Source organism: Saccharopolyspora soli (assembly GCF_022678645.1).
In the GTDB taxonomy this organism is placed as follows: domain Bacteria; phylum Actinomycetota; class Actinomycetes; order Mycobacteriales; family Pseudonocardiaceae; genus Saccharopolyspora; species Saccharopolyspora soli.
The window spans coordinates 1-57,292 of the sequence record NZ_JALBWV010000056.1 but is presented as its reverse complement, the minus strand read 5'-3'; the positions used below and the strand labels follow the sequence as shown (position 1 = coordinate 57,292).

The 57,292-nt window shown below is 68.2% G+C and carries 53 protein-coding genes; 13 read left to right on the top strand and 40 right to left on the bottom strand.

Features of this window, described 5'->3' with window-relative positions; genetic code table 11:
• Positions 1-449 precede the first annotated feature (449 nt).
• The 4 genes from MOQ72_RS33010 (at position 450) to MOQ72_RS33000 (ending at position 2,844) form a co-directional block, all read left to right on the top strand.
• Complete coding sequence (locus tag MOQ72_RS33010; protein WP_242189682.1) at positions 450-1,427, top strand: S1 family peptidase; 978 nt, start codon at positions 450-452, stop codon at positions 1,425-1,427.
• A gap of 142 nt (positions 1,428-1,569) precedes the next feature.
• A complete protein-coding gene (locus tag MOQ72_RS45800; RefSeq protein ID WP_372495602.1) occupies positions 1,570-1,842 on the top strand; it encodes a hypothetical protein in 273 nt (90 codons plus the stop codon).
• The gene (locus MOQ72_RS45795; protein WP_372495601.1) at positions 1,835-2,122 is read left to right on the top strand and encodes an SH3-like domain-containing protein; all 288 of its coding nucleotides are present in this window, start codon (positions 1,835-1,837) and stop codon (positions 2,120-2,122) included. Before MOQ72_RS45800 ends, MOQ72_RS45795 begins: the two co-directional genes overlap by 8 nt.
• A 131-nt stretch (positions 2,123-2,253) precedes the next feature.
• Positions 2,254-2,844 carry a nitrile hydratase subunit alpha gene (locus MOQ72_RS33000; RefSeq protein ID WP_242189681.1) on the top strand — a complete coding sequence of 197 codons (591 nt, stop codon included), beginning with the start codon at positions 2,254-2,256 and terminating at the stop codon, positions 2,842-2,844.
• Positions 2,845-2,923: 79 nt separating this feature from the next.
• On the opposite strand, the gene MOQ72_RS32995 is transcribed toward MOQ72_RS33000, so the two are convergent.
• A complete protein-coding gene (locus MOQ72_RS32995; RefSeq protein ID WP_242189680.1) occupies positions 2,924-3,661 on the bottom strand; it encodes an aldo/keto reductase in 738 nt (245 codons plus the stop codon).
• Here MOQ72_RS32995 and MOQ72_RS32990 point away from each other — a divergent pair.
• The gene (locus tag MOQ72_RS32990) at positions 3,654-4,319 is read left to right on the top strand and encodes an MmyB family transcriptional regulator (RefSeq protein WP_242189679.1); all 666 of its coding nucleotides are present in this window, start codon (positions 3,654-3,656) and stop codon (positions 4,317-4,319) included. The genes MOQ72_RS32995 and MOQ72_RS32990 overlap by 8 nt on opposite strands.
• A 270-nt stretch (positions 4,320-4,589) precedes the next feature.
• On the opposite strand, the gene MOQ72_RS32985 is transcribed toward MOQ72_RS32990, so the two are convergent.
• The 10 genes from MOQ72_RS32985 to MOQ72_RS32940 form a co-directional block, all read right to left on the bottom strand.
• A complete protein-coding gene (locus MOQ72_RS32985; RefSeq protein ID WP_242189678.1) occupies positions 4,590-5,621 on the bottom strand; it encodes an alpha/beta hydrolase in 1,032 nt (343 codons plus the stop codon).
• Positions 5,618-6,325: a TetR/AcrR family transcriptional regulator gene (locus MOQ72_RS32980; protein WP_242189677.1), complete on the bottom strand. Its 708-nt coding sequence runs from the start codon at positions 6,323-6,325 to the stop codon at positions 5,618-5,620. The genes MOQ72_RS32985 and MOQ72_RS32980 overlap by 4 nt, the downstream gene beginning before the upstream one ends.
• Before the next feature lie 88 nt (positions 6,326-6,413).
• Positions 6,414-7,067 carry an SRPBCC family protein gene (locus MOQ72_RS32975; RefSeq protein ID WP_242189676.1) on the bottom strand — a complete coding sequence of 218 codons (654 nt, stop codon included), beginning with the start codon at positions 7,065-7,067 and terminating at the stop codon, positions 6,414-6,416.
• Positions 7,068-7,082: 15 nt separating this feature from the next.
• Positions 7,083-9,404, bottom strand: a complete 2,322-nt coding sequence (locus MOQ72_RS32970) for a xanthine dehydrogenase family protein molybdopterin-binding subunit (protein WP_242189675.1) — start codon at positions 9,402-9,404, stop codon at positions 7,083-7,085.
• Complete coding sequence (locus MOQ72_RS32965) at positions 9,397-9,879, bottom strand: (2Fe-2S)-binding protein (RefSeq protein ID WP_308198017.1); 483 nt, start codon at positions 9,877-9,879, stop codon at positions 9,397-9,399. Before MOQ72_RS32965 ends, MOQ72_RS32970 begins: the two co-directional genes overlap by 8 nt.
• A gap of 20 nt (positions 9,880-9,899) precedes the next feature.
• A complete protein-coding gene (locus MOQ72_RS45365; protein ID WP_242189674.1) occupies positions 9,900-10,754 on the bottom strand; it encodes an FAD binding domain-containing protein in 855 nt (284 codons plus the stop codon).
• Complete coding sequence (locus MOQ72_RS32955; protein ID WP_242189673.1) at positions 10,751-11,611, bottom strand: alpha/beta fold hydrolase; 861 nt, start codon at positions 11,609-11,611, stop codon at positions 10,751-10,753. Before MOQ72_RS32955 ends, MOQ72_RS45365 begins: the two co-directional genes overlap by 4 nt.
• Positions 11,598-12,629 carry an amidohydrolase family protein gene (locus MOQ72_RS32950; RefSeq protein ID WP_242189672.1) on the bottom strand — a complete coding sequence of 344 codons (1,032 nt, stop codon included), beginning with the start codon at positions 12,627-12,629 and terminating at the stop codon, positions 11,598-11,600. Before MOQ72_RS32950 ends, MOQ72_RS32955 begins: the two co-directional genes overlap by 14 nt.
• Complete coding sequence (locus tag MOQ72_RS32945; protein WP_242189671.1) at positions 12,608-13,345, bottom strand: GntR family transcriptional regulator; 738 nt, start codon at positions 13,343-13,345, stop codon at positions 12,608-12,610. The genes MOQ72_RS32950 and MOQ72_RS32945 overlap by 22 nt, the downstream gene beginning before the upstream one ends.
• A complete protein-coding gene (locus tag MOQ72_RS32940) occupies positions 13,342-14,796 on the bottom strand; it encodes a UbiD family decarboxylase (protein ID WP_242189670.1) in 1,455 nt (484 codons plus the stop codon). Before MOQ72_RS32940 ends, MOQ72_RS32945 begins: the two co-directional genes overlap by 4 nt.
• 156 nt (positions 14,797-14,952) lie before the next feature.
• On the opposite strand from MOQ72_RS32940, the gene MOQ72_RS32935 reads away from it, so the two are divergent.
• Positions 14,953-15,522 (top strand): UbiX family flavin prenyltransferase, encoded by a 570-nt coding sequence (locus tag MOQ72_RS32935; protein ID WP_242189669.1) that lies wholly within the window; start codon positions 14,953-14,955, stop codon positions 15,520-15,522.
• 56 nt (positions 15,523-15,578) lie between these two features.
• Here the strand turns inward: MOQ72_RS32935 and MOQ72_RS32930 are convergent, their stop codons facing one another.
• The 17 genes from MOQ72_RS32930 to MOQ72_RS45790 all read right to left on the bottom strand — a co-directional run bounded on the left by MOQ72_RS32930 (position 15,579) and on the right by MOQ72_RS45790 (position 33,239).
• The gene (locus tag MOQ72_RS32930) at positions 15,579-16,568 is read right to left on the bottom strand and encodes an ABC transporter substrate-binding protein (RefSeq protein WP_242189668.1); all 990 of its coding nucleotides are present in this window, start codon (positions 16,566-16,568) and stop codon (positions 15,579-15,581) included.
• A 106-nt stretch (positions 16,569-16,674) separates the two neighbouring features.
• On the bottom strand, positions 16,675-17,760 hold the full coding sequence (locus MOQ72_RS32925) for an alpha/beta hydrolase family protein (RefSeq protein WP_242189667.1): 1,086 nt from the start codon (positions 17,758-17,760) through the stop codon (positions 16,675-16,677).
• Positions 17,761-17,827: 67 nt separating this feature from the next.
• Complete coding sequence (locus MOQ72_RS32920) at positions 17,828-18,448, bottom strand: (2Fe-2S)-binding protein (protein ID WP_242189666.1); 621 nt, start codon at positions 18,446-18,448, stop codon at positions 17,828-17,830.
• Entirely contained in the window at positions 18,445-19,320 is an 876-nt protein-coding gene (locus MOQ72_RS32915; protein ID WP_242189665.1) for an FAD binding domain-containing protein, read from the bottom strand. Before MOQ72_RS32915 ends, MOQ72_RS32920 begins: the two co-directional genes overlap by 4 nt.
• The gene (locus tag MOQ72_RS32910; protein ID WP_242189664.1) at positions 19,317-21,632 is read right to left on the bottom strand and encodes a xanthine dehydrogenase family protein molybdopterin-binding subunit; all 2,316 of its coding nucleotides are present in this window, start codon (positions 21,630-21,632) and stop codon (positions 19,317-19,319) included. Before MOQ72_RS32910 ends, MOQ72_RS32915 begins: the two co-directional genes overlap by 4 nt.
• Positions 21,629-22,330 carry a GntR family transcriptional regulator gene (locus MOQ72_RS32905; protein ID WP_242189686.1) on the bottom strand — a complete coding sequence of 234 codons (702 nt, stop codon included), beginning with the start codon at positions 22,328-22,330 and terminating at the stop codon, positions 21,629-21,631. Before MOQ72_RS32905 ends, MOQ72_RS32910 begins: the two co-directional genes overlap by 4 nt.
• A 59-nt stretch (positions 22,331-22,389) precedes the next feature.
• The gene (locus MOQ72_RS32900) at positions 22,390-23,220 is read right to left on the bottom strand and encodes an ABC transporter permease (RefSeq protein ID WP_242189663.1); all 831 of its coding nucleotides are present in this window, start codon (positions 23,218-23,220) and stop codon (positions 22,390-22,392) included.
• Complete coding sequence (locus MOQ72_RS32895; protein ID WP_242189662.1) at positions 23,217-23,387, bottom strand: hypothetical protein; 171 nt, start codon at positions 23,385-23,387, stop codon at positions 23,217-23,219. The genes MOQ72_RS32900 and MOQ72_RS32895 overlap by 4 nt, the downstream gene beginning before the upstream one ends.
• Entirely contained in the window at positions 23,384-24,208 is an 825-nt protein-coding gene (locus MOQ72_RS32890) for an ABC transporter ATP-binding protein (RefSeq protein ID WP_242189661.1), read from the bottom strand. The genes MOQ72_RS32895 and MOQ72_RS32890 overlap by 4 nt, the downstream gene beginning before the upstream one ends.
• Before the next feature lie 353 nt (positions 24,209-24,561).
• A complete protein-coding gene (locus MOQ72_RS32885; RefSeq protein ID WP_242189660.1) occupies positions 24,562-26,025 on the bottom strand; it encodes a GntT/GntP/DsdX family permease in 1,464 nt (487 codons plus the stop codon).
• A 334-nt stretch (positions 26,026-26,359) separates the two neighbouring features.
• Positions 26,360-27,364, bottom strand: coding sequence for a substrate-binding domain-containing protein (locus MOQ72_RS32880; RefSeq protein ID WP_242189659.1), 1,005 nt, complete (start codon positions 27,362-27,364; stop codon positions 26,360-26,362).
• A gap of 43 nt (positions 27,365-27,407) precedes the next feature.
• Positions 27,408-28,445, bottom strand: coding sequence for a Bug family tripartite tricarboxylate transporter substrate binding protein (locus tag MOQ72_RS32875; protein ID WP_242189658.1), 1,038 nt, complete (start codon positions 28,443-28,445; stop codon positions 27,408-27,410).
• A 52-nt stretch (positions 28,446-28,497) separates the two neighbouring features.
• Entirely contained in the window at positions 28,498-29,004 is a 507-nt protein-coding gene (locus MOQ72_RS32870) for a tripartite tricarboxylate transporter TctB family protein (protein ID WP_242189657.1), read from the bottom strand.
• Positions 29,004-30,524, bottom strand: a complete 1,521-nt coding sequence (locus MOQ72_RS32865; RefSeq protein WP_242189656.1) for a tripartite tricarboxylate transporter permease — start codon at positions 30,522-30,524, stop codon at positions 29,004-29,006. The genes MOQ72_RS32870 and MOQ72_RS32865 overlap by 1 nt, the downstream gene beginning before the upstream one ends.
• 47 nt (positions 30,525-30,571) lie before the next feature.
• Positions 30,572-31,750: an FAD-dependent monooxygenase gene (locus MOQ72_RS32860; protein ID WP_242189655.1), complete on the bottom strand. Its 1,179-nt coding sequence runs from the start codon at positions 31,748-31,750 to the stop codon at positions 30,572-30,574.
• Positions 31,751-31,972: 222 nt separating this feature from the next.
• The gene (locus MOQ72_RS32855) at positions 31,973-32,779 is read right to left on the bottom strand and encodes an IclR family transcriptional regulator domain-containing protein (RefSeq protein WP_242189654.1); all 807 of its coding nucleotides are present in this window, start codon (positions 32,777-32,779) and stop codon (positions 31,973-31,975) included.
• Between the two features lie 172 nt (positions 32,780-32,951).
• Positions 32,952-33,239: a polysaccharide lyase family protein gene (locus MOQ72_RS45790; protein ID WP_372495603.1), complete on the bottom strand. Its 288-nt coding sequence runs from the start codon at positions 33,237-33,239 to the stop codon at positions 32,952-32,954.
• Between the two features lie 556 nt (positions 33,240-33,795).
• Here MOQ72_RS45790 and MOQ72_RS32850 point away from each other — a divergent pair.
• Positions 33,796-34,677: an SAM-dependent methyltransferase gene (locus MOQ72_RS32850; RefSeq protein ID WP_242189653.1), complete on the top strand. Its 882-nt coding sequence runs from the start codon at positions 33,796-33,798 to the stop codon at positions 34,675-34,677.
• Between the two features lie 47 nt (positions 34,678-34,724).
• Here MOQ72_RS32850 and MOQ72_RS32845 read toward each other — a convergent pair whose 3' ends face one another.
• The gene (locus MOQ72_RS32845) at positions 34,725-35,453 is read right to left on the bottom strand and encodes an AAA family ATPase (RefSeq protein WP_242189652.1); all 729 of its coding nucleotides are present in this window, start codon (positions 35,451-35,453) and stop codon (positions 34,725-34,727) included.
• Between the two features lie 501 nt (positions 35,454-35,954).
• On the opposite strand from MOQ72_RS32845, the gene MOQ72_RS32840 reads away from it, so the two are divergent.
• Positions 35,955-36,773 carry an SAM-dependent methyltransferase gene (locus MOQ72_RS32840; protein ID WP_242189651.1) on the top strand — a complete coding sequence of 273 codons (819 nt, stop codon included), beginning with the start codon at positions 35,955-35,957 and terminating at the stop codon, positions 36,771-36,773.
• Between the two features lie 48 nt (positions 36,774-36,821).
• Here MOQ72_RS32840 and MOQ72_RS32835 read toward each other — a convergent pair whose 3' ends face one another.
• Complete coding sequence (locus MOQ72_RS32835; RefSeq protein WP_242189650.1) at positions 36,822-38,018, bottom strand: FAD-dependent monooxygenase; 1,197 nt, start codon at positions 38,016-38,018, stop codon at positions 36,822-36,824.
• A 233-nt stretch (positions 38,019-38,251) separates the two neighbouring features.
• A complete protein-coding gene (locus tag MOQ72_RS32830) occupies positions 38,252-39,088 on the bottom strand; it encodes an SAM-dependent methyltransferase (RefSeq protein ID WP_242189649.1) in 837 nt (278 codons plus the stop codon).
• A gap of 223 nt (positions 39,089-39,311) precedes the next feature.
• Between MOQ72_RS32830 and MOQ72_RS32825 the strand changes: the two genes are divergently transcribed.
• Positions 39,312-40,205 (top strand): diacylglycerol/lipid kinase family protein, encoded by an 894-nt coding sequence (locus tag MOQ72_RS32825; RefSeq protein ID WP_308198018.1) that lies wholly within the window; start codon positions 39,312-39,314, stop codon positions 40,203-40,205.
• A 65-nt stretch (positions 40,206-40,270) separates the two neighbouring features.
• Here the strand turns inward: MOQ72_RS32825 and MOQ72_RS32820 are convergent, their stop codons facing one another.
• The 4 genes from MOQ72_RS32820 to proP all read right to left on the bottom strand — a co-directional run bounded on the left by MOQ72_RS32820 (position 40,271) and on the right by proP (position 48,337).
• A complete protein-coding gene (locus MOQ72_RS32820) occupies positions 40,271-41,479 on the bottom strand; it encodes a cytochrome P450 family protein (protein ID WP_242189647.1) in 1,209 nt (402 codons plus the stop codon).
• Between the two features lie 64 nt (positions 41,480-41,543).
• On the bottom strand, positions 41,544-43,850 hold the full coding sequence (locus MOQ72_RS32815) for a glycoside hydrolase family 95 protein (protein ID WP_242189646.1): 2,307 nt from the start codon (positions 43,848-43,850) through the stop codon (positions 41,544-41,546).
• Between the two features lie 85 nt (positions 43,851-43,935).
• Positions 43,936-46,269, bottom strand: coding sequence for a glycoside hydrolase family 127 protein (locus tag MOQ72_RS32810; protein WP_242189645.1), 2,334 nt, complete (start codon positions 46,267-46,269; stop codon positions 43,936-43,938).
• A gap of 649 nt (positions 46,270-46,918) precedes the next feature.
• Positions 46,919-48,337, bottom strand: coding sequence for a glycine betaine/L-proline transporter ProP (proP, locus tag MOQ72_RS32805; RefSeq protein ID WP_242189644.1), 1,419 nt, complete (start codon positions 48,335-48,337; stop codon positions 46,919-46,921).
• A gap of 206 nt (positions 48,338-48,543) precedes the next feature.
• On the opposite strand from proP, the gene MOQ72_RS32800 reads away from it, so the two are divergent.
• The 3 genes from MOQ72_RS32800 to MOQ72_RS32790 all read left to right on the top strand — a co-directional run bounded on the left by MOQ72_RS32800 (position 48,544) and on the right by MOQ72_RS32790 (position 51,216).
• Positions 48,544-48,804, top strand: coding sequence for a hypothetical protein (locus tag MOQ72_RS32800; RefSeq protein WP_242189643.1), 261 nt, complete (start codon positions 48,544-48,546; stop codon positions 48,802-48,804).
• Positions 48,805-49,047: 243 nt separating this feature from the next.
• Entirely contained in the window at positions 49,048-49,575 is a 528-nt protein-coding gene (locus tag MOQ72_RS32795) for a hypothetical protein (RefSeq protein ID WP_242189642.1), read from the top strand.
• A 450-nt stretch (positions 49,576-50,025) separates the two neighbouring features.
• A complete protein-coding gene (locus MOQ72_RS32790; RefSeq protein WP_242189641.1) occupies positions 50,026-51,216 on the top strand; it encodes a glycoside hydrolase family 64 protein in 1,191 nt (396 codons plus the stop codon).
• 393 nt (positions 51,217-51,609) lie between these two features.
• Here MOQ72_RS32790 and MOQ72_RS32785 read toward each other — a convergent pair whose 3' ends face one another.
• Together MOQ72_RS32785 and MOQ72_RS32780 are read right to left on the bottom strand one after the other, a co-directional pair.
• Positions 51,610-52,176 (bottom strand): hypothetical protein, encoded by a 567-nt coding sequence (locus tag MOQ72_RS32785; protein ID WP_242189640.1) that lies wholly within the window; start codon positions 52,174-52,176, stop codon positions 51,610-51,612.
• Positions 52,177-52,586: 410 nt separating this feature from the next.
• Positions 52,587-53,057, bottom strand: a complete 471-nt coding sequence (locus tag MOQ72_RS32780; protein ID WP_242189685.1) for an Lrp/AsnC family transcriptional regulator — start codon at positions 53,055-53,057, stop codon at positions 52,587-52,589.
• 259 nt (positions 53,058-53,316) lie between these two features.
• Between MOQ72_RS32780 and MOQ72_RS32775 the strand changes: the two genes are divergently transcribed.
• The gene (locus tag MOQ72_RS32775) at positions 53,317-53,736 is read left to right on the top strand and encodes a DUF2000 domain-containing protein (RefSeq protein ID WP_242189639.1); all 420 of its coding nucleotides are present in this window, start codon (positions 53,317-53,319) and stop codon (positions 53,734-53,736) included.
• A 165-nt stretch (positions 53,737-53,901) separates the two neighbouring features.
• On the opposite strand, the gene MOQ72_RS32770 is transcribed toward MOQ72_RS32775, so the two are convergent.
• The 3 genes from MOQ72_RS32770 to MOQ72_RS32760 all read right to left on the bottom strand — a co-directional run.
• On the bottom strand, positions 53,902-55,458 hold the full coding sequence (locus MOQ72_RS32770) for a BCCT family transporter (protein ID WP_242189638.1): 1,557 nt from the start codon (positions 55,456-55,458) through the stop codon (positions 53,902-53,904).
• A gap of 23 nt (positions 55,459-55,481) precedes the next feature.
• Positions 55,482-56,429, bottom strand: coding sequence for a transporter substrate-binding domain-containing protein (locus MOQ72_RS32765; RefSeq protein ID WP_242189637.1), 948 nt, complete (start codon positions 56,427-56,429; stop codon positions 55,482-55,484).
• Between the two features lie 116 nt (positions 56,430-56,545).
• Positions 56,546-57,292, bottom strand: a 747-nt coding sequence (locus MOQ72_RS32760; RefSeq protein ID WP_242189636.1) for an LLM class flavin-dependent oxidoreductase, incomplete at its 5' end; no start/stop codon positions are given.

Below are 57,292 nucleotides of genomic sequence, written 5' to 3'. Positions count from 1 at the left end.
GAAGACCCTGAACCGCAGGACAGTCCGGGCAGTTCACCGCCTTTCGGCCGCGATCAGCGCTCCCAGCGAGTAGCGCACGCCAGCTGTACCGAACTGCACCAGATCGAGCGGGATCCACCGGCCAGCCCCGCCCAATCCGGCCCACCGCCTCCCTTCGTCCGCTCTTGTCCGGACACCGCCGCCGAGCAACGCGGCAAGCCATCCACCGCCGTCGTGGACCCAACTCAGTGATCGACTCCGGACTCCTTGCGGATCAACAGATACGACCATCCAGCGGGCAGCCGATTGCACGGTCGATGCTCGACCGATTACACCTCGTGATTGCTCCATTTGGCGGAACGCAATTTTCGTGCTGAATGGGGAGGATCGCCGGACATCGCACAAAATCCCAGCTCCTGGCTTCATCCGTCCCCCCGGCACGGAGCCTGGGGGCGGATAGGAGAGAGAACATGCCCCGAGGTTCTCTAGGCCGGAGCATCCTCGCGTTCGCCGCGGCGACGCTGGCCAGCCTGGCGCTCGCAGCGCCAACCGCCGGTGCCGCGGCCGCGCCGCTGATCATCGGAGGTACCGACGCGACAGAGACCTACAGCTTCATGGCGTCCATGCAGTCCACCTCCGACGGCGAACACCACTGCGGCGCCACGCTGATCGACAAGCAGTGGCTGGTCACCGCCGCGCACTGCGTGGCCGGGCAACAGCCCAGCAACATCCAGTACCGGATCGGGTCAACCGCCTACTCCAGCGGCGGTGAACTCGTCAAACCGGACAAGTTCGTGGCCCACCCCAAGTCGAAGCAGAAGCAGTCCGGCGACTCCAAGTCGAAACAACAGCAGCAGCCCAACGAGGACGTCGCCACCGGCTACGACGTCGCCCTGGTCCACCTGTCGCAACCGGTGGAAGCACAGCCGATCAAGATCGCTGCCACGTCACCGCAGCCGGGCACCGAACTGCGGCTGCTCGGTTGGGGCCAGACCTGCGAGAAGAAGGATTGCGGCAAGCCGCCTCAGACCCTGCAGGAGTTGGACACCAAGACGGTCGACCCGTCGAAGTGCACCAGCTCCGACAGCCCCTTCGATCAGGCACGCGAGCTGTGCATCGACAATCAGGACGGCAAGGCGAGCGCCTGCTACGGCGACTCCGGTGGCCCGGCTCTGGTGCGAGAGGGCAGCGGTTTCGCACTGGTCGGCGCGACCAGCCGCGGCCAAGCCGAGAACTGCCCGGACAAGCCCGGCATCTACAGCGACCTCGTGGCACACACCGACTGGATCAACGAAACCATGAGCTCCGGCGGCTCATCCGAGCCCTCCGACGAGCCCTCCGACGGTTCATCCGGGCCCTCCGACGGTTCATCCGGGCCCGCCGGCGGGTCCCCCGGCGGCCGCCCCGGCATGCCGTCGTTCCCGCCGGGGACGCTGCCCAAGTGGTGATCCCATAGCCTGCGGCAGGTAGCGGGGGTCGTGCACCAGGCACGGAAGGTTTCACGACCCCCGCCTTCGCGCTCGCATCCACGGCGAAGGCATGGGGTCGCGGGCTGGTTCGACGGGCGCCCTGGGGCTAGCGTGGTGCGGTGTGAGCAGGGTCAACGATGTCGGTGGTCAGCAGGGATTCGGCGCCATCAACCCGGATCCGCACGAGGAACCCACCTTCCACGCCGACTGGGAGGCGCGCGTCTTCGCCGTCCAACGGGTGCTCCTGCGGCGCGGCGCGTACAACCTCGACGAGTTCCGCGACGCGATCGAGCGGATGCCGCCCCAGGACTACCTGACGTCCTCCTACTACGAACGCTGGCTGGCGGGGATCGAGACGCTGCTGATCGAGAAGGGGCTGTTGGATCATGACTGAGCCACGTTTCCGCCCCGGCAGCCGAGTCCGCACCACGCTGGTCGACCCACCACACCACACCCGCCTACCCCGGTACGCGCGCGGGCAGGTCGGCGAGATCGTCGAATTCCAAGGGACGTATCCGCTGCCCGACGATCGTGCCCGGCAGCATCCCGACGTCCGAGTCGAGCCCGTCTACACCGTGCGGTTCAACGCCCGCAACCTGTGGGGCGGCGGCAAGCACTCCGTCACGATCGATCTCTGGGAGTCCTACCTCAAACCCGTGGAGGGTCATGAGTAGCCCTGTGCCAACCCCAGTCCTCCCAACCGCACCTCAGGGGACCGTGACGCAAGCCAGCCACAAGAAACCACGAAACGCGAGATCGAGTCGGACGCAACCACCACTGCAAATCGCGGAGAGGCGGAACTGTCATGAGTGGTGACCACGCCAGCCTGCCGATCGCCGCGCGCGTGCGCAGGCTCGAACAACGACTGATCGACGCCGGATTGACCACCGACGCCGAACTGGACTCAGCCGTCACGGAATTCCTCTCCCAGGCATCCCCGACCAACGGCGCCCGCGTCGTAGCACGCGCGTGGACCGACGACGCATTCCGCGCCCGCCTGCTCACCGACGCCAACACCGCACTGCGCGAACTCGGACTGTCCATGGGCGGCGGGCTGCAAGAACAACGGCTCAAGGTCGTCGAGAACACCTCCGACAGGCACAACGTCATCGTGTGCACGTTGTGCTCCTGCTACCCGCTGGCCCTGCTCGGCCCCTCCCCGAGCTGGTACAAGTACGAGGCTTACCGCTCCAGCGTCGTTCGCGATCCCCGCGCGGTGCTCGCCGAATTCGGCCTGCGGCTCGACCAGGACGTGGAGATCACCGTGTGGGATTCCAGCGCGGAGACCCGCTACATGGTGCTACCGCGACGTCCCGACAACACGGCCGTTATGAGCGAGGAGGACCTCGCCGCGCTCGTCACCCGAGAAGGACTGATCGGCACCGCCGCCGTGTAAACCCCGCTGCACCAAGCGCATTCTTAACGCTTGTTGACCCCTGCAACGTCCATACAGGACAGAGTGCGCAGGCAGGGGGTCATTGCTTGCTCGGCTGTGGCGCCGCGTCGTTGACGTAGCGGCGAACCGTCGTCCGCCGGTCGTCGACCTCGCGCCACTGATCGCCGTAAGCGGCGATGGTGGTCCACTCCTTGCGCACGAAGTCATGCGGAAAGCCCAGGGTGGGCGCGCTGAGCTCGTCCAACCGAGCCAGCTGCGCGTCGTCGAGGATCACGGCCGCGCTGCCCAGGTTGTCGACCAACTGGTGTTCCTTGCTCGCCCCGAGCAGCGGCACGACAGTTCCTGGACGCGTGCGCAGCCATGCCAACGCCACCTGCGCCGGGGACCAGCCTGCCTCCTCGGCTATGGCAACGACCTGCCGGACGACGGCTTCGTTGTTCTCGCCCGAACCGGTAGTCGGATCCACATCCAGACGGCCGGTCTCGCCGCGCAGGTACTTGCCGGTGAGCCTGCCTTCCGCAAGTAGGCCCCAGGCCACCACGGGCAGATCGAAGGCTCGGGCCATCGGGAGGAGCTCGCGTTCTGGCGTGCGGTCGAGCAGGTTGTAGCGAATCTGCAGACCGACGAGGGGCGACCAGTCGCGCAGGTCAGCGAGGGTGTTGGCCTGCGCGACTTCCCAAGCGGGCCAATCCGAAACCCCCACGTGGAGAACCTTGCCAGCCCGGACCTGGTCATCAAGCGCTCGCATGACCTCGGGTACCGGAGTCAACGTGTCCCGTACGTGGACCCACAGGAGATCGATCCGGTCGGTGCGCAACTGGCGCAGGCTGGCGCTCGCTGACGCCCTGTGCCTCGAACCGGACGCGCGGGACTACCTCCTGACTATCGCTGACACCGCCCGAGGTCCACTGCAGCGCAAGCCCGCCGCGCAGCGGGTGAAGCCGGTGACCCAGCAGTTGCTGGACGAGATGACGTATCTGCCCGCGCTGGTAGTGGGGCGTTGCCTCGACGTCCTGGCCTGGAACGCCGCGGCCGCGGCGTTGTTCACCGACTTCTCCGCCCTACCTCCCGAGAACCGCAACATGGTCCGGCTGACCTTCCTGGATCCCGCCTTTCGGACCCTGTACGAGGACTGGCAAGGCGTGGCCAAGGAATGCGTCGCCCACCTGCGGCTGGATGCGGGCCGCTATCCGGACGACAGCCGACTCGCGGCACTCGTAGGAGAACTGTCCTTGAAGGACAGTGATTTCCGTACCTGGTGGGCCAGCCACCAGGTACGCGCCGCGGGCCGCCGGAAGAAGACTTTCCGGCACCCGGCCGTCGGTACGCTCACCCTCGCTTCGCAGCGCTACGCGGTCGAGGGCGAGACGGACCAATACCTCGTCGTATACGCCGCAGATCCGGACTCTGCCGCACACGACTCGCTGCGCCTGCTCGGAACGTGGTCTGCCACGTCCGGCATGCGGGGACGCTAACGGTGTCCAGCATCCGAGTGCCGTCCACGATCGCACTGGAGGCACCGGTGATAGCGGCCACGACCTCACGCATGCAGCCGATTGAAGCTCGCACCTGGCAGCGCAGCGATAACCGATCCACTACACGCGGCATAGCGCTCGGCTATCGTGGCCGGGCAGCTGGCGGCGGTCGGCGAAAGTGACAGCACGCCGTTCGACAACGCCGACTCACCCCACTGTCCAATGTGGATGATGAATCACGTCCTTTGAGCGCGGCGGGGTTGAGGGGCGTCAGCGTTCGGTGGCTGGGTCCCGGGTGGGTTTCCAGTTTGGGGTTCCCGAGACGAGTCCGGCCTGCACCGCGTCGGGGGCCAGGGGTGTGATCGCCGTGTCTCCGGGTGGGGCGACCGGCGGCAACGGTGTGCCGCGCATGTGGTGGTCGAACCAGCCGATGGTCGCGCGCATCGCCTCGCCGAGGCCGGGTTCGACGTACATGCCCATGCCGTCGTAGCCGAGCACGACCAGCCGCTTCGGTTCGCCCGCCATCTCCATGACCCGCGTCATCTGTTCGAGGTCGTGGTAGATGTCGTCGCCGTTCGCACCGACGAACTGCAGCGGCGTCGGCGCCACCCGAGCGGCGAACCGCGCCGGGTACCAGCTGTCGAACTTCTCCAGTGACTCCACCAACATCTCGTTGTCGAAGCCTTCGTACATCTCAAGGCTCAGGCGCGCGTAGCCCTTTCCCGGCTCCGGCCAGCCAACGACATTGAGGTACGGCATCGTCGCGCCAGTGCCGGTGGTGAACCGCTGCTTGAGGTCCGCCTCGATGATCTCCTGCGGCAGCAGGTCCTCGTAGCCGAGGAGCGTGCTCGGGTACAGCGCGGAAACGCACTTCACGCGCCGGTCCCGCGCGGCGACCCGCATCGCGATCGCGCCGCTCGGGCTCACCCCGTGCAGGCCGATCAGGTCGGGATCGACCTCGGGACGGGAGCGGAGGTAGAGCAACGCACAACGCATGTCCTGCACGTTGTTCTCGAAGTACTGCTGACCCCGCGGGGTGCCCGTGCTGGCGCCGGACGTGCGGTAGTCGATCGCCAGGCAGACGTAGCCCGCACGGGCGAGGTACCACGCGACGCCCGCGTTGGCCTCCTTGGGCGTGATCCCGCTCCACGCGAGGACGATGCCCGGTCGTGGCGCCGGGTCGGTGATCTCCTCGGACGTGTAGAGATCGGCGGCGCACTCGGCCATCCCGCCTTCCGCACCGCCCACCGGGAACCTGACGTGCTCGACACGCACTCCCGGCGGGTAGACAAACTTGGTCACTGCTGGTCACCTTTCTCTTTCCCGGAGAACCACGAGCGCAGAACCGAGGGCGCGACGAGCGTGATCGTCCCGTCCGCCGCGCCGAGCACCCGCTCGAACGCACTGGTGTACGCCGCGACGGTCCGCTCGACCTCGGCATGTTCAGCCGCGCCCGACTCCACGGCGAAGAACAGGTCGAACAGGGCGGCGTCGAGGTCGCCGATGAGACCGATCAGGATCCGCCCGGTCTGGGCGGGATGTGCGGTCGTGAACGCCTTCTCCCGCACACCCCGCTCGACGATCTCGGCCAGCAGCGGCGCGATCCGTTCGACGCTCATGGTCCGCATCGCCTGGTTGACCAGTGCGTTCTCATCGGAACGCCGGATGCGCATCGCCTCGACCACGACTTCCCGGCGCTGCGTCTTCCAGTCCGCCAGCGACGCGAAGAACCGGTTGAGCTTGTCGGTCGCACTCAGACTGTCGTCCGCGATCAGCTCGCCGAGCTGCGACACGGACGCCGCCACGCTCCGCTCCACCAGCGCGTCCAGCAACTCCCGCTTGGACCCGAAGTAGTGGTAGAGCGAGCCGCGCGACGCACCCACCTCGCTCAATACGTCCTGGGTGCTCGCCTTCTCGTACCCCTTGGTCGCCACCAGGCGCTGGAATGCGTCGAGGAACTCACCACGCCGAGCAGCGTGCGCCGCCCTGTCAACCGTCCGCGCCACCCGCATCCTCCAATAATAAACCGACTGTCGGTTTATTATTACGCCAGCGCTGCGACGACGGCAAGGGGTATTTCGAGTGCGGCTGGCTTCAGCGCGTGCGGCGCTTGGAGAGCCGTCCGATGACCACGCCGATGATCACGCCGGTGAGCACCGGTGGGAGCAGCCTGCGGGCTGGCGCCTTCAGCAGCTCCAGCGCGTTTAGGCTGGCACCGCCGTTCGGTGTCGCGGGCGGGGCCGCCGCACCGGACCGCTCGCCGGAGGGCGTCGCGGGAGCGGGGTCGCCAGCCGCCTTGCCGCCGCCCGAGCGGATCTCCCCGGCGAGGTTGTCCGCGAACTGACCGACCAGGTGGCTGCTGACATCGGACAGGACGTTGCGGCCGAACTGCGCCGCCTTGCCCGTCACGTCCAGGTCGGTCACCACGGACACCTCGGTTCCGTCGTCGGCAGGCGCCAGGGTCGCCGCGATCGTGGCGTTGACGAAGCCGCCGCCACGGACCTCCTTGGCGCTGGCCGTCAGCACCGCGCGGTGGCTGGCCTCGTCCCGCTCGGTGAACGTCATCGTCCCCTGGTAGCGCATCATGATCGGGCCGAGCTTCACCGTCACGCTGCCCAGGACGTCGTTCCCGTCGACGCGGTCGACTGCCGCGCCGGGCATGCACGGCGCGATCCGCTCGACGTCGAGCAGGGTCGACCACGCCGTTTCCACCGGCACCGGGACCGTGAAGCTGTTCGATAGCTGCATCGTCGGCCTTCCTGGTCAGCCGCCGGACACCGCGGCGAAGATCTTCGCGGGAGTCAGCGGAAGGTTGTTGATCCGCGCGCCGAACGGCCGCAGGGCGTCCTCCACCGCGTTGGCGATCGTCGCGGGGACCGGGATCGTGCCGCCCTCGCCCGCGCCCTTGACCCCCAACGGGTTCAGCGGGCTCGGCGTGTAAAGGTGGACCAGCTCGACCGGCGGCACCTCGACCGACGAGGGCAGCGCGTAGTCCAGGTAGCTCGTGGTCTGCGGCTGGCCCGCCTCGTCGTAGCAGGGCTCCTCGTACAGCGCGTTGCCGATCCCGTGGGCGAACCCGCCGAGCACCTGGCCGTCGACCAGCATCGGGTTGATCACGGTGCCGCAGTCGTGGCCGATGACGTACCGCAGGATCCGCACCGCACCGGTCTCCGGGTCCACCTCCACGGTCGCGGCGTGCATCCCACTGGCATAGGCCGCCCGCTCCGGCGCGAAATAGGACGTCGCCTCGATCCCGGCGGGCACCCCGGCCTGCATGGTGATGCCGTGCTTGCCGATGTTCGCCACCTGCGCGACCTCGGCGAGCGTCACCCCGCGCTCCGGGCTGCCGACGACGCACACCCGGTCGCCGTCGAAGCGCAGGTCCGCGGCGCTGGTCTTGAGCAACACCTCGGCGACCTCCAGGATCAGGTCCCGCAGGCGCTGGGCCGCCTGGAACGTCGCCGAACCTGCGGTCACGGTCGTGCGCGAAGCGAAACTGCCCTGGCCGAAGGGAATCCTGGCGGTGTCGCCGGTGGCGACCGCGATGTGCCGCATGTCCAGGCCCATGGCGTCCGAGGCGATCTGGGCGTAAACGGTCTCGTAGCCCTGGCCGAGCGGCGTGGCCGCCAGCGTCACGAGCACCATGCCGTTGTTGGTCAGCCGCAGACGCGCGCCCTCGTACGGACCGAGCCCGCAGCCCTCCACGTACGCGCCGAGCCCGATGCCGATCAAACGGCCTTGTTCCCGCAGCTCCCGCTGCCGCGCGCGCTCCCCTTCGTAGTCGAACTTGTCCAGCACGGCCTGGTGCAGGGCTGGGAAATCGCCGCTGTCGTAGGTCAGCGGGCTGCCGTCGCGGAAGGTCAGGCCGACCCGGTAGGGGAACTCGTCGGCCTGCACGAGGTTGATCCGGCGCACCTCCGCGGGATCGGCACCGAGGTGTTCGGCGATGCGGTCCACCATCCGCTCCATCGCCACCACCGCCTGTGGCCGACCCGCGCCGCGCACCGAACTCGTCGGCACCATGTTGGTGTAGCAGGCGATCAGCTCGGAGTGGATGTTGGGGATGCGGTACTGGCCGGGCAACGTGCTCAGCGTGATCGTGGGGACCTGCAGGCCAGCGCAGTAGGCGCCCTGGTCGTGCTGGAAGACGTCCTTCACCGCGAGCAGCCGACCGTCGTCGTCGAACGCCACCTCGACGTCGTGCACCTGGGTGCGCTCCATCATCGTCGCGACGAAGTTCTCGCTGCGATCCTCGATCCACTTCACCGGGTTGTCGAGCAGCCTCGCCAGGTACGGGACGACCGCGTCTTCGCCGTGGAACTGCGCCTTCGGGCCGAACCCGCCGCCGTTGTCGCGCGGCACGACCACCCGGACGTCGTCCTCGACCACATCGCAGAAGGACGCGATCAGGTTCCGCGTGTAGTGCGGCGACTGGCTGCACGGCCACACGGTGAACTGGCCGGTCGAGGCGTCGTAGCGCGCGGCGATGCCCCTGGTCTCCATCGAGTGGCCGCCGCCACGGGCGATGATGAACCGCTCGCGCAGCCGGTGCGGGGCGGTCTCCAGCGCCGTCTCGGGATCCCCGGCCGTCTGGACGAGGTGGATCGCGACGTTGTCCGGCACTTCCTCGTGCACCTTCGGCGCGTCCTCGGCCAGCGCCGCCCCGGTCGACGCGATGGCAGGCAGGACCTCGTAGTCGACGTCGATCAGCTCGACGGCGTCCTCGGCGACGTGGCGGGATGTGGCGACGACGACGGCCAGGGGTTCGCCGACGAAGTGCGCGGCGTCCGGGGGCAGCGGGTACCTCGGCACGTCGACGAGCTTGGGGTTGGTGACCTTCGGCGGGATCGGCTTCACCAGGTCGGTGAGCTCCCGGCCGGTCCAGACGCCGATCACGCCGGGGACGGCTTTCGCCGCCGAGGTGTCGATGCCGAGCACGCGGGCGGCGGCGTGCGGGCTGCGCAGGAACGCGGCCTCGTAGCAGCCGGGCAGGTCCACGTCGTCGAGGTAGGTGCCCGCGCCGGTGAGCAGCCGCTGGTCCTCGCGGCGCGGCACCGCCGCACCGATCATCGCGCCCTCAGCCATGGTCCACGCTCTTCGTCCGCTCGGACGCCTCAAGGACGGCGTCGACGAGGCCCGCGTATCCGGTGCAGCGGCAGATGTTGCCGCTGAGCACCTCGCGGGCCTGCTGCGGCGTGTCGACCGCGCCCTCGCGCAGCGCTTCGGTGGCGCTCATCAGGAAGCCACTGGTGCAGAAGCCGCACTGCAACGCATGGTGCTTGTGGAAGCTCTCCTGCAATGGCGTTAGCTGTCCATCCGGCGACGCCAGCCCCTCGACCGTGTCGATCTCGCACCCGTCGGCCTGCACCGCGAGCATCAGGCAGGACCGCACGGCCGCGCCGTCGACGTGCACGGTGCACGCCCCGCACACCCCGTGCTCGCATCCGACGTGGGTGCCGGTGAGCCGCAACCGGTGGCGCAGGAAGTCGGCGAGGGACATTCGACTGTCCACATCGGATTCGTAGACGGCACCGTTGACCGTGGTGATGATGTGGTGCACGGTCAGGTCACCTCCTTCGGCTAGGACATCGAGCTGAGCACGCGGCGGGTCAGCACGCCCACCAGCTGCTTGCGGTACGCGGTCGGCGCGTGGATATCGCCGGGCGGGTCGACCTCCAGGCGCGCGGCATGCTGCGCCGCCACGAGCGCCTCGTGGGTCAGCGGGTTGCCGAGCAGGGTGGCCTCGGTCTCAGCCAGGCGGAACGGCCGACCGGCGACACCCGCGGCCACGAGGCGGCAGGCGCGTACGGTCCCGCCGTCGTCGCGGGTCACCACCCCGGCCACCGCCGCGAGCGCGAAGTCCCCGTGCCGGGCGGCGAGTTCCGCGAACCCGGTCGTCGTGCCGGGCGGGAGGTCGTCGATGCCGATGCCGACCAGCAGTTCATCCGGCCGCATCGCGGTGGTGAAGTGGAAGATGAAGAAGTCGTCGGCGCTGATCGCGCGGGTGCCGCCGGTGGAGGCGACGTGCATGGTCGCCCCGAGCGCGGTCAGCACCGCTGGCAGTTCGGCCGCCGGGTCGGCGTGCGCGGCGCTGCCGCAGACCGTGCCCCGGTTGCGGATCTGCGGGTGCGCGACCTGGGACAGCGCCATCGGCAGCAGCGGGAAGGCCGCGGCGAGCTCCGGCGAGCGCTCGGCCGTCCGCTGGCGCACCAGGGCGGGGATGCGCCAGCCACCGCGCTCGCGGACCACGGTGTCGAGCTCCGGCAGCCGGTTGATGTCGACCAGGTGTTCCGGCGAGGCCATGCGGAAGTTGAGCAACGGGACCAGGCTCTGGCCACCGCCGAGCACCTTGGCGTCGTTGGAGTGCTCGGCTAGCAGCTCCAACGCCTCGGGAACCGAGGTCGGAGCGTGGTAGGTGAACGGGCGGGGCTTCACGACCGCACCCCCGCCGCGCACCCGCACGAGGCCGCTGGCAACCCGGCTGGCAGCCCGGTGCCCTCGAGGTGCGCACGCACCAGCCCGGCCAGCGCCGGGCGCTCGACCAGTGACAGGTGGCGCAGTCCGGGAAGGTTCAGCGCGGTGCCGTCGGCGACGTGTTCCGCGGCGTAGACCGCCATCTCGGGTGGCGTGGCGTAGTCCTCCTCGCCAGCGAACGCGAGGGTCGGCGCCGTGATCGACGGAAGCAGTTCGCGGCCGTCCATTCGGCCGAGGGCCAGGCTCGCCTGGGCGTGCGCGGCCGAGTCGGTGGCGAGGAAGATGCCGACGACGCGGTTGACCTCCGCCGGGTGGGTGCGGCGGAAGTGCTCGGTGAACCAGCGGTCCACCTGGAACGGGATCTGCGCCGGTCGCCCGGTGGTGCGCACCTTCTCGGCCCGCTGGGTCCAGGTCGGCACCGCGTCGGCGCCGTACCACGCGGTCGTGTCGGCGAGCACCAGCCGCTCAACACGGCCGGGGTGGCGACCCGCGACGTTGATCGCGACGCTGCCGCCCATGGACATGCCGACCAGGTGGGCCGCCGGGAACCCGAGTCCGTCGAGCAGCGCGACGATGTCGTCGGCCAGTTCGGTGACCCCGAACTCCGCGCGGTCCCAGCCGCTTTGGCCGTGTCCCCTGGCGTCGGGGGCGATCGTGTCGAAGTGGTCGGCGAGCTGGTCGACCACCGGGTCCCACACCCGTCCGGACAGGGCGAGCGGGTGCAGCAGCACGAGGGGCGGGCCGGATCCTGTTCTGCGGTAGGCGATCCGGCCGCTTGGACCGTCGACGAAGCGCACGATGCCGTCAGAGTCGGACACGTTCACTCCCCGACATCAGGCCCGCGATGTTCCCGCCGAGCACCGCGGCCGACGCCGCTGGCGCCAGGGCCAAGGACTCAACGGTCCCCACCGGGTCGGGGTCGCCGAGCGCGAACGGGTAGTCGGTGCCGAGCAGAACCCGCTCCGGCCCGACGAGGTCGACGAGGAAGCGGATCGCCGACGCCGACATCGCGACGGTGTCGTAGTAGAGGTCGGAGAGGTAGTCCGACGGCCGTTCCCGCTCGGTCTGGTAGGACGCCAGCCGGTCCGCCCGATGCGCGCCATCCAACCGTCCACTTTGGAACGGAAGGAAACCACCGCCGTGCACGGTGATCAGCCGCAGGTTCGGGTGCCGGTCGAGGACGCCGGACAGGATGAGTCGGGCGACCGCGAAGCTCGTGTCGACCAGTCGGCAGTAGGCGTTCGCGAAATCCGCGCTGTCGGGCAGGACGCGGGACGGGCCGTCCGAAGACGGGTGCAGCAGCACCGGAACACCGAGCGATTCCGCCACAGTCCACAGTGGATCAAGTCGTGAGTCGGCGAGGTTCTCGCAGTGCACCGGGTCGGTGCTGAGGATCAGGCCGCTCATGCCGTCCTGCTCGACCGCGTCGGCCAGGTCGGCCGCGGCCGTGTCCGGGTCGTCGAGGGCGACCGTGGCGAAGGTGCCAGCCGAGCCCTCCGACGCGTGCTCGCTGATCGCCTCGTTCAGCCTGCGCGCCCAGCTCCTGGCCGCGCCCGCGCTCATCGCGGGCGTCGGCTGCACGTCCAGCCACGGCGCGACAACCTGGCGATCGATGCCCACAGTGGACAGATAGGCGAGCCGACGCTCGGCCTGGCACATCCGTTCGCGCACCAGGCGCTCGCCCGCGCCGGGCAATTCGACGAGCCACCCCTGCTCGGCCTTCCTCGCGGTGACGCCGTCGATGCCGGAGGAGTTCCGGGCCAGCTCGGCCAGCAGTTCATCCGGCACGACGTGGGCGTGGCAGTCGATCGTGCTCATGGCTTCGGTTCCACCCATCCGGACTCCTCAATCGTGTGCAGGCCGCGCAGGACGATCGACGCGGTCAAGGCGGCGGCGAGGTCGGCGTCCCGGTCCTCGTAGGCGCGGAGCAGGCGCTCGTGGTCTTCAAGGGATCGGGACATCCGACCGGGCAACGACAGGCTCAGGTGGCGCAGCTGGAGCATGCGAAGCCCGAGGCCGTCCAGCACCCGGCACAACGTGCGGTTGCCGGACAGCCGCGCCTCGGTGTTGCGGAACTCGACATTGGTCCAGAAGTACTGGTCGACATCGCCCGCCTCGGCCGTCGCCCGCAGCCTGGCCTGGACCTCGCGCAGTTCCGCGAGGTCGTCGTCGGTCGCCTCGGCCACGACGCACCGGCTCACCATCCGGTGCAGGTGCGCCCGGACGAGGTACAGGTCCCGAACCTCGTCCAGCGACAGGGTCGCGACCCGCGGGCGCCGGTGCGCGGGGATGTCGACGAAACCCTCGCGCTGCAAGGTGAGCAGCGCTTCGCGGACGGGGGTGCGGCTGGTGCCGAACGCGCGGCCCAGCTCGACCGAGTTCAGGTCATCGCCGGGCATCAACCTGCCCTCGATGATGTCCACTCCGACCTTGATGATGATCTCGTCGACCAGGCTCGCGCTGTTCTCCCGGCCCAGGACGCGGAGCAACGCACGCCTGCTCAAGCTGTCCGCGGCCGACTGGTCCACTTCGGACGAGGTGGCGGCTTTCATCGTCCCCCCAACAGATCTGGCCACTTCGCGATGACCCGCTCGCGCAACGCCTGGCTGGCCTCCGCGACGACCGGAAAGTCGGCAAGCCGCTCGTAAGGGCGGCACGCGTCGATCACGGCGCGGGTGTTGTAGCGCGGCGCCCCCGCGTCGGCGAGGGGGTCGACGCGGCTGCCCCAGGTCTGGTGCAGGATCTCGATGTCCTTCGCCGGGTCGGTGCGCGTGCACACCGCCCACATGACCTCGCTGAGGCTGCGGGTGTCGACGTCGCCGTCGACCACGATCACGAACTTGTTCATGTAGGCGGCGGTCGGCAGCTGGGAGGTGAGCAGGCCCGCCTGCCGCGCGTGCCCGGCGTACTTCTGGTCGATGGCCACCGCGACCAGCTGGCGCCCGCCGCCCTCCTCGTGCGCCCAGACACCGCGCACCTCGGGCAGGCCGGTGGCGATGAGCGAGTCGAGGATCATGGACGACTTCATCACGCTGCGCATGTAGGAGTAGTCGTGCGGCGGCTTGCCGGGCGGGGTGCCGAGCAGGATCGGGTCGCTCCGCCGGTAGACGCGTTCGACGTCGAGCATCAGCACCTGCTCGCTCCCACCGCTGTAGTAGCCGGTCCACTCGCCGAACGGGCCCTCTTCGGCCGTGCGGTCCGGGCGCAGCCACCCCTCCACCACGATCTCGGCCGACGCTGGCACCGGCAGGCCGGTCACCTCGCCGGGGATGATCTCCACCGGTCTGCCGAGGATCGACCCGACGTAGTCCAGCTCCGACACCCCAGTCGGCACCTCGGTACCGGCCGCGATGACCATCAGCGGGTCACCTCCGAGCGAGGCGGTGATCGGCGCACGGCCGTGCTTGGCGAACCACTCGCGGATGTGCATGGCGCCGTGCTTGCCCGATTCGATGTTGATCGTGGCCGTGCGGTCGCCCTGCACCTGCATCCGGTACGCGCCCGCGTTCACCACGCCGGTGTCCGGGTCGGTGGTGAACACCGCGCACCCGGTGCCGATGTAGCGGCCTCCGTCGGATTCGTGCCACGTCGGCACTGGGAAGCGGAGCAGGTCGATCTCGTCGTCCCGCTCGACGATCTCCAGCACCGGGCCGGAGTCGACGGCCCGCGCGGGGTACTTGTCGTGATCGCGAAGCCACTCCCCCGGCTTGCCGCGCAGCGCGCGCACCAGCGCGTGGTCGTCGAGCTCGGCGCCGAGCCGCAGGGTGAGCCCGAGCCGACGGGCGTTGGACATGCTGCCGGTGAGCACCCGCATGCCGGTCGGATAGCTGGCGATGTCGTCGAAAAGCAGCGCCGCCGGTGACGGCAGCCGGTAGTTGACCTCCGAGGCGGCACCGATCTCCAGGTGCCAGTCCGCCCCGCGCACCTCGCGCAGGTCGCCGATCTCCCGGACCGCGTTCAACCAGGTGCGCAAGTCGACGATCTCGTCGATCGACACTCCCATAGCTACCAACCTCCAGGCCCGTCGACCCGCAAAGTGTCGACACCTCAGTGAAGCAGTTCTCCGAAGCACTGTCCAGACCAGCGAATAAACTAACGATCTAAGCAAATTCAGACTAAAGTGTCGACGCTCATACCAATCTCAAGGATCGAGGAAGCGATGCGGGTCATCGTCGCCATGACCGGCGCCAGCGGTGCGCCCTACGGCGTCCGGATGCTGCGGATCCTGCGGGAGCTGCCCGACGTGGAGACCCACCTCGTCGTGTCCAGGGCCGCCGCGCTGACCATCGCCCAGGAGTGCGACGAGCGCACCGCACGAGACGTCGAGCAGCTCGCCGATGTCGTGCACAAGCCGTCGGCCATCGGGGCGACCATCGCGTCCGGGTCGTATCCCGTCGACGCGATGCTGGTCGTCCCCTGTTCGATCCGGACCCTGTCCGCGATCGCGTACTGCCACGCCAACGACCTCATCGTGCGCGCCGCGGACGTGTGCCTCAAGGAGGGCAGGCCGCTGGTGCTGATGGTCCGCGAAACGCCCTTGCACCTGGGCCATCTGCGCGCGATGAGCGCCGCGGCCGAGTCCGGCGCGGTGATCATGCCGCCCGTGCCAGCGTGCTACGCGCTTCCGAAGACCGTGGACGACGTCATCGACCATTCAGTGCGCCGGGCCCTCGTCCGCGCGGGCGTGACTGCCGCCGCGCCGCGCGCCTGGGACGGCCAGATCGGCTGAACCGGTTGCCGACCGTCAGGAAGGTCGCGCGCTGGCGGTGCCGGACCCGATGGTCGTCACTTGGTCACCTGGTCGATGAAGCCCTCGGCGCGCAATTTGTCGAGGAAGCTGTTGTCGATGAACCGGGAGATGTCGTTCGGGACCGGGCCGCCAGCCGCGGCCTCGACGAACGCCTCGCGCACGATCTCCTCGTCCACCACCGGATCGGTCACCCACACCTTCTTGAAGAAGTCGTAGGCGTACGCGGCCATCTTGGGATCCTCGGTCTTGGTGTGCTTCTGGATCGCGGCGATGCTCTTGTCGCGGTTCTCGTCCTTCTGCAGGTATGCCAGGCACTCCACGTTCGCCTTGACGAACTTGCTCACCGTCTCGGGATGGCTCTTCGCGAACTCACCGGTCACCGCGTAGACGCTGCCCGCCGTCTTGTAGTTGGTCATGTCGGTGATCTTGTGCCACCCCTGGTCCTGTGTGGACACGCCCTGCGGGGGCGCGGTGACGATCGCGTTGACCTCACCGCTCTTGGCCGCGGCGATCAGCGCGGGCAGCGAGGTCAGGTTGGAGATCTGCACGTCGTTGGTGAGACCCTTGTCCTTCAGCATGATCCGGGTGGCGGTGTCGGTGACCGAGCCGGGCGCGGTGACGCCGATCTTCTTGCCGCGCAGGTCCTCGACCGACTTGATGCCCGGCTCGCCGAACATCTCGACGAAGTACTTCGGCAGCTTGAGCTCGATCATCTTCAGGTCGGCGTCCTGCAGTGCGCCGGTCGCGATGCTCCGGCCGTCGCCACCCGCGATCTGCACGGCGTTGGACGACAGCGCCGCGACGAGCTGGGAGCTGGTCTTGAGCAACGTCAGCTGGACGTTCAGGCCGTGCTTGGCGAAGATCCCCTCGTCCTGGCAGACGTACAGGTCCCCGTACGACGCGGTGTCCGACGGGTAGCCGATCTTGATCTGGGCCGGATCGCCGCCCACCGCTGCCGGGGTTCCGCAACTGGCAAGGGCCGCCGCAGCGACCACCGAGGTCAGTGACACCAAGAGCTTGCGCATGCCGAGCCTCCCTGTACTGAGCCGACCTCCGTGTCGATCGCCCGGAGTCTGGCGTGTGATGTGTCACGCGTCAAGTGTCAGCGGCCAGCACAGGTTTCGGAACCGTTCAGGAAGCGACCGAAACCGGGGTGAGGCGGCGCCGGACCCAGTCGGCCACGAGCGGTCGGATCCGGTACCCGAGGTTGTGCAGGACGTGGTTGCCGTCCGGCTCAAGCACCAGTTCCGCGCGCTCGCCGAAGTGCTCGACCATGCGCCGCGCCTGGTTCAGGTCGAACAACCGATCCCGCTCCCCGTGCACGACCAGGAACGGAACGTCCCGCTCCGGCGGGCACGAGGCCAGGCCGAACGCCTCGGCGTTGACGAGAGCCGCCGCCTCGTCCTGGGCTCCGGTCCGCACCCGGAACGCCTGTCGGCTGAGGAATGCGAGGTTGGACCACGACTCCGCCATGCTGTAGCACCCGCCGAGCGACACCCCGGCCCGCAGCCCCGGAGTCCGCGCCGCCGCCCGAGCGGCGTAGTAGCCGCCGAGGCTGACCCCGACGACGGCGATCCGGCCGGGATCGACCCCGTCCACAGTGGCGAGCGCGGCCAGGATCGAGGAGGCCACGTCCTCCCACTCCGCAGTGAGGCGGTGGTCGAACTCGGACTCGCCCTGGCCCGGTCCGTCCACGACGAACGTCGCCATGCCGCGCCGCAGGAACACCTCGCTGAACAGGTGCAGCTCCTCCTTCGCCGCGTCCAGGCCCGGCACGAGGATCACCGTCGGCCACGGCGCGTCCTGGCCCGGTGCCCGGAACACGCCCGGCAGCGTCGCGCCGCCGTGCTCGACGTCGACGATGCGACCCGGCCACGGGAGCAGGCCGATCGCCTGCCGGTACGCCTGCGCGGCCTTGCGCGAGCCGGTGTGCAGGACGTCCTGGTCGTGCACGAAGAGGAACTTGCCGAAGTGGTACTCAAGCGCGGCGATCAGGCGCAGCTCCGCGGCCGTCAGCTCGGCTCCGGCCCGCTCGGCGTCGTCGGCGTACCGCGTGCGCGCGTCCCCGACCCGCTCCCAGGCGGCGTACCAGCTCGGCCATCCGTCGAGCTCGGCGATGATCGTGTTCACGTCGTCGAGCGGCACGCCGTTGCTGACGAAGCGCTGGGTGAGGTGGGCGGCCTGCGCGGCCGCGTCGGGAAAAGCGGTGTTCGTCATGCGGTTCCTTCCATGTCTTGCGGGACACCCGCACCCGGTCGGTCGCATGAGTGGAAAAGCGAAAGTGTCACTCATGCGGACCTCCTTCCGTCCGTGAGCGCCAACGGCGGACCAGCAGACCGACCAGCAGGGCGAGCCCGGCCAGCAACAGCAGGACCGCCGCGCGGCGACGGTCCCCGTGAGTCGGCGGAGTCTCCTCGGGGCAGGCGGTGATCGGGACCGCGCCGCGGCGCCCGTGCACGTCGAGGATCGCCGCGACGATGCCGCCGTATCCGGTGCAGCGGCAGAGGTTCCCGGACAGCGCCTCGCGGACGGTCGCCTCGTCCAGCTCGTCGCGGGCGAGCAACTCGACGCCCGCGACGAGGAACCCTGGAGTGCAGAAACCGCATTGCAGCGCGTCGTGTCGCGCGAACGCCTCCCGCAGGTCCCCGGCGGCGGCCGAGGCGGCGGTGAGACCTTCGACGGTGACCACGTCGAACTCGTCCGCCTGCGCCGCCAGGACCAGGCACGACCGCACCGACTCGCCGTCGAGCAGGACGGTGCACGCGCCGCAGACCCCTTGCTCGCATCCGAGCTTGGTACCGGTCAGCCCGCGCCGCTCGCGGAGGTAGTCGGCCAGGGTGAGCCGGTCGGCCACTGGCCCCCGACCCTCCGCGCCGTTCACGCGGACCGAGATGTCATGCGTCATCGGACCCATCCATCCAATGTGGACGCTTGTTGGAGTGCGCGGCGCAGCGCGACAGCGGCCAGCCGACGTCTGGCGGCGGTCTCGCCGTCCTCCCCTGGCGGCGGCAACGACGCGACGGCGTCGGTGGCCAGGTCCTCCCACGGGCAGGCCAGCAGCGGGTGTCCCTCGGCCGCCGCCAGCGCGCCACTCACATCGACCGGCGTCGAACCCACGGCGAACAACACCGCGCCAACCCGCCGGACGGTCCCGTCCGGATCGGTGTGCACCGCGCACAGCGCGCCCGCGCGGGCGTAGTCGCCGTGCCGAGGCGAGAACTCGACGAACCCGTACCGCGTGCCGACGTCCGCGCGCGGGACCCGGACCGCCGTCAGCAGCTCGTCGTCGCGCATCGCGGTCAGGTAGGGCCCGAGGAAGAATGCGCGCGCGGGGATCGTCCGGGTGCCTGCGGCCAGTGACCGACACACGATCTCGGCGTCCAGCAGGACCATCACGGCTGGCAGCTCCGCGGCGGGGTCGGCGTGCGCGAGACTGCCGCCGAGCGTTCCCCGGTTGCGGATGGCGTCGTGGCCGATGTGCCTGGCCGCCATGCCGAGGATGGCTGGTGCCGGCCCAGCCGCACCGTCGACCAGCTGCCGGTGACGGATCCGCGCGCCGAGCTCGACGACCCGCTCGCCGGGCACGACGGCCGTCAGCTCCGCGACGCGCCCGACGTCGACCAGTCTGTCCGGTGTGGACATTCGGAGCGCGAGCATCGGCATCAGGCTCTGCCCGCCCGCGATGACCTTGACCACTGAGCCGTCCGCCGGGTCGAGTGCGGCAAGGCACTCCGCCACGCCGCGCGGGCGGACGAGCGTCACCGGGGCCGGTTTCACCGCCGCGCCTCCTCGATCAGCTCCAGGAGGTGGTCGGAGGTCATCGGGCAGCACGCGACGTGCACGCCGAACTCTTCGAGCGCGTCGTCGACCGCACCGGCGACCGCCGCGCCACTGGCGATGATCCCGCTCTCCCCGACGCCCTTGATGCCGAGCGGGTTGAGCTGGCTCGGCGCGTCTAGGTGGGCGAGCTGGACCTCGGGCACGTCAGTCGCCTCCGGGACGAGGTAGTCCGCGAGCGTCACCGACTGCGGCTGCCCGGCGGCGTCGTGGGTGACGCGTTCCAGCAGAGCGCCGCCGATGCCCTGGACCACCCCGCCGCGAAGCTGGCCGTCGACGACGCGCGGGTTCAGCGGCGACCCGGTCTCGTGCGCCACCCCGTAGCGCACGACCCGGACACCGCCGGTCTCGATGTCGACCACGACTGCGACGGCGTGCACGCCCATCGTCCAGGTCACGGTCGGCGGCGCGAACGTGTGCACCTCGTCGATCACCGCTGCGCTGTCCCGCAGGAGCGCCGCGAGCTCGGCCCAGGTCACGTGCCGACCGGTGTCTGGCACGCGGAAACCACCGGGTGCGGGCTCCGCGTACGAGACGCGCAACAGCTCCGCGACCGCGGCGCGGCCGGTCTCGACGGCCTGCGCCACCGCAAGGCGGACCGCGGACCCGGCGACGACGGCGCTGCGGCTGGCGAAGCTGCCGAGTCCCTGCGGCACCCGGTCGGTGTCCGCGGTGATCACCTCGACGCCGTCCATGCCGACCTGGGCGGCATCCGCAGCGACCTGGGCGAACACGGTGCGGTGGGCCTGCCCCGACGGGCCGGTGCCGGTGGCCACCTCAAGCGTGCCGTCGTCGCGCAGCCGCACCCGCGCGGTCTCCGGCTCGGCCGGGCCGCGGGCCGTCGCCTCCATGTAGACGCCGATGCCGAACCCGACCCGTTCGTGCGCCGCCGCCGATCGCATCAGCTCCGCGATGTCGTCCTCACCAACCAGATCCATCGCCGCGGTGAGCACCCGTGCGTAGTCCTCGCCGTCGTAGACGATGTCCACGCCGTCGCGGTACGGCACGCCCTGCGAGTGCGGGAGGTCGTCGGGCCCGAGGAGGTTCTGCTGGCGCAGCTTCGCCGGTGTGATGCCCAGCCGTCGGGCCGCCGCGTCGAGGCTGCGTTCGAGGGCGAAGGACGCCTCCGGCCGCCCGGCGCCCCGGTACTGCGCGGTTGGCGTCTTGTTGCTGAACACGCCGCGCCCGGTGATCCGGACGGCGGGGATCCGGTACGCGCCGAGCAGGTGCACCGCGGTGTTCGCCACGACGCCGACCATCCAGAAGTTGTGCACGCCGAGGTCGACGAGGAAGTCGTCCTCCCACGACAGGATCCGGCCGCCGCGGTCGACGGTCAGCCGGGTGCGGTGGAGGTTGTCGCGGGCCTGGGTCGCGACCGTCAGGTTCTCGTAGCGGTCCTCGATCCACGCCACGGGCCGGTCCAGCTCCCGCGCGAGCCACGGGATGACCACCTCCTCGGCGTAGACCGATGCCTTCGGCCCGAACCCGCCGCCGACCTCGGGAGCGCGCACGCGGACCTCGTCCGGACTCCACCCGGTCGCCGCGCAGAGCAGTTGGCGGAGGATGAACGGCACCTGGGTGGAGGACCACACCGAGAGCCGACCGTTCTCGGGCTTGGCGAGCACGCCGCGGCACTCGATCGACAATCCGGCTTGGCGGGCGATCCGGTACTCCCCCGCCACGACGACCACGTCGTCGCCAGCGGGCAGCTCCCCCTTGGCCAGCGTGAGCGAGACGGCGAGATTGCTGTCGAGGTCGGCGTGCACGACCGGCGCATCCGATTCGAGCGCGGCGACCACGTCAGTCACCGCCTCGCGCGGCTCGTAGTCGACCTCGACCAGTGCCGCCGCGTCCTCAGCGAGGTAGCGGTCGGTGGCGACGACCACGGCGACTGCCTCGCCGACGTAGCGCACCTCGTCCACCGCCAAGCACGGAATCTGCCGGGGAAACGAGCGTACGTCGTAGAACTGGGTGAACCGCTCCGGCGCACGGCTGTTGGTCGGCGGTCGCAGCGGCGCGACGTGCCGGGCGAGGTCCGCGCCGGTGAGCACGCGCACGACACCCGGCGCGGACCGCGCGGCGGTCGTGTCGACACCGGCGATCCTGGCCGACGGCAGCCCGCTGCGCACGAAGGCGGCGTGCAGTGTCCCCGCCGGTGCGAGGTCGGCGACGAACGCGGCGCTGCCATCCAGCAAGGGCCCGATGTCAGTGCGGTCGATACCCCGACCGACCAGCCGCTCGTCGCCACTCACGAGCCGGTGGTTCCCGAGGAGAGCCAGTAGTCGCCCGCACTGTTCGAGCGCTCGGTCAGTCGCATCACCCGGCGCTGCGCGTCGAGCATGTGCACGCGCATGGCCTCGGTCGCGGCATCGGCGTCGCCAGCGGCGACGGCGTCGGCGACCGCCACGTGCTGGGTGGCCGAGACGCCGAGCTGGCTCGGCTGGCTGAGGTTGCGGAACCGCAGCAGCCGGACCCGGCCGTCGATGGCCGAGAGGATCTCGGACAGCGGCGGCGAGTCGGCCATGTCGAGCAGGTTGGCGCGGCGCTCCTCAAGGCAGGCGATGTACTTCTCGACGTCGTTGCTCTCGGCGATCTCCACGAGGTCCTGCACCTTTTCCCGGTGCGCCGCCCGACGCCCGGCGTCGGCGCGCTCTGCGGCCCACCCGGCCATCAGCGGTTCGATCGCCACCTTGATCCGGTAGATGTCCTTGGCCTCAGCCGGGGTCAACCGCCGGACGAACGCGCCGACCCGAGGGCTGACCGTGACCAGCCCCTCGCCCGCGAGTTGCCACAGCGCGTCGCGAACGGGCGTGCGGCTGACGCCCAACTGCTCCGACAACGCGGCGATCGACAGCTTGCCGTCCTCGTCGAACTCGCCGGAGTAGATCAGAGCGCGAATATGTTTCACCGCGAACGCCTTCACGGACAGCGGCTCACCAGGACCTTCCATCACATGGCGAAACGTAACATGTGATGTGTCAGAGATCAAGGATAGTGATTACCCTCCGTTCACTCCACGCTCCCCGACCAGAACGTCAGCCTGCTCTCCAGCCAGGCGACCCCTCGGGTCAGCAGGACCGCGATCACCCCGATCACGCCGATGGCCGCCATCGCGTGGTCCATCTGGAAGTTCGACGTCTCCGTCTGCACCACGTAGCCGAGCCCCTCGGTCCCCATGAACAGCTCCGCCACGATCGCGCCGACCAGCGAGCGGGCGACCGCCTGGCGGAAACCAGCCAGGATGTAGGGCATCGTGCCGGGCAGCGACACCGACCACAACGTCTTCAGCCGCGAGGAGCAGAACACCCGCGACACCTGCAGGTAGTTGCTGTCGAGATTGCGCGCGCCAGCGACGACGTTGATCAGGAGCGGGAACACCGCGGCCCACACGACGATCACCAGCCGCGCGGAGTCCTCGATGCCGAACCAGAAGATGATGATCGGCAGGAAGACCACGAACGGCACCGAGTACATGATGCTGATGAGCGGCTCGACGAGGCCGTGCAGGACCGCGCTGCGGCCGATGACCAACCCGAGCGGCACGCCTATGCCGATCGAGATGGCGATGCCGAGCACGACCGACTGCAGGGTGGACAGGGTCGGCTCCCACAGGCTGCCGTTCTGGGCGAGGTAACCCAGGCTCTCGACGGCGCCGATCGGCGAGCTGCTGAAGCGCGGATCGACGAGGCCGGACCAGACCAGCGCCTGCCAGACGATCAGCACGATGAGACCGCCGAGCAGGCCGAGCAGGAGACTCCGGTTGCGGACGACGAACGTCGGTCGGCGGTCGAGCTCGGTGATGGGACGCGCGACCGGGCGGGTGGCTTGGACGTCGGTCATGGCTGGTCCGCCTCCAGTTCCGCCTCTCCCAGTTCCGCCTCTCCGCGATTTGCGGTGGTGGTTGCGTCCAGCCGAATCTCCCGTTGCGTGGTTTCTTGTGGCTGGCTTGCGTCACGGTCCCCTGGGGTGCGGTTGGGGAGGATCGAGGTTGGCACAAGGCTGCTCATGACGCCTCCTCCTGCCGCAGGCCGGACTGCCGCATCACGAGGTCTAGCAGGCGATCGGCCAGGTCGGCGAACTCGGGTGACCGCTTCACCTCTCGGTTCCTCGGCCTCGGCAGGTCGATCGCGACCGACTCGACCAGGCTGCCGGGGGACGCCGAGAAGACCAGGACCCGGTCGGCCAGGAAGACCGCCTCCGGCACGTCGTGCGTGATGAACAGGGCGGTCTTGCCGCCACCCGCGTCGTCGGCCTGCCAGATGCGGGTCAGCTCCTCCTGCATGACCTCGCGGGTCTGCGCGTCGAGCGCGGCGAACGGCTCGTCCAACAGCAGCAGGTCCGGGTCGGTCGCCAGCGCTCGGGCCAGGTTCACCCGCTGGCTCATCCCGCCGGAGAGCTCGCGGGGGTACTTGTCCTCCTTGCCGTCCAGGCCGACCAGTCGGACCAGATCCGCCACCCGCTTCTTGCCCTGCTCGTCGAGCCGGTGCTGGGCCTCAAGCCCGTAGGCGATGTTGGCGGTGACGGTGCGCCACGGGAACAGCGACGCCTGCTGGAAGACCAGCGAACGGTCGGGCGCTGGACCAGTGATCGGCCTGCCGTTCAGCTCGAGACTGCCGGTCTCGATCGGCAGCAGGCCAGCGACAGCCGACAGGAACGTCGTCTTCCCACAGCCGCTCGGGCCGACGATCGCGATGAACTCGTTGTCGTCGATGTCGAAACTCAGATCCTGCACCGCCGCGAAGAACGAGCCGGTGCGCCGTTGCCGGTAGCCGATGCACACGTCGCGCACCGCCAGTTTCACCGGCCGGTCGGTCGCCGATTCCCTCACAGATTCTGTCCCGTCGTCGGCGGCGAGCGCGCGATGCCCGCGGCCTCGGGACCCCACTGCAGACCTCAACGTTGAGCTCCATCCTGTCGAGCCTCATGGTGGATCGCCAGCCGAACAGTGGTCGGCGGCGTTCTACTGTCGACACTCTTTGGGGTTCAGACAGTCAAACATCGAGGACGAGCCGTGTCCAGACCTAGCTAGTGTCGACAGCACAGCCGTAGCGGAGTTGATATGTAAAATGTCAGGTCGGCGTTGCCTGGCGGTCGAACGACGGATGAGCAACCCCGCCTCGCGTCGCGCAGGCGGCGGTCGGAACCCAGCACCTGCGGTGATCGAGACCCGCCAAGATCGCGCTAGAGGAACGTCGACAGCAGCAGCGTCAGGGCGAGGCCGATCACGGAGATGATCGTCTCCATCACCGACCAAGACTTGATGGTTTGGCCGATGGTCATCCCGAAGTACTCCTTGACCAGCCAGAAGCCAGCATCGTTGACGTGCGAGAAGAACAGCGAGCCCGCGCCGATGGCCAGCACCACCAGGGCCAGCTGCGTCGGCGACAGACCGGCGGCGAACGGGGCCACGATGCCCGACGCGGTAACTGTCGCAACCGTGGCCGACCCGGTCGCCAGCCGCACCAGCACAGCCACCAGCCAGCCCAGTACCAGCGCGGACAGGCTCAACGCCACAGCGACCTTCCCGATCGCGATGCCAGCGCCTCCGTCCACGAGCACCTGCTTGAAGCCACCACCGGCCCCGACGATCATCGTGGCGCCGACGATCGGCATCAGGCTCTCACCGAGCTTCGTCGTCAGGGTGAGCGGCGTGAATCCGACACCGGTGCCGAAGGTCACCATCGCCAGCAGCACGGCGAGCAGCAGCGCCACGATCGGTTCCCCGATGAACTGCAGGAACGGGTAGATCCACGCGGATTTGCTCATCCACACCTCGGCCGCGGCGCGGACCAGCATCAGCACCACCGGGGTCAGCACCGTGATGATCGTCCAGGTGAAGCTCGGGCGGCGGGTGCGCTTCCGCTCGTCCGGCGCTGCTCCAGGTGCCTCGCCGTCCTCGCCACCGCCCGGAGAGCCTGCGCTCGACCCGGGCCCGATGAGGTTTCCGCCCGCGCCGAGGGCACCGATGGGCACCAGGCGCGCCGCCACGACCGCGTACAGCGGCCCGGCGATGATCACGGTGGGTACCGCGATGATCAGGCCGATGGCGAGGGTGATACCGACGTTGGCGTGCATGTTCGCGATCGCCACCAGCGGCCCGGGATGCGGGGGAACGAAGCCGTGCAGGACGGAGAGCCCCGCGAGGGCCGGGATCGCCAGGTACATCGCGGGCAGCTCGGATCGGCGGATCGTCAGAATGATGACGGGAATCAGCAGCACGAGGCCGATCTCGAAGAACATCGGGATGCCGATGATGAAGGCGATCAGCGCCATTCGCCACGGCAACCCGCGGCGTCCGCCGGTCAGGATCTTGTCCACGATCTCGTCGGCCCCGCCCGAGTCGGCGAGCAACTTGCCGAGCATCGCACCGAGCACGATCAGTACGCCGACGCTGCCGAGCACGTCGCCGACGCCATTTTCGAACGAGCCCGCGACCTCGCCCAACCCGATGCCGGACCCGATCCCGACGAAGAGGGATCCGATGGTCAGCGCCAGGAAGCCGTGCATCTTCGCCACGACGATCAGCAGCACCACGATGGCGATCCCGACTGCCGCCACAACGAGGGTTTGGGTGTCGTGACCGGTCCACGGCTCGCGGCTCTCATCGATCGTGTCAGCCGCGAGGAGGGAGATCGAGCTCAGCATGTCGCGCTCCTTCGTGCCACCAGACTGCTCCGTCCATCATGGCCAACTGCTCAAGTTCGGCCATCCAGAGGAACACCAGCCCACACCGGTGCACGGATACGCGGGCAGCCTCGACCACACGACAGCTCCAGCGCCGGATGAACGCCGACCCGAACAAGATCAATCAACAAGTTCGGAGAAGGCATCGTGATCCGGGGCCGGTTCGGGCGCCCGAGCGGGCGTTGCCGGTCGAGTTGAGGGTCCTGGGTGGACAGTGCTTCGGGCGAGGGCTCGGCCCCGGTGATCGACGGAGGTGGTAGCCGCCGGTTCAATCGACCACCGGAGGGCGCGCCGCTCAGGTGTCCAGCGTGCTCGTCGCGAACAGGTCTTCCACCTCCGGCTTCGCGCTGATCAAGCCCTGTTCGTGGGAGTAACCGACGAGCGTCCGCAATGCCTTGGCCGACCCGGCGAATCCGTACGGGAACGGATCGTCCCCGAAGACCTCCTGCTGATCGTCCAGCCGGGGCCCGCCGAGCAGCAGACTGGAGCGTTCCAGCCGCCGCAGGTCGTCGTACGCCAACTGCTTGGCCTCGACGAACGCCCGGAAGAGGTTCAAGGCCAGGTCCGGGTCCCGCTCCAAGTGGCGGTTCTGCACCACGACGGTGTGGTTGCAGTGCAGGAACCCGTGCTCCCGGTAAACGCGCGCCGCCTCCGCCCAGGGGTCGGCGAACAGCCGCCGAACGCCCGGAATCCGCTTCAGGTCGTGCTCGCTGGTGCGGTTCAGCCGGGACGCCATCCCCGGATACGGGCTGGGCAGCACGGCGTCGAGTTCCCCCGCGACGAGCATCGACTCCAGCGTCTGGCCCGACGGCATCGGATGCACCTGGACACCGGGGGCGGGCCGGAAACCGGTCTCGCCGCCGTGGCTGAGTTCGGGCGTGCGTTCCACGTACCACTCGACCGCCGTGGGGTCCACACCGAAATCGTGCGCGAGCACTCCCCTGGTCCACACCGCGGCCGTCACCTGGTATTCGGTGAGACCGACCCGCCGCCCCCGCAGCTCCTCCGGCCGCCGGATGCCGGACCGTTCGCTGACGTAGAGCCCGAGGTGGAACGCGTTGCGGTTGGGGAAGACCGGGATCGCCGTCCAGGCCCGGCCCTGCTGCCGGGCTATGAGGTAGCTGGACAAGGACATCTCGCTGACGTCGAACGCATCCTCGTTCAGCATCCGGTAGAAGGTCTCCGACGGCGCCAGCGTCCGCACGTCGAGCTCGGCTCCGGGGACCGCGACCCGACCATCGGCGAGTGCGGCCACCCGGTCGTAGTCGGCGATTGCCAGCGACAGGCGTTGGTCTGACATGGGTTGGATTCCTTTCCACTCAAGGGGATCGACGCCACGTTGCTCAGGAGATCGACTGGAGCACCTGCTGGAAGGCGGGGTCGGCGTGCAGCACGGAGTTCACGAGCGCGGCCGTGTCCTCTCCCGGCAGGTAGCTGACCGGCCGCCGCTGCTGCTTCGACCGGGACTGCAATTCCGGGTTGGACAACGCGCATCTGAACGCCTCGCGCAGGTATGCCAGTCGCGCCGGGTCCAGGTGCGGTGGCGCCGCCACGGTCCGGCTGGTTTCCACCAGGCCGACCAGGGAGTCCAGCAGCCGCTTCCCCTCCGGCGTCGCCGGAGGGAAGTCGGCCGTCGTCGGTACCTCGGCCACGGCCTTGTCGGTGCTCCGCCCGATGACGAGGACCGGGCGCATCTGGCCGGTCCGGATCGCGCTCAGCGCGGTGTTCAGCGGTAGGACGTCGGCGTCCGCGTCGCCGCGCAGAATCGCCGCCCTCGCCTCGCCGGAACCGGAGAAACCGGTGATGACGCGGGCCGGGAAGTCGTAGATCCTGGACAGCAGCGGCGGATTGATGTGGTCGTTCGCCCCCGGACCCGTCGACACGAACTTGACCGGCTCGTCGGCGCGCAGGAAGTCCTCGAAATTCCGGTACTCGCTGTCCGCGGCGACCACCACCACGTTCGGCTCGTCGGACATCCTGGTCAGCCAGGAGAACTCGGAAAGCCGGAAGTTCAGGCCCTCCACCTGTCCCACCTCGGCGCTCACCGCGCCGACGGTGTTGAGGATCTGGATCCGCAGCCCGTCCGGCTCGGCAACCGCGGTCTGCGACGTCGCGAGCAGGCCACCGGCCCCCGGCTCGTTGATCACGGTCACCTCGGTGCCCGCGCACTTGGCGAGGTACGGGGCGACGTCGCGGGCGTACAGGTCGTAGCCGCCACCCGGCTCGTAGGGCACGACGAACTCCAGGGTCTCCGACGCGTAGAACTCGGCCGGGGACACCGGCTTCCCGCCGCCGCAGCCCGCGACCATGCCGAGCACGCTCACCCCGGCGACGAGCTTCCAGAACCGGTGCCCGGTCCGCGGACCGCCCAACGCGCTCATGTGTGGCTCCTTCGCACTGATCGCCTGCCGTCGCCGTTGACCGCCGTGGACATCAGGAGAACAGCCCTTCCGGTATCGGGATCGCGAGCAGTTCGACGAACACCAGCCACAGCGACAGTCCGAGGCCAGCCGCGTAGCCGAGCGCCGGAAGCCAGGAGACCCGCGCGCCTGCCTTCAGGTACGTGAGGGCGAACATCACCGCGGTCGGGATGAGACCGAGCACGAAAAGCCCGACGAAGAAGGCGGCGAGCCAGCCCAGGCTTCCGCGCCAAGCGGCGGCCCCGGTCGTCGCGAAGATGTAGTCGGCCTCGTGCTGGCGATCCGGCTCCGGCTCGGGGTCCGGTTCCGGGGCCTGGACCGCGCCGCGCCGCGCGACGAGCAGTACCAGGTTCAACGCACCGAGCACCACGCCGAGCCCGGATACCAACGTGGGGACGAACGAAGCGCGGAATCCCCACTGCCGGGCGAGCAGGAAGGCGACCACGAAGACCACCAGCAGCACGCCGGTGATCCAGAGGTCCGGTCCGCGCGCACCGTCCGATTTGGACAAGCTCGTCATCACCGGGCTCCCATCTTCGCGCGGGTGTCGGCGGCGGAGCGGTTCCTCCGCAGCCGGGGCCACAACAGCGGGCGCGCCACGGTGAGCACGATGATCGCGCCGATGACCAGGACCGCTGGCTTCGTCAGCCAATCGAGTCCGTAGAGCGAGTAGGACAGGAAGAGGTACCGCTCGGCGATGGCTCCCAGCACCACGGCGAGGAGGAACGGGACGCGAGGCCAGTTCCACCGGACGCACAGCACTCCGATCACCGCCGCCGCGAGCATCACCAGCACATCGGCGAAGTTGTTGCTCGCCGTGTAGGCGCCGATCGTGAGCAGGGCCAGCAGGACCGGAACGAGGAACGTGCCGCGGATCCGGGTGAGCCTGGCCAGCGGCCGGATCAGCAGGAAGCCCACCGCGACCGCCACGAAGTTGGCGAGGATGGTCACCCACGCCATCGAAAGGGTCACCGGGAGGTCGCCGGTCAGCATCTCCGGACCGGGGTCGAGCCCGACGATGAGGAAGGCGCTGAGCAGCACCGCGGTCGCCGCGCCGCCGGGGATGCCGAACGCGACCGTGGGGATGAGGCTGCCGCTGTCCTTGGCGTTGTTGTTGGACCCCGCCGCGATGACGCCTTCGATCGCCCCCTTGCCGAACTCCTCCGGGTGCTTGGAGGTCTGCTGGGCGTGGCCGTAGGCCAGGAACTGCGCCACCGAGCCACCAACACCGGGCACGATGCCGACACCGACACCGATCGCGCTCGACCGGACGACCAGCCACCAGTGCGCCAAGGTGTCCCGGATCCCCTGCCCGATGCCAGCGAGGTTCCGCGTCGCCGAATCGTCCGCGGGCTGGGCGATGCCGCGCTTGGTCAACATCAATTGCAGTACCTCGGCGCCGCCGAACAGCCCCACGACCAACGGGACCAGCCCGATTCCGCCCCAGAGGTAGAGCTCCCCGAAGGCGTAGCGCGGGACGCCCTCCTGCGGGTCGATCCCGACCATCGCGACCAGTACGCCGAACGTCGCCATGATGAAGCCCTTGAGCATGTTCCCGCCGGACAACGCCACCACGAACGTCAGTCCGAGCACGGTGAGCGCGAAGAACTCGGCGGGGCCGAACGAAAGCACCAACGGCCGCATGATCGGGATGGCCGCTACCAGCACCACCGCGCCGATCGCCGAGCCGATCGCCGACGCGGACAGCACCGCTCCCAGCGCGCGACCGGCCTCCCCGCGTTTGGTGAGCGGGTGCCCGTCCAGCACGGTGGCCGCCGAGGTCGCCTCCCCAGGAATGCCGAACAGGACGGAGCTGATGTCCCCCGCGGTGGAGGTGACCGCCAGCATCCCGAGCAGGAACGCGAACGCCTGGACCGGCTCCATGCCGAAGGTGAACGGCAGCATCAGGGCCAACGTCACGGCGCCGCCCAGGCCCGGCAGGATCCCGACCAGGAAGCCCACCGCGACACCGACCAGCATCAGCAGGAGCGTCGATGGCTGGAACACCTGCGCAAGGCTCTCGACGAGCGCTTCTCCCATGCGTCCTCCGATCAACGGGTCTGGCGGTCTGGATGCGCTGCGGTCGGCTACGTCCCCGCGAGTTCGCCAGCGTCGGCCTCGACGTCGTAGTCGTAGAGCCAGGAACGGAAGGTGACGGAAGCGGCGATCTCGGCGTCGCGCTCGTTCAGGTCGTCGTACGCGGAGTCGTACCGCTGTCCGTTCGCGCGCGCTCCGCGCTGCACTTCGGCGACTCGCGGCCGCCGGAGCGACTCGTACGCCTGCAATGCCTCGCGTGCGGTGTTCCCGTCGCGGGTGGCCAGCAGGGTGGCGAGTGCGACAGCGTCCTCAATGGCCTGATTCGCGCCCTGTCCGACATGGGGCAGCATCGGGTGCGCGGCATCGCCGAGGAGGGTGAGCCTGCCGTTGGTCCACGTGCTCAGCGGTTCCCGGTCGTACAGCCCCCACCAGAAGGTGGTGTCGACCTGCGTCAGCAGCCGCTCGATGGGCGAGTCCCAGCCCGCGAACGCCGCCGCCAAGGCAACCGGGTCGCCCGGAGCGGACCAGGATTCCGTGGTCCGCTCATCGCTCGGCACGAAGCCCACGTAGTTGATCAGTTCGCCGGAGCGCACCGGGTACACCAGGAAGTGCTTGCCCTCGCCCATCCAGAGCTGTGACACGCCGCGACGCCACCACGGCAGTCGTTCGGCCGGGATCAGGCCGCGGTAGGCAACCGAACCGGAGTGCACCGGACGCGAAGGCGCCACCACGTACCGCTGGAGGGCGGAGTGGATGCCGTCCGCGGCGATGACGACATCGGCGGTCGCGGACGCGCCGTTGTCGAACTGGAGGTGCGCGGCTGCTTCGTCCTGGTCGAAGCCCACGCACTGGTGGTTGGTGTGGATGACCCCGTTGGGCAGCCCGTCCGCCAGGATCGTGAGCAGGTCGGCGCGGTGCATGCCGTACATGCCGTTCCAACCCTGGGAATCGGTCGTCAGGATGGGCGCGACCAGCGTGCCGTCCTTGCGGTAGTACTGCGACCCGTCCCCGATGCGCGCACCAACGGCGGCCAGTGCCGGTCCCATGCCGATCCGCTCCAGCAGGCGGACGCTGTTGGGCGTCATCAACACCCCGGCGCCGATCTCCCCTAGTTCCGGAGCCTGTTCGTAGACCGCCACCTCGATGCCGTGCCGCACGAGGGCGTTCGCGGTGGCCATGCCGCCGATCCCGCCACCCACGATCGCCACCCGAAGTCCGGGCGAACCCATACCCAACCCCTTCGATTTTCGCTAAGCGAAAACTTTTCGTTATTTGGTGGCGTGAAAGTTAATGGGGCCAACATCGACTGTCAATGCTTGTGACACAACGGATCTCGCGCTGGACGCCCCCGAACGCGCATCGCCCCGGCCAAACCGGACGGCGGAAGTCGCTACGCCGCGCACCGGCGTCGGGCGCGACCGCAAAGCCGCCCCGCAGGACGAGTTCTCAGCTCAGAGCGTGTTGCCGAGCCGCGCGGCCTCCCGCCGGACCACGGGCAGGAACTTCTCGCGCAGCATGTCGAGCGAAGCGCGGGCGGTGGAGGTGCTGACGCTCATCGCGGCGTGGATCCGGCCGAGGCTGTCCCGGACCGGAACCGCCACCGTGAGCACCCCCGCCTCCAATTCCTCCTCGGTGAAGGCCATCCCGTCTTCGCGGGTCCGCCGGACCCGCTGGCGGACCTCGGAGATGGTCGCCGGGCTGTTCGGCGTCAGGCGTTGCGGCCGCAATCCGTCCAGATACGCCTCGAATTCCTCGTCGGGCAACGCGGCCAACAGCACGCGCCCGGTGGAGGAGGCATACGCGGGAAGCCGCGTCCCCACCCGCACTCCCGCCGAGGCGAGCCGGGTGGCCTCCGCCCGCTCGATGAACAACGCGTACCCGTCGTCCAGGACGGCGAGGGACGCGGACTCGTCGAGCTCGTCGCGCACCGCCGAAAGACACGGCTGGGCGAGTAGCGGCAAGGACGCGGTACGCGCGTAGGACGCACTCAGACGCATCATGCGCGGAGTCGGCCGGAAGTACTTGCCGTCATGGGTGACGTAGCCGAGCTCTTCAAGCGTCAGCAGACAACGGCGAGCTGCGGCCGGTGTCGTGCCGGTGATCGCGGCGGCGCTGCTGACCGTGAGTTGCGGCCGGTGCGCGTCGAACGCCTCGATGATCGCGAGCCCCTTCGCAAGCCCGCCCACCACCTCGCGCCGGGGCTTGGGCGAAGCGCCGGAGCGCCGGGTCTCGTCCGAATTCCCCGATGATGTCGCCATATTTTCGTTATACGAAACTAGTTCGTAAACGTCAAATCGCCAGAACAGAACCGACCAGCCGCGCCTCCGTGGCCTTCTGCTCGTCACGGATCTTCGGTCCACCGATATCCGTTGCGGCGCGTCCGAACCGCGTCCCCGACGAAGGTGAGGCCGGACAGGACGAAAACTGCCATTATCCTCGGGCGACTCCGATCGCGGTTCCGTGGGCCCGTCCGCCGTTCGCGGTGAAGCTGACGTTGATGCGGTCGGCCGCGCCCAGTGGGACGTTTCCGACGATGATCGTCCACGTACCGCTGTTGGTCTGCGCGTAGTACCAGTCCGTCGGCTCCCAGTCCGAACCGACGACGAACGTCAGATCCCCTGGGACACCAGCAGGTTTCTCGTAAGCGCGCGGGCCCGGCCGCGCGGGTGAGCCGGTCGCCAGCGCGTACTCGCCGCTCGTGCGGTCGGCTTTCCCAATCTGCCAGAGGAAAGTGTTCGGTTCCTCCGGAGACCAGTCGATGGTGCCCAGGCCGACATGTCCGCTGTGGACAGTTATGCCGGTCTGCTTGTAGCCGCGCCGACCGCCAGAGCTCCGGTCGCCGCACCGAACACACCCAGCGCATGACGTCGGCTGATCGCTAGTTCGTCCACCACAGCTCCTTCGTGATCGCGCCTGTCAGGCGTCACTCGTTTCGTTGTGGCACACGGCGTTTCACCGCCGCTCCAGGCAGGGTCAATGCGGTGGAGGAGGACACGGGACCAAGTCGTCCTCTCTTGGTCCGGCTGCTGGCGGAGTTCTGTCGTCTCCGCGAACAACACCGATCCAGAAAGTTTCTATTTTGTTTCAATTGTCGGCGCCGAACGTTATAACCGCGTCGATCAAGCGTCAACATCCCGCTCGAACGAACGGGCCGGGTTCCGCAACGGCGCCGCGCAGGTGACCTGGGATGATCGCCGTGTCGCGAAGATCGGGCGATGATCATGCCCTTGGTCGCGCCGCCGTGGTGCTGCGGCGACGTCCTACCATGCGGTTCATGAACGAACCCACCACCGGCGACCAGCCAGAGCTGTTCCGGCGCAAGAACGATCCCACCAGCGCACCGGAAATCGACCTCGGCCGCGCCTCCATCGCGCGCGTTTACGACATGTTCTTCGAGGAGGGCAAGGACGGCTTCGCCGTCGATCGTGTGGTGTACGAACAGGTTCGGCAGATCGCGCCCGACGGGCCGCTAGTCGCGGTGATGATCCGCAGGTGGCTCGACCGCGCTATCGGCTACCTGGTCTCGCGCGCTGGCATCAACCAGATCATCGACATCGGTTCCGGCCTGCCGAGGTCCGCGCCGCACGAGAACACGCATCAGATCGCGCAGCGGAGCAATCCGGAAGCGATGGTGGTGTACGTCGACAACGACCCGTCGGTGGCCGCGTTCGGCCGGGCGTTGTTGGAGGACAACGTGTACACCCACTTCGTCCAGCAGGACCTCGTCCATCCCCAGGTCGTCCTCCAGGACCCGGCTGTCCAACAGCACATCGACTTCGACAGGCCGATCACGCTCGTCCAGTCCGCGACGCTGCACCACGTGGATGACGATCAGGATCCGGTCAGGATCATGCGCCAGTACGTTGAAGTCCTGCCGCCGGGTTCGTACGTGGTGTTGTGCCACTGGTGGGATCCCGACGATGAACTGCCCGAGGGGCACGAATTGGCGCGTTCGCTGGAGAACGCGTGGCGCACGAGTTCGATGGGCACCGGACGCTACCGCTCCCGAGGCGAGATCGAGGCGATGTTCTGCGGCCTGCCGCTGCTGTCTCCCGGACTCGTCGAGCTTGACCAGTGGTGGCCGCCGGGTCCGGAGGTCACGCCGCCGACGTTGATCGAACGGCTGATGCTCGGCGGAGTGGCGCGAGTACCTTGAGCGGATCGTGGGCCCACCTCTCCTCGGTGACCGGGGAGGCGCCGCGTTCACTCGTCGTCGAGGAGATGGCGGAGGAACCGGTCCGGGGCGGCCAGGAAGTCTCGGGTGAGCCGGACGGGCAGTGCGTCGTCGTAGTCCACGCGGGCGATGTCGCCGTCCTCATCGATTTCGTAGATCGTGGCACCGGGCAGTGCGAGCAGGATCGGCGAATGCGTGGCCACGACGATTTGGCTGCCGCGCCGGGCGAGTTCGGCCAGCCGTGCCAGCACGCCCAGGCAGCCGCGCACGGACAGGGCTGCTTCGGGTTCGTCCAGCAGGTACAGCCCGTTGGGCCCGAAGCGGTGCGTGACCAGGTCGAGGAAGGATTCGCCGTGGGAGCGTTCGTGGGGCGAGGTGCCGCCGTAGGCGGGTAGCAGCGGTGGTGAGTACGGGTCGCGGTCCAGGCGTTCGATTTCGGTGGCGACGTTGTAGTAGGACTCGGCGCGGAGGAAGAACCCGGTGCGTGGCTTGCGACCGGACCAGGTCAGGATCAGGTAGTCGCCCAGGGAGGATTCGGTGGCGCGGGTGGCGAACTGGAAGTGCTGGCTGCCGCCTTCGGCGTTGAATCCGCAGGCCACCGCCAGCGCCTCCACCAGGGTGGACTTGCCGGTGCCGTTTTCCCCGACCAGGAACGTCACGCCCGCGTCCAGCGCGAGGCCCTTGGTTCTCCCGAGGGCCCGCACCGCCGGAAGGGTGAACGGGTAGCGACCGGTAGCAGAGGCCGGGTCCAGCCGCACCTGCCGGATGAAACCCCCAGCGGCATGTCTCGTCCGGGACCGGCCCACCGCGCGATCCCTTGCAGCACGAGATGAATTCTGCCTGTCCACACTCTCTCCCTCGCGAGTCACGCTCACGCTGCCATCGTCGCAGCGGGCCACGTCGTCGACCCGAAGAGGTTCCGAGCACCGAAGCGGGCAACATACCGTTGTTCGAGAGTTGCGGAGGTGGGCGCACGATCGAGGTGTCAGTGCCGCATGTTTCCGCGCTGCAACGGGCCGAACGGCACTGACCTCAGCTGTTCTGGTAGCGCGTGAGCAGCTCGTGCAGCAAGTCCCGATCGACTCGGGGCAGCAACTTCAACCGGCGAAGCATGCGACCAGCCTGCGGCGCGGGACCCTCCCACCAACCACAGTGGACGATCGACAACCGATCCGCACCAGAACACGAAGAACCGGAATCCGTGGACGGACCGTGTTGATCTCTGAAAGCATAGCGGTGCTGCGACCGGGAGGAGCACGATGAGCGACGGGACTCCGCGCACCAGCGTCGACCTGCAGACCGACCGGGCGCACGGCGCGCGGATCTACGACTACATCCTCGGCGGCAAGGACAACTACGCCGCCGACCGGGCCGCCGCGGAGGCCACCAAGCAGATCTGGCCCGCGCTGCCAGTGCACATGCGCGCCAACCGCGAGTTCATGCACCGCGCCAGCCGCTACCTGGCCACCGAGTGCGGCATCGACCAGTTCCTGGACATCGGTAGCGGCATTCCCACCTCGCCGAACCTGCACGAGGTCGTGCAGGAGGTGCGGCCGGAGGCCCGCGTCGTCTACACCGACAACGACCCCATCGTGCTCACGCACGCCCGCGAGCTGATGTCCAGCACCGAACAGGGCCGCACCGCCTACGTGGCAGCCGACCTGCGGGACCCCGACACCATCCTGGCCTCCCAGGAGTTCCGCGAAACCCTGGACGCGAACCGGCCGATCGGGCTGATGCTCATCGCGGTCGTGCACTTCATCGAGGACGACGACGAAGCGCTGGACGTGGTACGGCGGATCATCGACGTGCTGCCCTCCGGCAGCTACGTGACCGCCACAGTCGCCACCGACCACTTCGCCCCGGAGGTACTGGCGGAGGTCCGCCGGACCTACCACGAGCACGGCGAGACCCTGCGCTGGCGTTCCCACGCCGAGACCGCCCAGTTCTTCGACGGCCTCGAACTGGTCGAACCCGGAATCGTCCAGATGCACAAGTGGCGCCCGGACAACGGCACCGCCCTGAACGTCCCGGACGCCGACATCGCCATGTACGGCGCCATCGCCCGCAAGCCCTGACCGGGTTGTCCGGTCAGGGCAGCACATCCACCGGACGAAAGATCCGGGCTAACGCCAGGGTTCACCGCGGCGGCAGGATCGGTACCACCGGCTCCCGGTCGCCAGCAGGCGCAACGCCTTGCGCGCCACCAGGTTCTGGTTGATCAGGTGGTGCTGGTACTGCCACGGCCGCTGCCCGCCGTGGCGGGTGCCCATGGTGTAGCAGAACTCGTGCACGTTGCGATCGAGGTAGCGGTCGACGTTCTCGAACCACGCCATGCTGGTGCGCGCCGCAGCCTGCATCTGGCCTATCGCGGCGTGGCCTTGCACATCGAACTCCTTGAGCGCCACGGCCAAGTCGTCCCCGTGCTCGAACAGCTTCTGGGCGAGCATGATGGCGTCGAGCATGGCCAGCATGGTGCCGGAGCCGATGGTGAAGTGGGTGGTGTGCGCGGCGTCGCCGATCAGGACCACGTTGTCGTGCAGCCAGGTCTGGTTGTAGACCTGCGTGAACCGCTGCCACGACGCGGGCCTGCCCCGCGACCGGCTGATCAGTGAACCGCCGTCGAGGGAGCGTGTGAAGATCCGCTCCAGCAGGTGCACGGTCCCCTCGTCATCGAGTTGGTCCAACTCCAGTCCCCGCCAGGTATCTTCCTGGCATTCCACGACGAAGGTGCTGATCCCGTTGCTGGACGGGTAGGCGTGGAACCAGATCCACCCGGCCCGAGTCTCCTGGAAGTCGTAGGTGAAATTGTCGAAGACGCGGTCGGTGCCCAGCCAGATGTAGGGGTTGTCGCCCTGCGAAACCTCGGTGCCGAACTCCTTGACGTAGTTCTGCCGGATTTTGCTGTTGGCGCCGTCGGCGACCACCACGAGGTCGGCCTCGGGGAACTCGGAGATGTCCTCCACCGACCGCTGGTACTCGACGTCGACGCCCAGGCCCTGCGCCCGCTCGGCGAGGATCTCCAGCAGCGACGCCCTGTTCAGGGCGTATCCGTAGCCGCCCAGGTACGCCTGATCCGCACCGCGCAGTGCGATGCCCTGCTCCTCCCACAGCACGGACGCGGAACGGATCCGACGCGCGCTGTCCGGGTCGTTGCGGAACAGCGTGTCGAGCAGGTCTTCCCCGTACCCGACGCCCCAGCCGTAGGTGGCGCCGGGCGGATCCTGCTCGATGACCCTGATCTCATGGCCGGGTTCGCGCAGCTTCGCCGAGATGGCGAAGTACAGGCCCGCGGGTCCGGCTCCGATGCACACGATTTTCACAGCACCACCTCCTGGCGACAGGACGGGCAGCTGCGCAGGCGGGCTCGGAGGCCGCCTTCCCCGTGCGGGTCTCTACGCACTCGTTGTACCTCGGCAGACAAATGGTCGCATCCGGAAAACGCTCCACATACCGACCACAGTCGGTAACCGACGGAGAATTGATCGAAGATGCGCCCACGGCCATGTCACGAACGACGCGTTGGTCTCGTGGCTGGGCTCGCTGTAGTGATCGCTTACGGCTTGCGTGCTACGGCGCCGTAGGATCCGGTCGGCTTGACGGTCTCTCCGTCGGGTCGCCACTGGGAGATGGAGATGAGGCCCGGCGGGATCAGTTCCAAGCCCTCGAAGAAGCGGCTGATCTGCTCTGGGCTGCGGTTGTGGTAAGCGATGGCCCCGGTGTCCGCGTAAGCGGTCTCGGCTTCGACCTTGGCCTCGTCGGTGTTGACCCCGTCGTAGAGCGCTAGGTGGCTGCCCGACGGGACGGCGGTCATGACCCGGGAGACGATCGACCGCGCTTCGTCGTAGTCCGCCAGGTGCCCGAGAATCCCCATGAACATCACCGCGATTGGTTCATTGAAGTTCAGCACGTTGTGCGCGTCGGCAATGATCCGCTCCGGGTTGCGCGCATCGGCGTCGAGATAGGTGGTCACACCTCCTGGCGTCGTGTTCGTCAGCAGCGCGCGGGCGTGGGCCAAAACCATCGGGTCGTTGTCCACGTAGACGATCCGGGATTCCGGCGCGATCCCCTGGGCTACCTCGTGGGTGTTCTGCATCGTCGGTAGACCGGTGCCGATGTCGAGGAACTGGCGAATACCAGTTTCGCCTGCGAGGTACTGCACAACGCGGATCAGGAACTGCCGCGATTGCCGCGCCTCGTTCACGATCTCCGGGTTCACCTCGGCCCACGCATCGCCAGCGAGCCGGTCCACCGCGTAGTTGTCCTTGCCGCCCATCCAGTAGTTCCAGATCCTGGCCGAGGCTGGCACCGTGGAGTCTATTCGTGCCGAGTCCAACACGCGGTTGCGTTCGTCATCCTGCCCGTCGACCACGTCGCGTCCACCCCTCCGCATCGTTCACGATGATGGTCTTGGCGTCTCACCCGGTCGCAGGTTACCTCCTCCGCTGGGGGCCGGACTCCACCCCAGTCAACCTGGGACTTGGCTCCGCGACGGGAAAACGCTCCACGGCGAACGGCGCATCGACGACACCCGACTACACTGGTGGTCTGGCAAGCTCTGGTTGCGAGGAGAGATCATTTCAATCCACGGTTCCGTCGAGCGAGCCGCCTTGGTGGTGAACGTGCGTGCCCGCACGGGAAACAAGGCATACGCACAGGCGGCGAAAAAGCTGCGGGATCTGGGCGTACCGCTGCGCTCGACCTTTCCGCTGCACGATCCGTCCCGCCTGCCGGAGACGGTGGCGGCCGCAGTGGACGCGGGCCACGATCTGATCGTCCTCGGCGGTGGTGACGGCAGCGTCAGTTCAGTGGTCGACGTGCTCGCGCACCGCGAGGTTCCGCTGGGTCTGCTCCCGCTGGGCACCGCCAACGATTTCGCCCGCACCCTGCACGTTCCCACGGATCTCGACGAGGCGTGCCGCACCATCGCGCACGGCAGGTTGGTCGACATCGACCTGGGCCTGTGCGGCAACAACTACTACGTCAACCGCGCATCGGTTGGCATCGGCGCGGGTGTGGCCGAAGCGATGTCGCCGACGCTGAAGAAGTGGATCGGACCACTGGCCTACCCGGTGGCGACCGCCAGGGCCTTCCTGCGGCACCGGCCGTTCTCGGCGCGCCTGACCTTCCCCGACGGGGATCACAAACCCGTGGAGTACCGCGGCTTGCTGCAGCTGTCGGTGGCCAACGGCCGCTACTTCGGCGGCGGGCAGCTCGCGGCGCACGATTCCGGTATCGACGACGCGACATTGGACATCTCGGTGATGCGGCAGGGAACTCTGCGCGATCTGATCTCCGTCGTGCGCGATCTCAAGCGCGGCGCGCTGGACAGCGAACACGTCGAGACCTTCCGCACCGTGCGGGTCGACGTGGCGACCGAGCCGAACCTGCCGATCAACGTCGATGGCGAACTGGTCGACGGCACCCCGCAACGCTTCTCGGTGGCGCGCAACGCTCTCCACGTCGTTGTCCCCCAAACCTGGGAAGACGCCCGCAGTCCGGATGCGTAGGCAGGGCGAGACTCCGTCGGTGAACATCCCTTCTCGGCGCGCTGCGAGTTGCGGTGGAGGTTCGCCTATTCGGCCTTGAACCGCACTGGTAGCCGGAGCGGGCCGCGCATCATGCCGCTGGGGACCCACTGGATCTCGTGTTCGGGCACGGCGAGCCGCAGGTCTGGGAACCGGGTTAGAACCCGGCTCAGCGCGACCGCTGCTTCGAGTCTCGCCAGCGGTGCGCCGAGGCAGTGGTGGACACCGTGCCCGAATGCGAGGTGGCGGCTCGCCGAGCGGGTCACGTCCAGCGCGGGCGGTCCGGCGTCGCCGGTGACGGCGAGATCGTGGCTTGCCGAGCCGAGGGCCACGACGACCACGTCGCCCCGACTGATCCGCTGCCCGCCCAGCTCGCAGTCTTCGGCGGCGTAGCGCGGGGTGGTCAGCTCTACCGACGGGTCGTAGCGGAGGAATTCCTCGATCGCGCCGGGGATCAGTTCCGGATCGGATCGCAGCAGGTCCGCCTGTCCGGGCGCGCGGAACAGCGCGAGCAGCGCGTTGCCGAGCAGGTTGACCGTGGTCTCGTGCCCGGCGACCACGAGCAGCACGGCGGTGCCGACCAGTTCGGTGCGGCTCAGCCGCCCGTCGTCCTCGTCGTGCACCGCGATCAGGGCGGAGAGCAGGTCGTCTTCGGGCTGTTCGCGCTTGCGGTCGAGCAGTTCGCTCAGCAGCGCGTTCAGGTCCGCGGCGGCAGCGCGTTGCTCGTCCGAGGGCACTGACAGCGCCGCGAAGGTCTGCACCCGGAATTCGGCCCGGAGCGGCTCGGGGATGCCGAGCAGTTCGGAGATGACCGCGACCGGCAGGGGGCCGGTGAAGGTTTCCACCAGGTCGGTCTCGCCCAGCGGGGCGATCGCGTCCAGCAACTCGTCGCAGATCTCTTCGATCCCGCCGCGCAGTCCCTGGATGCGGCGAGGGCTGAACGCGCTGGCCACCAGTCTGCGCAGCCGGGTGTGCTCGGGCGGATCGGCTTCGAGCATCTGCCCGCCGAGCCCGACGCCGGGCAGGTGGCTCGTAATCCCCGCGGCGGCCAGCACATCCGCGGCGGATGTGGGGTCCTTGCGCAGCGCGGGATGGGTCAGCGCGGCGCGTGCCGCCTCGTAACTCACGACGACCCACGCATCAACGCCGTTGGACAGCGTCACCCGGTGGATCGGCCCGCGCGCCCGCAGTTCTGCGTAGCGTTCTGGTGCCTCGGCCTTGAACTGCGGTGTGAATCGCACCGGATCGGCCAGCACGACTACTCCTTTCTGGACGGACTTCGTGGCAGCAACGGCATCCACGATGCTCGGGGGTGAGACGTTAGCTCGTGGGCGTGACCGTGATCGATTCGCCCTCGCGCAGGCGGAGAGTGCGCGTCCAGGCTCCGGCGCGGACCTCGGTGGTGCGACCGCCCACGCTGTGGATCGTCGCTTCGGTCACCGCGCCGTCGCGCCACGACAGGTCGACGACGAAACCGCCGCGCGCGCCGATGCCCGCCACCGAACCCGAACGAGCCCACGCTCCCGGCAACGCGGGCAGCAGCTCGATCACGCCGGGGCGGGAATACAGCACCATCTCCAGCATCGCTGTCGGCGCGCCCAGGTTCGCGTCGATCTGGAAGATGGCCCGGTCGCCGAAGCTGTACATGTCGAACATGTTCGGCGCGGTGCCGTTGGCGAAGTCGATCGATGGACGCAGCACGTTGAGCAGCAACTGGTACGCCCGGTCCGCGTCCCGAAGCCGCGCCCAGCAAGCCGAACGCCACGCACACGCCCAGCCGAAGCTGTCCACGCCGCGTCTGATCAGCGTCTGCCGCACGCCTTCCACCAGGTCCGGGTGGCCGCCGTCGGCTCGGATCCGATCGCCGGGGAAGAACCCGATCAACCCGGACAGGTGCCGGTGCGTGGTCTCGCCCAGGTCGTCCGGGGACATCCACTCCTGCAACATCCCGGTCGTCGGACTCACCTCCGGCAGGTACAACCGGTCCCGCAGGGCCGACATCGCCCGTCCGTAGTCCTGGTCCCGGTGGAGCACGTCGGTCGCGATCCGGTACTTGCCGAACAGGTCCCACACCAGTTCCTGGGCATAGGTGATGCCGCGCGCGTCCTGCGGGCCGTGCTCCGGCGACCAGTCGTGGTCGTCGATCAGCCCCTGCGGCGACTCGATCAGCCGCGACTCCCAGAACTCGCACGCGCCCTTGAGCAGCGGGTAGATCTTGCTCAGATACCCGGTGTCCTGGGTGAAGTCGTAGTGCTCCCACAGGGAGTTGCACAGCCATGCGTTTCCAGCCGGGTGCCACCACCAGCCGAGCCCGCCGTAGATGTTGCTGGAGAAGGCTGTGGTCCACCCGGCGACCTTGCCGCTGGTGTTGCGGAAGCGGTTGCGCGGGTCGTTGAACAGCGCCCGGGTCTGCTTCGACCATTCCGGCAACTGCGCGACGCAGTAGTCGGCGAACGCGTCGAAGCAGTCCGACAGCGCGGCGCGGTCGGCGAGCCAGTAGTTCATCTGCAGGTTGATGTCGGTGTGGTAGTCGCTGTACCAGTCCGGGGTGTTGTTGGACAGCCACAGGCCCTGCAGGTTGATCGGCAGGCTGCGCCGCGAGCCGGTGATCATCAGGTACCGGCCGAACTGGAGGTAGCTCGCCTCCAGTTCCGGATCGGGCGCAGCGCCGTCGCCGCCGCGGGCCACCAGCCGCGACCAGGTGTCCATGCCGCGCTGCTGAGCAGTGGATTCTCCCAGGTCGATGGTCATGCGGTCGTAGCGCTCGCGGTAGTCGGCCACGTGCGTGTTCAGCAGCGCGGCACCTGGGATCCGGGCCGCCGCCGCGACGCGGGCAAGCGCAACGGCTACTGGATCCAGCGTTGGATCCTTGAAGCCGGTCGAGGAATCCGGCACGTAGTTGGTGCCTCCGCTGAACACGATGACGACCTCGCGGCATCCGACGAACGCGACCTCGGTGCCGCGCACCTCGACCGCCCCGCCGATCGCCGACGCCGTGACCGCGGCGCCGTACGCGAGCCCGTTGGGGAACGAACCGGAGAACCTCGCCGCAGTTCTCGATACTTCGCCGACCGTGCTCTCGCCGTGCGTTCCCTCCAGCACCACCGACCCGGTCAGCTCGCCACCGGACAGCCTCACGATCACCACGTCGTCCGGGTGACTCGCGTACACCTCACGTCGATGGGTGGCACCATCGTGCGTGTAGGTCGTGGTGACTATCCCATTGGACAGGTCCAACTCGCGCCGGTAGTCGCTGACACCGATGTGGTCCGGCAGCAGCACGAACAGCTTGGCGAGCAGGCTGAAAGTCCCGAAGTTCGCGGGATCGTACGGAAACTGCCCATCGGCGTCGAGCGTGTCGTTCAACCCGCCCGTCCACAGCGTCACGTCGGTGAGGTAGAGGAAATCCCGCGCCGGGTCGCCGCCGACGAGCGCGCCGAGGCGGCCATTGCCGACCGGCAGGCCCTGCTCGATGATCACCCCCTCCGCTGCGGGCGCCGGGTACCACAGCCTGGTCGCTTCCTCGGTCGCCACCAACGAGGACACCGCGGGTCGCTGCGGCGCGGCCTGCGCGGTGAAGGTGGGCAGGCCCGAGGCGAGTGCGCCAACCCCGAGAACACTGGACATTTGCAGAAAGGAACGACGAGTGGGCATTACCCCTCCTGGTTGATCTGCAGGCCTGGCAGAGCTGACATCGCGCGCCTCGCAACGGCTACGGGCGGAGTTCGCCTTCTGCCTGGGTGGCGTACTCGATCACGGTGTCGCGTTCCGCGGCCGTGAACAGGCCATTGACCACCCACTCGTTCGCGAGTTCCACCACCCGGCGCACGAAGTCGCCGTGGGTGGGGAACGGTGCGGCGTCCCACACGACGTCGAGGAAGGTCAGGCCCTCGTCGCCGGGCGAGCCGATGCCCTCGACCGGTACGTCGTAGTTCGGCAGGTCGTCGTCGCGCTTGCGGTTGGGCACACCGGTGTTGATGGTGCCGAAAACCACGTCGGGCTCGACCCTCCTGAAGTACGGGGACTGGGGCTGGGCGTCCCCCACGTAGTGCGGACGCAGCGTGAGACCACCCGTGGTGAAGGTCTGGTCGCCGCTCGGTGTGATCGCCGCTCTGGAGTATTCGCCGTCCAGCTTCAGGTAGCGGTAGAGCGTGAGTTCCCGGAAGTTGCCCGCGCCTGGGTCGCCGAGGATCGGCATCAGCAGCGGGCCCCAGAAGATCGACTGGGTGTCCGGACGGTCGATGGCCCGCTCGATGCGAATGGTGAACGGCATGGCGACCTCGATGGTGTCACCGGGGCTCCACGTCCGGCTCAGCGTGAGGTAGCTGCCGGGTCGTGCCGGAGGACCCGCCACGCGTTGGCCGTTGACGGACACCACGAAACCCTGCGGGGTCGCGGCCACCCAGCCGGGGACGCGTAGCTTGATGTCGAGCGGGCCGCTGCCGTCCACGGTTAGCGTGGTGCCTTGTTCACGGGGGAAGTCGGTCCGCTGCGTGATGGTGAACCCGCGATCGGTCCAGGCCAGGCGCGATGTGGCGTAGAGGTTGACCCACAGGGTCGACCCGTCGGCCGAGCGGAAGTAGATCGTCTCCTGGTACTTCGTGTGGTTCTCCAAACCCGTGCCCCCGCAGCAGGTTCCGGTGTTGCCGTAGTCGCGCCTGGAACCGGGGGTCAGCGGCTGGAAGTACACGAGCTGCGGATCCTCGACCGTATCGGTGTCCGCTCGCTGCCCGGCGATCATGTTGACCAGGCCGCGCTCGTAGTAGTCCAGGTACGCCGGATCGGGGTCGAAGAAGAACAGGTTGCGCGCCAGCTTGAGCAAGTTGTAGGTGGTGCAAGACTCGGCGCCATCCGAGCCGATGGCGTTGGCGACGTTGTCCCGGTTCTGGAACATTTCGGGGTTGTCATTGGAACCTGGGAAGTTCCCGCTCGTGCCGCCGTGCGCGAACATGCGATGGGGCACCACCATGCCGAAGAAGTTCTTCGCCGCGACCCGGTACTCCTCCTCGCCGGTCTGCTCGAAGATCCGCAGGTAGCCGACGAAGTTGGGGACGTGCGTGTTGGCGTGCAGGCGATTCGGCCGCCGCCGACCTGGGCGGGTCGCGTCGGTGGTGACCAGGATGTCCCGGTTGTCCACGCAGGCACCGAACAATGACTCGCGGTTGTCGAAGCACCTGGCCGTCTGCAGGTGCCGATCGTCTCCGGTCAGCCCGTAGATCTCGGCGAATACCTCGTTGGCACCGCCGTACTCCCCGGCGATGTAGGTGTCCCACATGAGGTTCAGATCGTCCCTGGTGACCGGTCCCGAGTAGTCCGGGTGATGAATGTCGCCGAGCGTCAACGCCAGGTGCGCCCAGTCCGCCATCTTGCGGACGATCTCGAACGCCCGCTGGCTGCCGGTGAGCGTGTAGGCGTCCAGGAGGCCGCGCATGATCTTGTGCTGGGTGTACCACGGCGCCCAGGTGTTGGTGTCCAGATCATCGCCGTACAGGGCGAACCGCGGTGGACCGGCGCGCAGCACCACGTCCTCGGGTAGCGCACCCAGGTAGCCGGGATGCACGGTCCTGCCCAACAGTGCGTCCTGGCATTCGCCGAGCTCGGCGACCATCCAGTCCAGTTTGTCCTTGAAGACCTGCTCGTCCTGGTCGACGTGGGACTGCGCCAGCGCGGTCAGGTAGTGGCCCGTCCAGTGGCCGCTGAGCAGACCCCCGTCCTCCCAACCTCCCGGGACGTCCAGGCCGGGCGGATTGGGCCGCCCCGAGGTGTTGTTGAACAACAGGAGAAAGCGCTGGTGGTCGTATCTCTCGATGAAGTTCTTCATCAAGTCGCGCTTCTCCTGGAAAAGGCCGGGTCCCACGGCCACCTGGCGCAGTGCGAAGGGCCGGATCGGAGCAGTGCTACCGGCCCCGACATCGGGCGACACGTTGTTCGCGAGCAGGTGAGCGGCGGGCCCGGGAGTGTCCGCGTAGGCAACGGGCAGGGATCCGGCCGCGGCCACGGAGGCGGCGCCAACGGCGGAGGAGCGGAGGAAATCACGCCTCTTCATCGGCCTACCGCTGCTCGTCATGTCACTCCCTTTTCATCCGATTCGGCCCGTCGGACAGGATCTGGTCAGCCGGACAGCTCTTCCTGATCCTGTGCGGGCAATCAGCCCGTGAACACCGCCGACAGGGCCACACCAGCGGCCAAAACTCGACAGAAACACGGATCTCGGCTCCTACCCGTCGGGTACCAGCACGACGAATCGGCCCCAGAGCAAGCCAGCAGGGAGTGGCGGGGCGAGGCAGTCAATGCCCGAGCTGACTTGCTCCGAGTGGTGAAAGCGGCGGGTTTCGGGCAGTCCTACATGATGCCGGGCGCGTAGCGCTTCCATGTCGTTCCGGCTTCTACGGCCCGATCCTCTGCATTGGTTGATCGCAGCCGGTGATGCCAGGGTGCTATTCGTCGCGCGCTGGCAACCTCGCCACGGTGTCTATTGTGGACGTTGATATCGGGAGGGCTCCGTGGCGTGCGGCCAGTCGTGCCCGCAGACCTGTGGGCGCGTGCAGGATGTTGTTGTCGTGGACGGAAGTACTGTAGTCGTCACCGGCGATTTCGGAGGAACGGCGCGAAGTGCCTGGCGGAACGAGCGGCTGCGACCACATCCGAACGGAAGCAGCGTCAGAGGCCGCGGTCGGCCCCTCCGACCGGCCGGATCAGCGGCTGCGCGCCGCGAGCTCCTTGGCCTCCTGCCGCGACGAGACGGTCGGGCCGGAACCCGGCATCGGTTTGCCCGCCGACTCGTGGGTGAACCACATCGCGACGCCCCCGACGAGTCCAGCCACGACGAGCAGCACGGCCGGGATGATCTTGCTCCCGGTCTCGGCGATGAGGGCTTCGGAGACCAAGGGCGTGGTCCCGCCGAACAGCGCGACCGAGATGTTGAAGGCGATCGACAGACCGCCGTAGCGCACGCGCGTCGGGAACAGCGCGGGCAGCGTCGAGGGCAGGGTGCTGTTGAAGCACAACAACATCAGCCCCTGCAACGCCACACCCGCGAACACCGGCAGCACGCCACCCATCTGCACCAGCAAGAAGGATGGGACGGCGAAGACCACCAGCAAGCCGCACCCGACGAGCACCACCGGACGGCGACCGACGCGGTCCGACAGCCGCCCCACGAAGGTGATCGCCACCATCATCGCGACCATCACCACCAACACCAGCAGCAGGCCGTGCGATTCGCGGTACCCGAGCACCGAGCTCAAGTAGGTCGGCATGTACGAGGTCAGCATGTAGTTGGTGACGTTGAACGCGAGGACGAGCCCGATGCACAGCAACATCGCCCGCCACCAGCGGACGATGATCGTGCGGAATTCGCCGCCGCGTTCGTCTTCCCGGGACGAGGCCATCCGCGAGTACGCGGGCGTTTCCTCCAGCCTCAGCCGCAGGTAGAGACCGATCAGCCCCAGCGGACCGGCGACCAGGAACGGGATTCGCCAGGCCCAGCCGACCACGTCCTGCTCGGGGAGTGCGCTGGTGATCGCGGTGACCAGGCCCGCGCCCAGCACGTAGCCGGTCAGCGTGCCGAACTCCAGCCAACTGCCCAGGAAGCCCCTCCGGCGGTCGGGCGAGTACTCGGACAGGAAGGTCATGGCTCCGGCGTACTCGCCACCGGTGGAAAAGCCCTGCAGCATGCGGACGACCAGCAGGAGCGCGGGCGCCCAGACGCCGATCGCCGCGTAGCTCGGGATCAGGCCGAGGCAGAACGTCGCGACCGCCATCATGATCATCGTGGTGGCCAGCACGTTGCGGCGCCCGAAGCGGTCGCCGAGCGGCCCGAACACCAGCCCGCCCAGCGGCCGGACCAAGAAGGCCGCGGCGAAGGTCGTGAACGTGGCCAGCAGTTGCACGGTCGGCGTCGCCTCCGGGTAGAAGACCTTGCCGAGGGTGGCCGCGAGGTAGCTGTACACGCCGAAGTCGAACCACTCCATGGTGTTGCCGATCGCCGTCGCGCCCACCGCACGCCGCAGCGTGGGCGCCTCCACGACGGTGATGTCGTCCTCGGTCAGCGTCGCCCGCCGTCGTGAGCTGGGGAATCGGCGGCGACTGCGGCCATCGGACTGAGCGGACATGTCGATCCTGCTCCTCGCACCGGACCGGGCGTTGGCACTCTCCTCCCCCGTCCTACCGCTGCACTGCGGACGTGTCCATTCGAGACCCACGAGCTTCCCGGCCTGCCACCAGCAGCGCGGCGATCCACGCGTCGCATGCGGCGGTAGAGACAGCATCGGCCCTACCAGCCCCGGCCCGCCGGGAAGCGGCTCGTGGGACCGGTCAGGTGCGTACGCTGTCGGAGATCGTCGAACGCGGGCTGCGCTCGGGCGTCTTCCGCCAGGGGATCGATGCCGTCGACCTCCACTTCGCGATCACGAGTTTCAGCTTCTTCCGGCTGTCGAACCAGTTCACGTTCCAGTGGCTGTTCCAGAGCAACCCCGCCGCACCGGAAAACCGCGAGCGCTTGCGCAAACTCCTGTCGGACATGGTGATCGGGTACGCGATGACGAGCCCGGACTCGATGCCTGCCCGAACAACCGACTAGGACGCATGTGCGAGTTCGACGAACTTGTTCGCCACGCGTGTCCAATGCGCGGTGCTGGGGCTGTCCTCGCCAGGAAAGGTCTGAGAACCCGCGCAGTGCGAGTTGCGAGGGTGGGAAAAGCGAGATCACCCTGCCCGGAGGTGGGCAGGGTGATCGGAATTCGCGGTTCGGGGTGTGCGGATCAGTGCTCGATGCGACGGGCTCTGAGGACCCCTCCCCGGCCCGGCTCCTAGCGTCGGGGGCATGTCCGAACAGGAACTGGATCGGCGGGACTGCTACGTGGCCCGTCAAGGGCCGACGTGGCAGACGACGACCTGGGGTGTGGGCTGCACGGTCGTCGGCGGGTTGGTCATCGGTTTCGGGAGCGGCACGGGGGCCGTGGTCGCCGCCGTGGCGATCTGGCTGCTCGGCGCGCTGATCGCGGGCATGCCGGTGGTGCGGCGGGGACGGGTCGCGGTGAGCGTGGACGCCCGCGGGATCGAGCTGGGAATGGGCCGGAAACTATTCCTACCCTGGCCACAGGTGATCGCGATCGTTGAGCTTCGATCGGGCCGGAGCCGCTGGCTCGGTGTGCAACCTGTGCCGGGTGCCGAGATACCCCGCCGTCCCGGGCGGGCGACCCAGGCGGTCAACCGGATGTTCACCGCCTCCGATGTCCCGGCCGAGGCGGTCGATTTCAGCATTCCGATCCAAGGATGGAAACTCGACCGTGCCGCGCTGGCTGCCGCCGTTCAGACCCACGCCCAACACGTCGAGTTGCGGCTACGATGATCAGGCCAACTGTTTCGCCGTACCTGCCGGACGTGGCCCCTGACTACGGGCCGGACCGAAGGCCACAGGCCGTCGACCCCACGGACTTGCATCCAGTGGATCTGGTGCGGGATGAGCGGTGGGTGGGAAGTTTCCCGTTGTTTCCCATACAGGGCCGCGGTTGTGAACCGGATTAGGTCGCGCGGGCCCTGGATTTTCGGGCGAGCCGGATCGAGGCCGCCCGGAAGTTCCTGCGCAACGCCGGGTGGCGATTGATCCGGTGGCTGGTTCTCGTCGGGTCCTTGCGATTTCACAGCACGTGTGCGGTTGCGTTGATTGGTGTTCGGGGGTGCTTGTTTCCGACATTTCGGGGTTTTGTGGCGTGGTCTAGACATGCAGACTTCGGTATCGATCACGACAGGATCTAGCCCGCCTTTCAGGGCGACGCCGTTGTCTGTGGAGGTAGTTCCCATGGTTTCTCGTCGGAGGTTTCTCGGCTATTCCGCCGCGGCATTGACCGCTCCGTTCTGGGGCCAGGCGATCAGCCTGCCGTTCGCCTCGGCGGCGCCGGAGAACCTGAAGTTCAAGCTGGTCAACAACTCCGGTGCCACCGCACACGCCTACATCACCGGCTTGTCCGACGGTGACGGCAGGGCCGTGTTCGTCCGGCCCGACAGCACCCTGTACTTCCCGGAGGCCAGCGGTCCCGAGCCGCAGCCGCTGGGCGAGGACCCGGCGATCCCGGTCGACGGGACCGTCGAGGTCACCGTTGCCCGCATGTTCGGCGCGCGGGTCTACTTCGCGACCAACGACAAGCTGGAGTTCCAGGCCGTGAAGGGCGCTGACGGTGCCACCACCGTCGTGCACCCGAACTTCGTCTCCGACGCCGACCCGAACTTCGGCAAGGACTGGACGTTCGCCGAATTCACGCTCAACGCCGAGCAGCTCTACGCCAACATCAGCTACGTCGACTTCGTCGCCGCGCCGATCGGGCTGCACCTCCAGCACGCGGGCGGCGCCCAGGAGGTTCCCGGCCTGCCCACCGGCTCGCTGGACAAGATCGCGTCGTCGCTGAAGGGACAGGGCGGCCAGTGGCCGATCCTGGTACAAGAGTCCGGCGGCAAGGTGGTGCGGGTGCTGAGTCCGAACCACCGGGCGGGCGACTTCGCGGGCTACCTGGAGCCCTACGTCGACGAGGTGTACGCCAAATACGCCGCCGAAACACTGTTCATCGACACGCAGCGCTCGGACATCGGCATCCTGGAGGGCAAGGTCGAGGGCAGCGAGCTGGTGTTCGGCTCGGAGCGCTTCGCCAAGCCGACCTCGGCCGACATCTGGGGCTGCAACAGCGGTCCGTTCGCCAACAGTCCGGGCAGCGACTCCCAGCAGCGCTTGGCGATCGTGCCGCGGCTGGCCGCGGCGTTCAACCGCACCACCCTGCTGATCAACAACGAACAGCCGCACAGCGAGGACCCGGCCACCTTCTACCAGCACGAACCCACCAACCACTACGCCCGCATCGTGCACGAGAACCTGCCTGACGGTAAGGGCTACGCCTTCCCCTACGACGACGTCAGCTCGAATGCTGGCGAAGACCACAGCGGCAAGGTCAACCACAGCGACCCCGAGGTGTTCACCCTGACCCTCAACGCCATTCGCTAAAAGCACCCCGTTCCCACAGCGACCGACTCGCACCCCGCGAGTCGGTCGCCGCTTGAGTCACCTCCAAAAAGGCCTCCACAACCTGTGACCCGCGAAACCCCTTCTCGCCGTCGGGACGACCAGATTTGAACCTGCGCCCCCTTAGCCCTCAGAATAGTCCACAAAAGACGATCACCTGCGAAAAGGCAGAAACCGCAGGATAAAACAGTGCAGCATGGGTCGGTTCACTTTATTGCAACGCGGTTTTCGCCGATACAATCCTCCCGCGTTCCTACCACCGCATACCGCGCCATTCCCGACTCGGAGCGGGCTGCGTGCTTACCATGGCGTCTTGAACTTTGCCCTCGCCTTGAAGTCCATGTCTAGGTTAAAGATCAGGTCGCGGGCCAGTTGTCAGGCATCGAGTCCCGGCATGCGTAGATCCGCATCGGCGCGGGCCGACCGCAGGCCCGAAATGTTGGAGAGGACTACGACGCCGGTCCCGACCACGAGCACCAGCGCGAGCCAGAACCCGCCGGACACCCCGGCGCCATCGCCGATACCAAGCCAAGCCCACGAGGAGGCATCGACGTAGACGTAGACCGAGCCAGCGTGCGCGGCGGCCAGTACTGCGGTCGCTACCAGCAGCACCAGGCTCACGGCCGTGGCGGTGGCGCCGACCGCCACACGACGATAGGTGTTGGGTACCAAGGCGCTGGCTGCGCCAGCGAGCAGCACCAGCGTGGTGAGTGCGGCGAACAGTCGGATACCGGTCGGCAGCGTCGCAGCTGGCCCGACAATGGTGGCCGGGTCAGGGGACGTCACGTAGGGCGAGGTGATGTTCGGCGTGCCCGACACCGCGCCCCAGCCCGGGTAGCAGATGCGTATGAGCCCGTGGGTGTCCGCGCCGCAGGACACGCCCGCCAACGGCAGGACGGCCGCAGCCAGCAGCGCAAGAAGGAAGCCGAGCGGTATGAGCACGCGCGAGAGCGTGACAGGTGAATCGGGTGGCAAGTTGACCATGCGGAAACGTTAGCGCCGCAGTACGGGACCGGTCCCAACCGTTTACCCGACTTGGCTGGGGCGGACACGCTTCAATGGACACCGCATCGTGGTACTTCCGCGCTAGCTGGCCAGCACGACCTGGGTTCGTCGGTGCCGATTACCTCGTGATCACCGTCCAAATAGGTCACTCCCAGCTGACTCGGCAAAGGAATTTCACACTGCTGCAGCGCTGGATCGTCTCCGGCCTGACCGCAGGGGCCGTCAAGAGCTGATCCCGCCCGTACCCACGAACACGACCAAACCCACAACCGAGCGAAGAAGCCCACCATGGTCGGCATCACGTGCAGCCGCTGGGGTGTGGCTGCACCGGGCAGCGCGTCGAGCTGTCATGACTCCTCCGTGCCTGGCACGGGCACGACCACCGAACGCCGGACATGACTGAAGATCACCGAGGTCCGCACGTGCACGATCTCCCGCCGCTGGGTGAGGCGGTCCAGGATGAAGGCGCTGAGCTGATCGTTGTCGGCCACCGCGACGTGCAGCAGGAAGTCGTCGCTACCGGACATGACGAAGTACGACAGCACTTCCGGCAGGCTCGCCACGAATGCCTGGAACGACTCGATCACCGCGCGGTCCGGCGGACGCAGCTGCACGGCCACCATCGCCTGGGTACCGCGACCGATCTTCCGCAGGTCCACATCGGCGTGCTGGCCGCGCAGGATGCCGCGCTTGGTCAGCCTGCGGATGCGTTCCAGACAGGTGGACTGTGCCACGTGCAGGCGGGCGGCCAGTTCCTTGTTCGTCAGCCGAGCGTCCTCCTGCAGGAGCGTCAGCAACGCCGTGTCAAGTTCGTCCAGCACCATCATCAGCACCACGTTTCCGTGCAGAATTCGAGATTATCGCGGGTGACCGAATTTATCACGACGAAAGTCAGAACCATCCGCATCGAATGCTAAGTTCGACATCATGACCCTGCGTGACGGCGAGTTCGTCGAACTCGCCGCCGCGGCAGGCTCTGCGGAACCCGCGCGTCGGCGCGGGCGCACCCTGACGGTCGCGGCCGTCGTGGTGGCGGCGTTGATTTAAGGCAAAACCGAACACCGAGAAGGACACCGCATGACAGGCCAGCCAGAGTTCAAGTGCGCGATCGCGGTCAGCGACGAGCTGCCCACGGGACTCGCGGTCAACGCGGCGAGCGTGCTCTCGCTGACCATGGGGCACCGCGTCGAGGGACTCGTCGGCGTGGATGTGAAGGACGCTGACGGCGTGACACACCCCGGCGTCATCTACACCCCGCTGCCAATCCTGGTGGCGCCGCGCGAGCACATCGACACCATTGTGCAGACCGCGGCCGCGCAGGACGGGATGTTCTTCGTCGGCTTCAGTTCCCTGGCCCAGGGCTGCAAGACATACGAGGAATACATCGACAAGATGGCGGCCACCCCGACCGCCGACCTGGCCAGTGTCGGTGTCGGCCTGTACGGCCCGCGCAAGCAGGTCAACAAGCTCGTCGGCTCGCTGCCACTGCTCCGCTGAGATCAGTCCCGCCATCCGGACGTCTCGCCGCTGGTGTCCGTAGACGGAAAGACGTGTCTCGGTGCGGACCTCTACAACCGCCAACTACGGCCGCCCGCTTGTTGGACAGCCATTTGCGCGGAACTGGAGGTTGACTGTCATCGACCATCCCGGGCCGACACGGGGTCACTCGGCTACTGGGCGGGCGGTCACTGCGGCCTTGGTGTCTGAGCGCAGGTCGAACACGAAGCCGACGCACATCGCGAGCAGCATCAGGACGAAGGGCGAGGCCACCACGATGGCGCCCCACTGCAGCGCGTCGAGCCCGCCGACCATGAGCAGCACCAGGGCCACCAGCCCGATCAGCACACCCCAGGTGACAACGATCCACTTCTTCGGGTCCGGGTTCCCACGCGAGGAAAAGGTGCCCAGCACGAGCGCCCCGGCGTCCGCGCCACTGATGAAGAAGACCGCGGCGAGGACCACCACGGCGGCGCTCGTGACCGTGGTGAGCGGATACGTTTCGAGCACCTCGAACAGGGCCGCCTGCGGGCTCGCCTCCGCGGCCGCTGCGATGTCGCGCTCGCCGGTTAGCTGCAGGTCCAGCGCGGCGCCACCGAGAACGGCGAACCAGACGATGCTGGCGATCGTTGGCGCCACCAGCACGCCCATCACGTACTCCCGGATTGTTCGGCCCCTCGAAATCTTGGCCAGGAAACTGCCCACGTAGGGGGCCCACGAGATTCCCCACGCCCAGAAGAACACCGTCCAGTCCTGCATCCAGGTGCCGCTGTCGAACGCGCCGGTTTCGAACGACATCGGGATGAAGTTGAACAGATAGCCTCCCATCGCCTCGGACAGCAGGTCGAGGATGAACCGGACCGGCCCCAGCACCAGCAGAAACACCAGCAACGCGAGCGCCAGCACGACGTTGAAGTCGGCAAGCCGCTTGATGCCCTTGCCGACCCCGGAAACTGCCGAGAGCAAGAAGCCGACGGAAAGCACGCTGATCACGACGATCAGCAGCCAATCCGTCTCGGACAGGTCGGTGCCGGTGAGGAAGCCCAGTCCGGCGACGATCTGCAGGGTCCCGAGTCCGAGGGTGACCGAGTTGCCGACCAAGGTCGTCACGATCACCCAAGTGTTGATGCCACGTCCCCACGCTCCGTCCGCTCGATCTCCGATGATCGGCCGGAGCGTGTCGGTGACCAGGGTTGTGCGGCCCTTGTTGTGCGTCGCGTAGGCCATGGCCAGGCCGGCCACGCCGAAGAACGCCCAAGGGTGCAAGCCCCAATGGAAGACTGAGTACTGCATCGCGACGGTGGCGGACTCGGCGGTGCGTGGCGCCGGGCCGCTCGGAGGGGGATCCGCGTACAGAATCGTTGGTTCCGCCGCCCCGTAGAAGATCAGCCCGATGCCGACCCCGAGCGCGAACATCATCGCGATCCAGGAGAACGTCGAGTACTCCGGCTTGTCCTCCGGGGCACCGAGCTTGATGTGACCGAACCGGCCGATCGCCAAGTACAGGATGAAGAACACGAATGCGCCGGTGGACAGCACATACACCCAGCCGAACCAGTCGGCGATGAACGCGTAGATGTGCAGGCCGCCGACCCGCATCACATCGCTGGCCAGCAACCCTGCAAGCAGGAACGCGACGGTCAGACCGGCGGCGATCGTAGCCACCGGCACGTCGATTCCGGAGAGGCGGGACGTTTCGGATCTGGCTCGGGTCGACCCCATGGCGACCTCCTGTTCGAGCGCGCTCACCGGGGAAGTGGATCGATCTCCGGGCCGGTCACCCCCGGCGCGCGACACAGCTGCTCAGTGGTGATCCCCGGATCGGGCATCTCGGCCTCGGTGAAGCCGTACTCCGACATCAGTCTCAGCACACTGCCGTCCCCCCGGAGCGCGCTCAGCTCACGGTTGAACGCCGCCCGGAGCTGTTCATCCGGCTTGCGGAAAGCCGAGGCCCCACATCCGGTCACCGGCACGCCACCGATGACCGGCGTGAACGGATCGAGCAGTTGCGTCTGCGCGACCTCGGGCGCGCCGATCCGCTCCGCACGCAGGCGGGCCTGCTCCAACAGGGAGCGCAGCGAGATATGGGTCAGGCTGAAGCTGTCGGCCCGGCCCGAAGCGACCAGATTGAGTCCGTCCTCCGGGACACCGATCACGACGATGTGGTCGTCCGGGACCCCCAGCGCACGGGCGTAGCTCTCCTCGACGCTCCCGGCCAGGACAACCAAGCTGGCGCCGACGGCGGCTACCGAGGCGAGGTCGCGCAGGTTGCGCGGGTTCCCGGCGCGTACCAACAGGCCGGTCGGCGCGCAATACTCCGGGTCGGAGAACGCGGCGCGGTCACAGCGTTCCCTGGTGACGAACATGCCGGCCGCGACCGTGTCGAAAGTGCCCGAATTGAGGCCGTTGATCAGCTCACCGAACCTGGTCTGCACGCCTTGGAGTTCGATATTTCCGAGCCGCCGGAAAACGGCTCGGTGCACGGCCGCAGTGGCACCGACCAGTACTCCGGCCTCCTCGTAGGCGTACGGCCGCTCCCCGGCGTGGCCGACGCGGACCACTCCGTCTCGCCTGATCCGGTCCAGCGTGTTGCCGAACCCCAGCGCGTCGCACCCGCCCGCTAGCACGAAGCTACCGGCGATCAGACCACTCCGAAGAACCTGTCGGCGTGACCAGGCAGCGCGGTGCGCCATGCTGCCAACTTTCTCACAGCTTCAGCGCGTGCGATGACCTATCGGGCAGTCAGGTTGCGTTCACCGCCGAGGCTTCGGCTCGGGCGCGGCCGGTAGGACAGCTGGTCGTCGAGGACCTAACCGCACCGACAGCGGCGAACGCACGGGGCGTTTTTCGTGTTCAGGTGACGATCGCCGGTGCAAGCCGTTCGAGTTCGGTGACGTTCGCGTGGAGGCCGTCGTCCGTGGTCGGCATAAGGATTACGTGGTCGGCACCCGCCTCGTGGTGGCCCGAGCAGCTCTCTTGCCTGCGCGCTGAATTCCGGCGGGCGCATCGCGGGCAGCGTGCCGTCGGCGATCTCCGCGCCGAGCGCGGTCATCTTCGGGCCGTTCGCGCCGATGATCCGGGGATACCGGGCGTCGGGTGCGGGAAGGAAGGCCTGCTCGGTCATTCGGCCGAGGTAGTCGCGGAGCGTTGACACAGGTTTTCCGAACTCGCGGTCGACGGCCGCCGCCTGTTGCGGATAGCCGACACCGAGGCCGAGCACGAACCGGCCGGGGTGTGCCTGCGCGAGCGTGGCCGCCGCGGCATGGGTCGTCTGCGGCTCCCTAACCCGGATGTTGGCGGCCCCGGTGCCGAAAACGGCGTTGTCCGTCGCGGCGAGCAAGGTCGCTACCTGTGCGAAAGCGTCCTTGCCGAGCGCTTCGTTGACCCAGATCGCGGGGTAGCCCGCCTGTTCGAGCCGGACCGCGGCATCGTGCTGCTCGTGCACCGGCGGCATGCTCGTGAACGACACGGGCAGAGACACGCCCACGGGCCCGAGCGCGCGGCGGGCGTCCTCGACGATGCTCATGCGAAGTAGTGCCCCTTCGCCAGATCGGCG

Excerpts from the sequence above, each read along its gene's own strand:
- MOQ72_RS33010 (WP_242189682.1), top strand. The coding sequence starts at position 450 with ATGCCCCGAGGTTCTCTAGGCCGGAGCATCCTCGCGTTCGCCGCGGCG.
- MOQ72_RS45795 (WP_372495601.1), top strand. The coding sequence starts at position 1,835 with ATGACTGAGCCACGTTTCCGCCCCGGCAGCCGAGTCCGCACCACGCTG.
- MOQ72_RS33000 (WP_242189681.1), top strand. The coding sequence starts at position 2,254 with ATGAGTGGTGACCACGCCAGCCTGCCGATCGCCGCGCGCGTGCGCAGG.
- MOQ72_RS32975 (WP_242189676.1), bottom strand. The coding sequence starts at position 7,067 with ATGCAGCTATCGAACAGCTTCACGGTCCCGGTGCCGGTGGAAACGGCG.
- MOQ72_RS32970 (WP_242189675.1), bottom strand. The coding sequence starts at position 9,404 with ATGGCTGAGGGCGCGATGATCGGTGCGGCGGTGCCGCGCCGCGAGGAC.
- MOQ72_RS32950 (WP_242189672.1), bottom strand. The coding sequence starts at position 12,629 with ATGGGTGGAACCGAAGCCATGAGCACGATCGACTGCCACGCCCACGTC.
- MOQ72_RS32945 (WP_242189671.1), bottom strand. The coding sequence starts at position 13,345 with ATGAAAGCCGCCACCTCGTCCGAAGTGGACCAGTCGGCCGCGGACAGC.
- MOQ72_RS32940 (WP_242189670.1), bottom strand. The coding sequence starts at position 14,796 with ATGGGAGTGTCGATCGACGAGATCGTCGACTTGCGCACCTGGTTGAAC.
- MOQ72_RS32935 (WP_242189669.1), top strand. The coding sequence starts at position 14,953 with ATGCGGGTCATCGTCGCCATGACCGGCGCCAGCGGTGCGCCCTACGGC.
- MOQ72_RS32930 (WP_242189668.1), bottom strand. The coding sequence starts at position 16,568 with ATGCGCAAGCTCTTGGTGTCACTGACCTCGGTGGTCGCTGCGGCGGCC.
- MOQ72_RS32925 (WP_242189667.1), bottom strand. The coding sequence starts at position 17,760 with ATGACGAACACCGCTTTTCCCGACGCGGCCGCGCAGGCCGCCCACCTC.
- MOQ72_RS32920 (WP_242189666.1), bottom strand. The coding sequence starts at position 18,448 with ATGACGCATGACATCTCGGTCCGCGTGAACGGCGCGGAGGGTCGGGGG.
- MOQ72_RS32905 (WP_242189686.1), bottom strand. The coding sequence starts at position 22,330 with ATGGAAGGTCCTGGTGAGCCGCTGTCCGTGAAGGCGTTCGCGGTGAAA.
- MOQ72_RS32900 (WP_242189663.1), bottom strand. The coding sequence starts at position 23,220 with ATGACCGACGTCCAAGCCACCCGCCCGGTCGCGCGTCCCATCACCGAG.
- MOQ72_RS32895 (WP_242189662.1), bottom strand. The coding sequence starts at position 23,387 with ATGAGCAGCCTTGTGCCAACCTCGATCCTCCCCAACCGCACCCCAGGG.
- MOQ72_RS32885 (WP_242189660.1), bottom strand. The coding sequence starts at position 26,025 with ATGCTGAGCTCGATCTCCCTCCTCGCGGCTGACACGATCGATGAGAGC.
- MOQ72_RS32880 (WP_242189659.1), bottom strand. The coding sequence starts at position 27,364 with ATGTCAGACCAACGCCTGTCGCTGGCAATCGCCGACTACGACCGGGTG.
- MOQ72_RS32875 (WP_242189658.1), bottom strand. The coding sequence starts at position 28,445 with ATGAGCGCGTTGGGCGGTCCGCGGACCGGGCACCGGTTCTGGAAGCTC.
- MOQ72_RS32870 (WP_242189657.1), bottom strand. The coding sequence starts at position 29,004 with ATGACGAGCTTGTCCAAATCGGACGGTGCGCGCGGACCGGACCTCTGG.
- MOQ72_RS32865 (WP_242189656.1), bottom strand. The coding sequence starts at position 30,524 with ATGGGAGAAGCGCTCGTCGAGAGCCTTGCGCAGGTGTTCCAGCCATCG.
- MOQ72_RS32860 (WP_242189655.1), bottom strand. The coding sequence starts at position 31,750 with ATGGGTTCGCCCGGACTTCGGGTGGCGATCGTGGGTGGCGGGATCGGC.
- MOQ72_RS32855 (WP_242189654.1), bottom strand. The coding sequence starts at position 32,779 with ATGGCGACATCATCGGGGAATTCGGACGAGACCCGGCGCTCCGGCGCT.
- MOQ72_RS32850 (WP_242189653.1), top strand. The coding sequence starts at position 33,796 with ATGAACGAACCCACCACCGGCGACCAGCCAGAGCTGTTCCGGCGCAAG.
- MOQ72_RS32840 (WP_242189651.1), top strand. The coding sequence starts at position 35,955 with ATGAGCGACGGGACTCCGCGCACCAGCGTCGACCTGCAGACCGACCGG.
- MOQ72_RS32830 (WP_242189649.1), bottom strand. The coding sequence starts at position 39,088 with ATGCGGAGGGGTGGACGCGACGTGGTCGACGGGCAGGATGACGAACGC.
- MOQ72_RS32815 (WP_242189646.1), bottom strand. The coding sequence starts at position 43,850 with ATGTCCAGTGTTCTCGGGGTTGGCGCACTCGCCTCGGGCCTGCCCACC.
- MOQ72_RS32810 (WP_242189645.1), bottom strand. The coding sequence starts at position 46,269 with ATGAAGAGGCGTGATTTCCTCCGCTCCTCCGCCGTTGGCGCCGCCTCC.
- proP (WP_242189644.1), bottom strand. The coding sequence starts at position 48,337 with ATGTCCGCTCAGTCCGATGGCCGCAGTCGCCGCCGATTCCCCAGCTCA.
- MOQ72_RS32795 (WP_242189642.1), top strand. The coding sequence starts at position 49,048 with ATGTCCGAACAGGAACTGGATCGGCGGGACTGCTACGTGGCCCGTCAA.
- MOQ72_RS32790 (WP_242189641.1), top strand. The coding sequence starts at position 50,026 with ATGGTTTCTCGTCGGAGGTTTCTCGGCTATTCCGCCGCGGCATTGACC.
- MOQ72_RS32775 (WP_242189639.1), top strand. The coding sequence starts at position 53,317 with ATGACAGGCCAGCCAGAGTTCAAGTGCGCGATCGCGGTCAGCGACGAG.
- MOQ72_RS32770 (WP_242189638.1), bottom strand. The coding sequence starts at position 55,458 with ATGGGGTCGACCCGAGCCAGATCCGAAACGTCCCGCCTCTCCGGAATC.
- MOQ72_RS32765 (WP_242189637.1), bottom strand. The coding sequence starts at position 56,429 with ATGGCGCACCGCGCTGCCTGGTCACGCCGACAGGTTCTTCGGAGTGGT.